Below are 57671 nucleotides of genomic sequence, written 5' to 3' on the forward strand. Positions count from 1 at the left end.
CCTGCAGGCGCCTTCACAAGATACCTGCGCATACTGTCAAAGAACTTGGGAGTCGGCCTCAGCGCCTTCCTCCGTGTGCCCCGACGTTTCCGTCGTTGCGAGCCGCCCATTATAGACCGGCTTATCTGCTTCGTCAACACCTTTTTTCAAGGCCGCTTCACCGTAGTGAACCGTTGTTGCCGATGCCGCTTCGTCGTTTGCCCCGAAAGGCTTTCGTCGTTGCGAGCCGCCTATTATGTCAGGCTTTTCGTTTCCGTCAACACCTTCTTTCGAAGTAGTTGAAGTCCTGTTCCTTCGCGGTTGCCGCCTTGCGGTGGCCCCTGCGTCGGGGGAGGGAAAGTATGTCCCTATCGGGGCCGTTTGTGAAGGGGGTACGTGACATTTTTTCACGTTGCCGCCCTCCCATTCATGCTGAAAGGGGTCCGGATCGCCCGAACCCCTTGTGCCACTTAGGCGGCGACCAGCAGCACGCGAGCAAAGGTGCGCTTGCCGACCTGCAGCAGGCCCTCGAAACCAGGCACGAACACCTGCTGGGCGTCGTCCACCACCTCGCCGTCCACCTTCACCGCACGCTCTTTGAGCTTGCGCGAGGCCTCGGAGTTGCTCGGGGTGAGGCCGGCAGCGGTCAGCAGTGCACCAATACGCAGGCCCTCGGCCGGAATGACCACTTCCTGCAGCGGCAGCAGGGTCACATCGCCCTGCCCGGTGACGGCGGCGTTCCAGCCGGCAATGGCCTGCTCGGCCGCAGCGGCGTCATGGAAGCGCGTGGTCAGCTCACGGGCCAGGCGCAGCTTCACCTCGCGCGGGTTCAAGCCGCCGGCCTCGACCTGCTCGCGCAGGGCCTTGGCTTCGGCCTGGCTGATATCAAAGGAGAGCAGCTCGATCCAGCGCCACATCAGGTCGTCGCCGATCTTCATGGTCTTGGTGACGATGTCGATGGCCGGTTCGCTGATACCAATATAGTTGTTGAGCGACTTGGACATCTTGGCCACGCCATCCAGGCCTTCCAGCAGCGGCATGGTCAGCACGATCTGCGGCTTCTGCCCGTAGTGCTCCTGCAGGCCACGGCCCATCAGCAGGTTGAACTTCTGGTCGGTGCCGCCGAGTTCGACGTCCGCTTCCAGCGCGACCGAGTCATAGCCCTGCACCAGCGGGTACAGGAACTCATGCAGCGCGATGGACTGCTGGGCGGCATAGCGCTTGGCGAAATCGTCGCGCTCGAGCATGCGCGCCACGGTGTGCTGGCCGGCGAGGCGGATCATGTCGGCCGCGGCCATCTTGCCGAACCACTCCGAGTTGAAGCGCACTTCGGTCTTCTCGCGATCCAGCACCTTGAAGACCTGGTCTTCATAGGTACGCGCGTTGGCCAGCACATCTTCCTTGGTGAGCGGCTTGCGGGTGACGTTCTTGCCCGAGGGGTCGCCGATCATCCCGGTGAAGTCGCCGATCAGGAAGATCACCTGGTGGCCGAGGTCCTGGAACTGGCGCAGCTTGTTCAGCAGCACGGTATGGCCCAGGTGCAGGTCCGGGGCGGTGGGGTCGAAGCCGGCCTTGACCCGCAGCGGGCGGCCGCTTTCCAGACGCTGGCGCAGCTCGTCGGATTTGAGGATTTCATCGGCGCCCCGCCCGATCAGGGCGATGGCTTCTTCAATCGAGGACACGTGACAACTCCCGGCAATGCCTTATTTATATGAATGACGTTAAGTACAAGTTAACCGCAGGTGCTTCACAAAAGCCAATAGGCACAAGGGTTTGACGCGGTATTTATACCTGTCTATGTTACCGACGTTTGGGCCCGCGCTCCCGGGCCAGCCAGGAACAGACCGACGATGCTCAATTCCGATCAAGGCCGCGCGCGCAAGCAGCGCTTCAAGGAACGTCTCCACGTCCTCCACGACACCGCCCTCCATCGGAAGCTCAAACAGCATCTTCCCGCGGCCTTCAACCAGCGCTGGACCCGCCGCCACTGGATGCACGCCAGCCTGTTCGCCACCATCGGCGCCCTGGTGGCCACGATCGTCCCCGGCTTCTCGCACACCATCGACTCGCCCTACTCGGTCAGCCATTCGACCCTGGCGCTGCCGTTGCCGCCGCTGTCGCTGGAACGCCAGCAGCAGACCCCGGGCGACAGCTGGCAGGTGCTGCGCGTGCAGCGCGGCCAGACCCTGAGCAATCTGTTCGACCAGGCCGGCATCCCGGCCACGGTGATGCACCAGGTGCTGGAGCACCCGGGCGTGCGCGAATCGCTGACCAAGCTGCGCCCCGGCGCGGAGATCGCCTTCGACCTGCCGCTGTCCGGTGAGTTGCGCACGATCCGCTTCGACCGCGATGCCGACAACCGCGTGGAGCTGTCCCTGGCCGGCGACAAGATCACCGAAACGGTGAGCAAGCGCGAGAGCTCGACCCGCCGCGTGGTCGCCAGTGGCGAGATCACCAGCTCGCTGTATGCCGCCGCGCGCAAGGCGGGCCTGTCGCCCTCGGCGATCGCGACGATGACCGACGAGATCTTCAAGTACGACATCGACTTCTCCAAGGACCTGCAGCCGGGCGACCGCTTCAGCGTGGTGATGGATGAAACCTGGCGCGAAGGCGAGAAGGTGGACACCAGCAAGATCCTCGCGGCGACCTTCAGCTCGGGCGGCAAGACCTACAGCGGCTTCCGCTTCGACCGCAACGGCAAGTCGGAGTATTTCGATGCCAGCGGCCGGCCGCTGAAGAAGAGCTTCATCCGCATGCCGATCCAGTTCGCGCGCCTGAGCTCGACCTTCGGCGCGCGCAAGCACCCGGTGCTGGGCAAGATGCGCATGCACAAGGGCGTGGACTACGCCGCGCGCACCGGCACCCCGATCATGGCCGCCGGCGATGCCCGCGTGCAGTTCGCCGGGACCCAGCGCGGCTACGGCAACGTGGTGATCCTGGACCACGGCCGCGGCCACACCACCCTGTACGGGCACATGTCGCGGTTCGGCAAGATCAAGACCGGCCAGCGCGTGGCGCAGGGCACGGTGATCGGCTACGTCGGCTCGACCGGCCTGGCCACCGGCCCACACCTGCACTACGAATTCCGCGTCAACGGCGTGCACCGCAACCCGCTGTCGGTGACGATGCCGCCGCCGGAGCCGCTGCAGGGCGCCGAGCTGGCCGCCTTCCGTGCGCAGACCGCCCCGGCGCTGGCGCGCATCCAGGGCATGGAGAAGCTGATCTACGCCGATGCCAGCCCGGCACCGGAGGCCAAGGCCGCCGATACCGCCACCGCGAAGGCCGGCAAGCCGGTCAAGTCCAATCGCGGCTGATCGCATTGATTGACGGCGGCAACGGGTTGCGCGGAAGCTGCACGCAACCCGTTGGACCGCCTGGCCATGACCTCTGCTGTTGATCCCACTACCCCGCTCTACCTGGGCCTGATGTCCGGCACCAGCGCCGACGGCATCGATGCCGCGCTGGTGCAGTTCCCCGCCGAGGGCGGCTGCCGCTTTGTCGAAGGCCTGACCCACGACTGGGATCCGGCGATCCGCGCCGAGCTGATCGCGCTAGGAGAGGGCGGCACCATCACCTCATTGGACGCGCTCGGCCGGCTCGATGCCCAGGTCGGGATCACCTTCGCCGCGGCCGCCAACCGCCTGCTGGACAGCGCGCGGGTCGACCGTACCCGGGTGCACGCGATCGGCTCGCATGGGCAGACCGTGCGCCACCGGCCGCTGGCCGATCCCGCCTTCACGATGCAGATCGGCGACGCCAACCGCATCGCCGAACTCACCGGCATCACCACCGTGGCCGATTTCCGCCGCCGCGATGTGGCCGCCGGCGGGCATGGCGCGCCGCTGATGCCGGCCTTCCACCTGGCGATGCTGGGCGACAGCGATGAAGACCGTGCCGTGCTCAACCTGGGCGGCATCGGCAATCTCACCCTGATCCCGCGCGACGGGACACCGCGCGGCTTCGATACCGGCCCGGCCAATGCGCTGATGGATGCCTGGTGCCAGCGCCATCGCGGCGCACCGTTCGATGCGGATGGCGCGTTCGCCGCCAGTGGCCAGGTCGATGCGGCGCTGCTGGCCCGCTGGCTGGCCGATCCCTGGTTCGCGCTGCCACCGCCGAAGAGCACCGGGCGCGAGCAGTTCCACCTGGACTGGGCGCAGGCGCAGCTGGGCGAGGGGCAGGTCTCCGGCGCGGACGTGCAGGCGACCCTGCTGGAGCTGACCGCCGCGACGGTGGCCGATGCACTGCTGGCGCATCTGCCGGGCGCGACGCGGGTACTGGTCTGCGGCGGTGGCGTGCGCAATCCGCAGCTGCTGCGGCGCCTGCGTGCGCGGCTGCCGGGCGTGGTGATCGAATCCAGCGCGGTGCACGGGCTGGATCCGGATTACCTGGAGGCGATGGGATTCGCGTGGCTCGCGCAGCGCACCCTGGCCGGATTGCCGGGCAACCTGCCGAGCGTGAGTGGCGCGCGGGGACCGCGCATTCTCGGGGCGATCCACCCGGCCTGAGGGGCCACGGCGGCGGGCGCTGCCCGGCGGCTGTGCTCGCCGATGCGCCGGTCGGTGCTTGCCGCCGTTACAGCCCCTGCGCGTCCGGCAACGCCTGCAGGGCCGCGATGGCAGCGGCCAGCGCGTCGACCTCGGGATCGTGGAAGCCGCTGCGGACCTCCAGTTCGCTGGCGAACAGGCCCTGTTCCAGCAGCGCCATGCAGGTGTCCTCGCGGGTCCAGCCGCGGGCGACCGCGATCCGGCGGATACGTTCCAGCAACAGCGGGTCCACATCCCGCAGCAGTAGATCAGCCATCGTTCTCCCCGTTGGCGTGATGCCGTCCCCACGGCACAACGAGATAGATCATGGCGCAGTGGGGGGCGGCCGGCAACGGAGCCTCAGATTGCCGGGGTGCGTCGGCGTTGCTGCCGAATCAACAACGCACACAGAATCACTACGGGGATGCCGATCAACGCGGTGCCGGTGAAGAACAGCGCATACCCCTCCAGGAGGGTGCGGCCCTGAGCCAGCGATTGCACCGCCCAGCCGGAGAGTCCCTTCAATGCCTTGCCCGGCATTGCGTAGAACGAACTCAACAAGGCGTACTGGGTGGCGGTGTAACCGATGCTGGTCAAGCTGGACATGTAGGCAATCAACGCCGTGCCGGCGAAGCCGCCGGAGATGTTGTCGATGGCCATGGCGATGGCGAAGCTGGTCGGGTCCGGGCCGACATAGGCCAGCCACGCGAAAGCGAGGTTGGAGGCCGGGCCTAGCACCGCGCCGACCAGCAAGGTGGCGAGTACGCCCCAGCGCACCGATACCAGGCCGGCAGCGGCAATGCCGATGAAGGTGGCCACAAGCCCGACCGAGCCGCGCACCGCGCCCACAGTCTCCTCGGCCAGCCCCAGGTCCACGTAGAACGGGTTGGCCATCGGGCCCATGATGAAGTCAGCCATGCGGTAGATGCTGATGGCCAGCAGGATCAGGATCGCGCCACTGCGGTGTTCGCGCAGGAAGGCCACGAACGGGCCAACCAGTGCGTCGAACAGGCCGCGCGGCGTCCACAACGCAGCCGCTTGGGTCTGCACCGCCAGCTGCGCGCGCACCGGCTCTCTTGCCATCACCACGGCTACGACACCCAATGCCATCAGCCCGGCCATGATTTCATAGGAAATCTGCCAGCCAACGCGGGCCGCGATCAGCAGGATCAGCGCATCGGTAACCAGCAACGCGGTGCGATAGCCCAGCGCTGCCGAGGAGGTCAGCAGCCCGAGCTGTTCGCTGTTCTCGGCAATCTCGATGCGCCAGGCATCGATGACGATGTCCTGCGTTGCGGACGCAAACGCCACCACGGTGGCCATGACCCCGAACACCACCAAGTGTTCCCAGGCGACGCCAAGGAAGATGAAGTGACCGCCCTTGGGCTGGACCAGCGCCATACCCACCAGCGCCACGGCCACCACCAGCTGGGACAGCAGCATCCAGCCACGGCGGCGGCCGAAACGCCCCAGCAGCGGGGCGTTGACCTTGTCCACCAGCGGCGCCCACAGGAACTTCATCGAGTAGGCCAGGCCAACCCACGACAGGAAACCGATGGTGGTGAGCTCGATGCCTTCCTTGCGCATCCAGAAGCCGAGCGTGTTGCCGACCAGGTAGATCGGCAGGCCGGAGCTGAAGCCCAGCAGCAGCATAGCCAGCACCTTGCGCTGGCGCAGGTTGGCCAGCACCCGTTGCCAGGGACGGCGCGGTTTGGCGACCGCCTCGGTCATGGGGCGTAGTCCACCGTGAACGGGGCATGGTCGGAGAAGCGCTCATCGCGGTAGACCGAGCAGCTGCGCAGGCGGTCGCGCAGGCCGGGGCTGACGAACTGGTAGTCGATGCGCCAGCCCACGTTGTTGGCGCGGGCCTGGCCGCGGTTGCTCCACCAGGTGTAGTCCTCGCCCTGCGGGTGCAGCAGGCGGTAGGCATCGGTCCAGCCCTGGCCGGCCGCGAGGTCCAGCGCCTGATCGGCGTCCACGCACTGGCCGTTGAGCCAGTCGCGCTCGGGCGGCAGGCAGCCGGAGTTCTTCTGGTTGGATTTCCAGTTCTTGATGTCCAGCGCGGAGCGCACGATGTTCCAGTCGCCGCACAGCACGTAGTCGCGGCCGCTGGCCAGCCAGCCGGCCAGGATCGGGCGCAGCCATTCCATCACTTCGTACTTGAAGCCCTGGCGCAGGTCGCCGGAACTGCCCGAGGGGATATAGAAGGAGACCACGCTGAGATTGCCGTAGCGGGCCTCGATGTAGCGGCCTTCATCGTCGAACGGGGCCCAGCCCAGCGAGGTGATCACCTGGTCCGGCTCGCGCTTGCTGTAGATCGCCACGCCGCTGTAGCCCTTCTTGGTGATGGCGTCGCGGTAGAAGCAGTGGTGGCCGTCCGGGCGGAACATCGGGTCGGTCAGCTGGTCTTCCTGGGCCTTGGTTTCCTGGATGCACAGGACGTCGGCGTCCTGGGCGCGGAACCACTCGAGGAAGCCCTTGGTGGCGGCGGAACGGATGCCATTGGCGTTGAAACTGATGATGCGCATGCTGACCCGGGTCTGGAACGATACCGGCAAGAGCATACCGTTTCGGCCCTTGCAGGGGCTGGCTGGAAACGGACGCGGGTGGCCTGCCCCGGCGCGCCCCGGGATCGTCTCGCCACCCAGTGCGACACCGGGCCGCAGGGGCCGGCGAGCCGAAAAATGCAGACATGCATTAGGATTTGCGCTCCAAATGAATTGAATTGAGTCTTGATGAGCGACCATCGCCACCGTTTCCTGCAACTGGCCCTGACCGCCGATGCCCTGCGTTTCGGCCAGTTCACCCTGAAGTCCGGCCGTCTGAGCCCCTATTTCTTCAATGCCGGCCGGTTCGATTCCGGCGCGCGCATGTCCCAGCTGGCGGCCTGCTACGCCGATGCCGTGGAAGCCACCGGGCTGAAGTTCGACGTCGTGTTCGGCCCGGCCTACAAGGGCATCCCGCTGGCCACCGCGACCGCCTGTGAATTCGCCCAGCGCGGCCGCGACCTGCCGCTGTCGTTCAACCGCAAGGAAGCCAAGGACCATGGCGAAGGCGGCAACCTGATCGGCGCCGACATGAACGGCAAGCGCGTGCTCATCGTCGACGACGTGATCACCGCCGGCACCGCGATCCGCGAAGCGCTGGCGATCATCAAGGGCGCTGGCGGCACCCCGGCCGGCATCGTGGTGGCGCTGGACCGCCAGGAGATCGCTTCGGAGACCGACCCCCGTTCCGCCGCGCAGGCCGTGGCCGAAGAAGCCGGGATTCCGGTGGTCGCGGTGGCCACGCTGGCCGACCTGCTTGATTTTGCCTCCGGAAATCCGGAACTTGTGGGCTACCGGCAGCCGCTGGAGGACTATCGTTCCCGCTACGGCAGCCGTCCTACGCGTTGAGAGCAGGGGGCTTTCATGTCCAGGTTTGCCACGTTCACCGTTGTCGGCCTGCTGCTGGCCGTGCCGCTGTTGCCTGCCCACGCGCAGAAGCGCACGGCTGACGCGACGCCGAAAAAGCTGTACTGCTGGAACAAGGGCAGCGAGCGGATCTGCAGTGATGCCCTGCCCCAGGAGGCGGTGAACAACGCACGCGAGGAGTTCAACCTGCGCAGCGGCATGCGCAGTGGCGAAGTGCAGCGCGCGTTGACCGACGAGGAACGCGCCGATGTCGCGGCGCAGGCTGCGCAGCAGCGCCTGGACCTGGCCGCCGAGCAGACCCGCCAGCGCACCGAGCAGGCGATGCTGGCGACGTACGAGAGCGAGGACGACCTGCGCCGGGTGTTCGCCGAGCGCAGCGGGATCCTGGACAACAACATCCACACCGCCAGTTACAACGTGGCCAGCGTGCGCGATGCGCTGGTCACGCTGCTGGCCGGCGCGGGCAACCGCGAACTGGATGGGCAGCCGGTGTCGGAGAAGCAGGCCGAGCGCATCCGCGCGCGGCACGCCGAGCTGGTGACGCAGCGGCGCATGCAGGCCTCGTTCGAGCAGCAGCGCCGCGCACTGGACGTGGAGATCGAGGGCACGCTGCAGCGTTATCGGTTGCTGAAGGGCGTGGGCACCGATCCGCGCGGGTAATGGCGGCTGTGCGATGGCGTTGAAGCGAAGGCGGCCTTTGGGCCGCCTTTTTTGTTGTTGTCCTCGCGGCAAGTGTGAAGCGCTCTGGACGTTCTCAAGTGCGGCGGTCGATGGGTCGGGCGCTGGGCCGCTATGCCCTTGTCGGCGAATGTCCCCCGGTGCCGGCCTGCGGCCGTCCCCTCCTCCTTGATTTCGCCCACAAGGGCATAGCACCCCGCGTATCCAGACCACTGGCGCCCCTGAAAACCCTGGGTTGCAGCACGCGCACCACACGCGAGCCCTGTAGCGGTGGGTAGGCTCCTGGGCAAAATCAAGGAGGAGGCCGTCGCCGCCAGGCGGCGGCCGGGGGACATTTGCCGAGGGGCCTGCCCACCGCTGCGGGGCCCTCACGCTCGCGACAAACCTGAGCGGAGACGCCACCGGATCCACCCTCCGGCGGAGTTCCCAGGCCAGACGTACACGGCCGTGCGCATCTGCATTGCCGTGGAATGAGGCGCTCCGATCCATGAGGCGAAGCACCTTTTTATGCACTTTTTACGCGGGGCGCCGGTTTGGGGCGTGGAGCGTTTATGCCGGGCAGGCAGACCATGAGCGCCTGACGTGGAGTGGTTCCACCTGGACGTCCCATGAGCCTGTATCTGCCTGTCTTCCCCGCCGGTGCCCCGAGCACCGCGCGCTCCCTTTCCCGCGTTTGAGGCCACGACCATGTCTGCCTGGCTTTCCCTGCTGTGCGGCGTGCTGGTGCTCGTTGCCGCCGCCTACCTGCTCTACGTCGTGCTTCGGCCCGAAACCTTCTGACCGGAGCCGACCATGACCGAGATCCTGTTGATCCTGCTGGCCAGCATCGTGCTGGCCTTTCCGCTTGGGCTGTATCTCGCCCGGGTGATGCGCGGTGGCCCGATGCGCGGCGACGCGCTGTTCGGGTGGATTGAAAAACCGCTGTACCGGCTGCTCGGGGTGAACCCGGCGCGCGGTATGTCCTGGCGTGGCTACGTGGGCGCCTTCCTGCTCAGCAACGTGGTGATCGCGGTGCTGGTGCAGGCGGTCTTCATGACCCAGGCCTGGCTGCCGTTCAATCCCGACCAGATTCCCAACATGCGCTGGGATACCGCGCTGCACACGATGGTGTCGTTCCTGACCAACACCAATCAGCAGCACTATTCGGGCCAGGCGCAGCTGTCCTACTTCTCGCAGATGACCGCGATCACCGGCCTGCAGGTGGTGACGCCGATGATGGGTCTGGCACTTGCGGTGGCGACTCTGCGTGCGCTGTTCGGCGCGCGTCCCGAGGACGTGTCGGCCGAAGAGGCCGCGCTGCTCAGCGCGGACCGTCGCGTCGATGTGGGCAACTACTACGCCGATGTGGTGCGCGCCAGCGTGCGCTTCATGCTGCCGCTGTGCCTGCTGTGGGCGGTCCTGCTGACCAGCCAGGGCGTGCCCTCGACGCTGGCGGCCGGTCCGCAGGCGACGCCGATCGATGCCGCGGCCGGCATGGAGACGCAGAAGCTGCCGCTCGGCCCCGTCGCGGCGATGGTCGCGGCCAAGCAACTGGGTGCCAACGGCGGTGGCTGGTATGGCCCCAACAGCGCCATGCCGCTGGAGAACCCGACCCCGCTGTCCAACGCGCTGGAACTGATCGGCATCCTGCTGATCCCGATCAGTGTGATCTTCATGCTCGGCGCGTTCACCGGGCGCAGGCGCCTGGCCGGGCTGGTGTTCGGCTGCATGCTGACGATGTCCAGTGTGTCGGTCGCGGCCACGATGTGGCTGGAAGGCCATTCGGCCACCGCGGCCAGCCCGCTGCTGATGGAAGGCAAGGAAGTGCGCTTCGGTGCCGATGGAACGGGCATGTGGGCGGCGATCACCACCCAGGTCTCGAACGGCTCGGTCAACGGCATGCACGATTCGCTCAGCCCGCTGGCCGGCGCCGTACCGATGGTCAACATGTTGATCAGTGCGATCTGGGGCGGCATCGGCTGCGGTCTGCAGCAGTTCTTCGTGTACCTGCTGCTGGGCGTGTTCCTGGCCGGGCTGATGACCGGCCGCACCCCGGAACTGTTCGGTCGCAAGCTGGAGACGCCGCAGGTGCGCCTGCTCGCGCTGCTGGTGCTGCTGCAGCCGATCACGATCCTGGGCTTCACCGCGCTGACCTTGGCGATCCCGTCGATCACCGGCACCTCCAACCCCGGCTTCCACGGCATCAGCCAGGTGTTCTACGAGTACACCTCGGCGTTCGCCAACAACGGCTCGGGCTTTGAAGGCCTCGGCGATGGCACGGTGTGGTGGAACCTGAGCTGCACCCTGGTGCTGCTGCTGGGCCGCTACCCGGTGCTGGTGATCCCGTTGATCGTGGCCGCGCAGCTGGCGGCCAAGCGGCGTGCACCGGAATCGGCCGGCACGCTGCAGATTGAAACCCCGACCTTCGCGCTGACCCTGATCGCGCTGATCGTGATCCTCACCGTATTGCAGTTCATGCCGGCGCTGGTGCTGGGCCCGGTCGCCGACCACCTGTCGCTGACGCAGCACTGAGACCTCCTTCCATGAGTACGTATCCGTTGAACGTTTCTTCCCACCGCCGCCAGCGCCTGCTCGATGGCGCCGGCTGGCGCCGCGCCCTGCGCGATGCGGTGATCAAGCTCTCGCCGCGCCATCTGCTGCACAGCCCGGTGATGGCCGTGGTGATGGTCGGCACCGTGGTCAGCGCGCTGGTCACGGTGACCGGCAATGCACCGCTGGGCTTCGGCCTGGCGGTCACCGCGATCCTGCTGCTGACCGTGCTGTTCGGCAACTTCGCCGAGGCCGTCGCCGAAGCGCGTGGCCGTGGCCAGGCGGCCTCGCTGCGGCGTGCCCGCCAGGACCTCAGCGCGCGTCGGCTGGCCGCCGCGCATGCCGGCGCCAGCGAAACCCAGGTGCCGGCCGCCGAGCTGCGCCCGGGCGACCATGTGATCGTCAGTGCCGGCGAGTTGATTCCGGCCGATGGCGAGATCGTGCAGGGCCTGGCCACCATCAACGAAGCTGCGGTCACCGGTGAATCGGCGCCCGTGCTGCGCGAGGCCGGCACCGACCGCAGCGGCGTGATCGGCGGCACCAAGGTGCTTTCCGACCAGATCATCGTGCGCATCACCGCCGAGCCGGGGCACAGCTTCCTGGACCGGATGATCGCGCTGGTGGAAGGCGCGAACCGCCAGAAGACCCCGAACGAGGTCGCCCTGACCCTGCTGCTGGCGGCGATGACGCTGACCTTCCTGGTGGTGGTGGCGACGCTGCCGGCAATCGGGGCGTTCGTTGGCGTGCAGGTCGATCCGCTGCTGCTGATCGCGCTGCTGGTGTGCCTGATCCCCACCACCATCGGTGGGCTGCTGCCGGCCATCGGCATTGCCGGCATGAACCGCGCACTGGCCGCCAACGTGCTGGCCAAATCCGGCAAGGCGGTGGAAGTGGCCGGCGACGTGGACGTGCTGCTGCTCGACAAGACCGGCACCATCACCTACGGCGACCGCCAGGCCACGCATTTCCATGCACTGGCCGGTATCGATGCCAGCCAGCTGCGCGAGGCGGCGCTGCTGTCCTCGCTGGCCGACCCGACCCCGGAAGGCAAGTCGGTGGTGCGGCTGGCGCGTGAGCAGGGCTGCACCACCGCCGAGCCGGACCGCGCGGAGTATCTGGCCTTCAGCGCGCAGACCCGCATGTCCGGCGTGGATCTGGACGGCGGCCGCCGCATCCGCAAGGGCGCCTCCGATGCGATCACCGCGTATGTGCGTGAACTGGGCGGTACGGTGCCGTCGGAGCTGGCGGGACGCGTGGAACAGGTGGCGCGCAACGGTGCGACGCCGCTGGTGGTGTGCGAGGGCCGCCACGTGCTGGGCGTGATCGAGCTGTCAGACGTGGTCAAGCACGGCATGCGCGAGAAGTTCGCGCAGCTGCGGGCAATGGGCATCCGCACGGTGATGATCACCGGCGACAACCCGCTGACCGCCGCCGCGATCGCGGCCGAGGCCGGTGTGGACGACTACATCGCCGAGGCCCGCCCGGAAGACAAACTCGCCCGCATCCGTGCCGAGCAGGCCGGCGGACGCCTGGTGGCGATGGTCGGCGACGGCACCAACGATGCCCCGGCGCTGGCCCAGGCCGACATCGGCCTGGCGATGAACTCCGGTACCCAGGCCGCCAAGGAAGCCGGCAACATGGTCGATCTGGATTCGGATCCGGCCAAGCTGCTGGCGGTCGTTGAAGTGGGCAAGCAGCAGCTGATCACGCGCGGTGCGCTGACCACCTTCTCGCTGGCCAACGACGTCTCCAAGTACTTCGCGATCCTGCCGGCGCTGTTCGCTTCGACCCTGCCGGCGATGGCGGCGCTGAACGTGATGCACCTGTCCAGCCCGCGCAATGCGGTGCTGGCGGCGCTGATCTTCAATGCCCTGGTGATTCCGGCGCTGATCCCGCTGGCGTTGCGCGGGGTGCGCTTCCGCCCGGCCACGGCGACCGCGCTGCTGCGCCGGAACATGCTCGTGTACGGGCTCGGCGGTGTGTTGCTGCCGTTCGCGGCCATCAAATTGATCGACCTCTTCCTTGTCTCGGTGTTCGGCGCATGAACCGCTCGCTTGCTACTTCTGTTCCCCGTCCGGCGCGCGGCCGCGCTGCCGCCTCCACCCACCTGCAGCAGAACAGCAGCTGGCGCCCGGCCCTCGTGCTCGGCGCGAGCAGCCTGCTGCTGCTCGGCCTGGCCTATGCCGTGGCCACCACCAGCGTGAGCCGGGTGCTGTTTCCGGCGCAGGCCGATGGCAGCCTGCTGCTCCGCGATGGGCAGGTGCGCGGCTCTAAGCTCATCGCGCAACCGTTCGTCGGTGATGGCTACTTCCAGGCGCGACCGTCGGCGGCCAACTACGACCCGATGGCGGCCGCCGGCAGCAACATGGCGCGCAGCAACCCGGCCCTGCAGGAACGCGTGCAGGCCAGCATCACCGCAGTGGCCGCACGCGAGGGCGTGCCAGCCGCGCAGGTGCCGGGCGATCTGGTCACCCAGTCCGGCGCGGGCATGGATCCGGAGCTGTCGCCGGCGGCGGCGCAGGTGCAGATCGCGCGTGTGGCGCGCAGCCGTGGGCTGCCGGTGGACCAGGTGGCCGCGCTGGTGAAGGCGCACACGCTGGGGCCGCAGTGGGGCGTGTTCGGGCAGCCACGGGTGAACGTGATGACGTTGAACCTGGCCTTGGATACGCAGGATGGGCAGCCGGGCAGCGCCCGGCTCTACGGAACGCGTTGATGCGCTGCGTACCGTCCCGGGCGCACAATCCCCGCCCATGAGCGATTCCCGTACCCGCCAGGCCGATGCCCTGGCCGACAGCCTGCAGCGCGAAGCCGGCGGCAAGCTCACCGTGTTCCTGGGTGCGGCACCGGGCGTGGGCAAGACCTTCAGCATGCTCACCCGCGCGCACGAACAACTGCGCCGCGGGGTGGACGTGGTGATCGGGCTGGTGGAAACCCACGGCCGCGCCGAGACCTCGGCGCTGCTGGCGGGATTGCCGCAGGTGCCGCTGCTGCAGCGCGAGTATCAACAGCACGCGCTGGACGAGATGGACCTGGATGCGGTGCTGGCGCGTCGCCCGGCGCTGGTGCTGGTCGACGAGCTGGCGCACCGCAACGTGCCGGGCAGTCGCCATGAGCGGCGCTGGCAGGACGTGATGGAGCTGCTCGATGCCGGCATCGATGTCTGGACCACGGTCAACATCCAGCATCTGGAGAGCCTCAATGACGTGGTCATGCGCATCACCGGGGTGCGGGTCAGCGAGACGGTGCCCGATGCGGTGCTCGACCGCCTGCATGACATCGTGCTGGTGGATCTCCCGCCGCGCGAGCTGATCGAGCGGCTGCAGCAGGGCAAGGTCTACGTGCCCGAACAGGCCGCGCAGGCGCTGCAGGCGTTCTTCTCGCCTGCCAACCTGACCGCGCTGCGCGAGCTGGCCATGCAGGAAGCGGCCGACCGCGTGGACAGCAGCCTGCGCGAGACCCGGGCCGCGCGCGGCGAAGGCAACCTGCCGCTGCGCCGCCGTGTGCTGGTGGCGATCGATGGGGGTGGCCAGAGCGAGTACCTGGTCCGGGTCGGTCGGCGCATCGCCGAGCGGCGCGATGCGCCGTGGACGGTGGTGACGGTGCAGGCGCGCGCGCACGACGAGCAGACCCGGCGCGAGATCGATGCCGCCTTCGCCCTCGCCCGGCGCCTCGGGGGCGAGGCCGAACTGCTGCATGGCTCCAGCATTGCCGATGCGCTGCTCGACCATGCCGCACACAATGGCGTGTCGACGCTGGTGCTGGGGCGCACGCGGGAGCGCCCGCTGGCGCGCATGCTCAACCGCACGCTGACCCAACAGCTGATCCGGCGCGGCGCGCATCTGGAGATCACCATCATCGGCACGCCGCAGGCGCGCGCGCGGGCACGCCGGTCCGGGCTGTCCCTTCCCAGCCGCAGTGCCGGCAAGGATGCGCTGCTGGCGCTGGGCGCCACCGCGGCCGCGTGCCTGGTGGCGCTGGTGGCCGAGCGCTGGATCGGACTGTACGACCTCTCGATGGTGTTCATCGTGGCGGTGGTGATGGTCGCCGCGCGCAGCCGCACCAGTGCGGCGGTGATCGCGGCCGCATTGTGCTTCCTGGCCTACAACTTCTTCTTCATCGCACCGCGCTTCACGTTCGCGATCAGCGCGCGCCAGGGCGTGATCACGGTCTTCCTGTTCCTGGTGGCTGCCTTGGTGGCAGGACGGCTGGCCTCGCGCCTGCGTATGCAGGTGGTGGCCCTGCGCGCCGCCAACCGGCACGCGCATGCGCGCCAGGCACTCGGCCGGCAGCTGGCCAGCGCGCCCAGCAACGAGCAGGTCGCGCAGGCCGGCCGCGAAGCGCTGGAACAGGCGATGGATGCGCCGGCGTGGCTGCGCATCGGGCAGTACACCAGCGCCAGTGGCAGCGCCGCACCGGGCGACACCGATCTGGCCGCCGCCGACTGGGCACACCGGCATGGCCAGCCCAGCGGGCGCTTCACCGATACGCTGGCCGGCGCCGGCTGGTGGTTCCTGCCGCTGCTGGACGGCGACGACCGCGCGATCGGCGTGGCCGGCATGCGCTTCCCGCGCGAGGCCCCACGGTTGACGCCCGAGCAGCGCCAGCTGGCCGAGGCGATGGTGGACGATATCGCGCAGGCTGCGCTGCGCACCCAGCTGGTGGCCGATCTGGAGAAAGCGCATGTGAGCAACGAGACCGAGCGGCTGCGTTCGGCGTTGCTGTCCTCGGTCTCGCATGACCTGCGCTCGCCCCTGGCGGCGATGATCGGCTCGGCCGACAGTCTCTCCAGCTATGCCGATGCGATGGATGCCAGCGACCGCCGCGCCCTGCTGGACACCATCCTGGTCGAAGGCGAGCGCCTGGACCGCTACATCCAGAACCTGCTGGACATGACCCGGCTCGGCCATGACGGCCTGCAGATCAACCGCGACTGGATCGGCGTGGATGAGCTGGTCGGCTCGGCCGCGCGCCGCCTGCAGCGTTATCAGCCCGATGTACTGCTCAAGCTGGATATTCCGGCTGCGCTGGCCCCGATCTGGGTGCATCCTGCGCTGGTCGAGCAGGCCGTGTTCAACGTGATGGAGAACGCGGCCAAATTCTCTCCCCCAGGCGCGGCAGTGGAAGTGCAGGCGCGGCTGGTCGAAGGCGAGCTGCGCATCGATGTGCTCGACGCCGGCCCCGGCATTCCCGACGAAGAGCGGGCGCGCATCTTCGACATGTTCTACAGCGTGGAGCGCGGCGACCGGGGCCGGCACGGCACCGGGCTGGGCCTGACCATCTGTCAGGGCATGATCGGCGCCCATGGCGGCAGCGTGCAGGCGCTGCCGGGGCGCGACGGACGCGGTACCCTGATCCGCATCACCCTGCCCCTGCTGCATCCCCACCCTGCCGATGACAACGACGATTCCTGAGGCTTCCCACGGCGTGCCCCCGGCGCGCGTGCTGGTGATCGATGATGAAGCGCAGATCCGGCGCTTCCTGGAGATCAGCCTGCGCGCGCAGGGCTACCGCGTGTCCCAGGCCGCGACCGGCCAGGCCGGGCTGGAAGCGCTGGTCGGCGAAGGGGCGGACCTGATCATTCTGGATATCGGCCTGCCCGACATGGAAGGCCATGAGGTGCTGGGTGAACTGCGCCAGTGGAGCCAGGTGCCGGTGATCATGCTGACCGTACGGGCCAGCGAGACCGAGAAGGTGCGTGCGCTGGATGCCGGCGCCAACGACTACGTGACCAAGCCGTTCGGCACGCAGGAGCTGATGGCGCGCGTGCGCGGGCTGCTGCGCTCGCGCACGGTGTCCAGCGAGGGCGTGCTGCCGCAGTTCGACGATGGGCACCTGCATATCGACCTGGTCCGGCGCGAGGTGATGCTGGACGGTGCGCCGGTGGCGCTGACGCGCAAGGAGTACGCGCTGTTGTCACTGCTGCTGCGCAATGCCGGGCGGGTGGTGACCCAGCCGCAGATCCTGCAGGACATCTGGGGGCCGACGCACCAGCACGATACGCATTACCTGCGCATCCTGGTCGGCAAGCTGCGCCACAAACTGGGCGATTCCGCGCTGGATTCGCGGTATCTGTTCACCGAGCCCGGCGTGGGTCTGCGGTTCAAGGGGTGATCAGAGGCATCCACGCATGGCGTGGATCTACACGTGCATGACGTGGATGTCCATGCGCGTGGCGTGGATGCAAGGTAGTACCGCTGATCGCCAGGGTAGGTACCGACCGTTGGTCGGTACCCACGCAAATCAGAAGCCCAGCGCCACACCCGGCAGCAACGGCTGCAGCTGCGCGCGGAACAGCGCCTTGATGCGCTCCAGCGCGGCCTCGTCATCGGCCTCGAAACGCAGCACCAGTACCGGGGTGGTGTTCGATGCACGCACCAGGCCCCAGCCATCGGGGAAGTCGGCACGCAGGCCGTCGATGGTGGACAGGCGCGCGCCAGCGAACGGCGAGTCCTCCACCTGCACCGACGACACGAACAGCGACACCAGGGCATGCGGCGTGCCCGCATCGACCGGCACCTTCAGCTCCGGGGTCGACACGCTGTCGGGCAGTTCATCGAGTACCTCCGACGGCGTCTCCTCGCGCTGGGCCAGGATCTCCAGCAGACGCGCGGCGGCGTACAGGCCGTCGTCGAAACCGAACCAGCGCTCCTTGAAAAAGAAGTGCCCGCTCATCTCGCCCGCCAGCTCGGCGTCGGTCTCGCGCATCTTCGCCTTCATCAGCGAATGGCCGGTCTTCCACATCAGCGGGCTGCCGCCGTTGCGCAGCACGTAGTCGGACAGCTTGCCACTGCACTTCACGTCGTAGATCACCAGCGCGCCCGGGTTGCGCATCAGCACGTCAGCGGCGAACAGCATCAACAGACGATCCGCGTAGATGATCTTCCCTTCGCCGGTGACCACGCCGAGGCGGTCGCCGTCGCCATCGAAAGCCAGGCCGAGGTCCGCATCAAAGCGCTTCACGGTCTGGATCAGGTCTTCCAGATTGTCCGGATCGCTCGGGTCCGGATGGTGGTTGGGGAAGGTGCCGTCCACATCGCAGTACAGCGGAATCACTTCGGCACCGATCGCCTCCAGCAGCGGCTGGGCGAGCTCGCCCGCCACCCCGTTGCCGGCATCGGCGACCACCTTGAGCGGGCGGTCCAGCTGCACGTCATCGGCAATGCGCTGGATGTAATCGGCGTTGACCTCGCGGGTCTGGAAGCTGCCCGGCTCGGACGCCACGTGCAGCTGGCCATCGCGGATGCGGTGGTACAGCTCGGTGATCGCATCGCCGGACAGCGTTTCGCCACCGACCACGATCTTGAAGCCGTTGTAATCGGGCGGATTGTGGCTGCCGGTCACCGCCACGCAACTGCCCGCGCGCAGGTGGTAACTGGCGAAGTACACCACCGGGGTCGGCGCCAGGCCGATGTCGGTGACGTTGCAGCCGGCGCGGCGCAGGCCTTCGATCAGCCCGGCGGTGAGCTCGGGGCCGGAGAGGCGGCCATCGCGGCCGACCACGATGTCGCGCAGGCCTTGGACCTGCAGTACCGAGCCGATCGCCTGGCCGATCAGGGCGGCGACCTTCGGGGTCAGCTCGCGGCCGACCACGCCGCGGATGTCGTAGGCGCGGAAGATCTCGGCCGCGACGGCCTCGCCCGGGACGGACGGCGGTGGCGGCGTCGCTTCGTCAATGCGCTCGACGGCGGCCGCCGCCAGCGTGGCCTGGGCGAGGCTTTCGCTCAGGGTCGGGCCGCTGTCGGTGGCGCTCTCGGCGGTACCGCGGCGGCGCGGCAACGGCACCTTGCCCTTGCCCAGCACCAGCAGCCCGGCGATCAACAGCAGCAACGCGGCGACGATCGCACTGGGGATCGCCCCCAGCCCCAACGGACCCGGTTCGATATCCGGCACGGCGGCGGACAGACGCAGCCCACTGCGCCCGATCGGGCGCGCCAGTGCTTCAGCGCCGCCGGACAGCCCGCGGCTGCCCTGTTCGACGACGTTGTGACTGCCCTGGCGCAGGGCGAGGTAACCGTCGCCCGGCACGGCGACCTTGTCGAACACACCGGTCAGGCGCAGCAGTGGCTGGCGGATATAGACGACGGCCGCGCCCTGCGGGCCGAGATCGACCGCCGCCGCCAGACCAAGACGTTGCCCGCCGGCATCACGCACCACGCGGGCGACCGGCGCGTTATCGGCGATGGCCGCTTCGAGCAGCGCCAGGCGCGAGTAACCGAAGGCCTTCGGATCGGCGTAGGCCACATCCAGATCGGCGGTGAGGATCTGGACGTCCTCCACGCCCGGCCAGCCTTCGCGAATGGCGACGGCGGCCGCCTGGGCGTTGCCGCTGGCCAGTGCAGTTGCAACGCGCTCGGTCTTGAGCAGCGTGGCCAGTTTGCCGAGCTGCCCGGTCAGGGCCGTCTGCAGGCCCTCGACCACACGGTCGCGCGACTGCTCAAGCTCCGCACCCACGGCGGCCTGGCGCCACTGGCGCACACCGCTCCACCCGAACCAGACCGCCAACAGCACCAGCAGCACGGCCAACAGCGGCACCGAGCGCCCTGTGGTCAACCGCGGCCGTCCTTCCGCCTTCGCCTTGCTCATGACGCTCCCCTGTCAGCGCACCCCGGTATGGCCGAATCCACCCGTTCCCCTGGCGCTGTCGCTGAAAGTATCCACTACCTGAAGGGCCACGCGTGCAATCGGCAGCACCACCAGCTGGGCGATGCGATCACCGGGCTGCAGGGTGAAGGGTTCGCGGCCCCGGTTCCAGGCGCTGATCAGCAGCGGGCCCTGGTAATCGGCGTCGATCAGGCCGGTGCCGTTGCCCAGCACGATGCCGTGGCGATGGCCCAGGCCGGAGCGCGGCAGCACCACGGCGGCCAGGTTCGGGTCGGCGATATGGATCGCGATGCCGCTGGGAATCAGCGCGGTGTCGCCGGGCTGCAGGGTGAGCTCGGTCTCCAGCGCGGCGCGCAGATCCAGCCCGGCGCTGTGCTCGGTGGCGTAGGCCGGCAGCGGCCATTCGTCGCCGAAACGCGGGTCCAGCAGCTTGACCTGCAGCGGCTGCAGGGAGGAATCGATGGTCATGCGTGCAACCTCTGGGCAATCAGGGACAACAGTTGTTCGGCCAGCACGGCCTTGGAGGTGCCGGGGAACACCTGTTCGCCGCCCTGCCAGTAGGCCGTGGCCGCGTTTTCATCGCTTTCGAAACCGCCGGTGCTGATCCCGACCTGGTTGGCGATCACCAGGTCCAGGCGCTTGTCCACCAGCTTGCCACGCGCGTATTTCTCCACGTCGTGGGTCTCGGCAGCGAAACCGACCACCAGCTTGAGCGCGTTGGTCTGCGCGGCGACTTCGGCCAGGATGTCCGGGGTACGCACCAGTTCCAGGGTCAGGCTCTGGGTACCGGCGGTCTTCTTGAGTTTCTGCGGGGCGATCTGGCGCGGGGTGTAATCGGACACTGCGGCCGCACCGATATAGATGTCGGCCGGCAACGCACCCAGCACCGCTTCGCGCATCTGCGCGGCCGAACGCACGTCGACGCGCTGCACGCCGGCGGGCGTGGCCAGCTGGACCGGGCCACTGACCAGCACCACCTGCGCGCCCAGGCGGGCGGCGGCGGCGGCCAGGGCGTAGCCCATCTTGCCGCTGCTGCGGTTGCCGACGTAGCGCACCGGATCGATGTCTTCATAGGTGGGGCCGGCGCTGATCAGCACGCGCAGGCCCTTCAGCTCGCTGCTCGCCGGCGGCTCGGCGGGGGCCGGCGCGTGCAGCCCGGCCAGCGCGGCCACGATCGCGTGCGGTTCGGTGAGCCGGCCCGGGCCGGACTCGCCTTCGGCCAGCGGACCGTCTTCCGGCCCGATCACCTGGGCACCGCGCTCGCGCAGCAGGCCGATGTTGGCCTGGGTGGCCGGGTGCAGCCACATGCGGTGGTTCATCGCCGGGCACACGGTCAGCGGCGCGGTGGTGGCCAGGCACAGGGTGGTGACGAGGTCATCGGCGTGGCCGTGGGCCAGGCGCGCGAGCAGATCGGCGGTCGCCGGTGCGACCACGATGCGGTCGGCCCAGCGGGCCAGCTCGATATGGCCCATCGCCTGCTCGGCCGCGCTGTCCCACAGCGTGGTGCGGGTCGGCTGGCCGGACAGCGCCTGGAAGCTCAGCGGGGTGACGAACTGCTGGGCCCCGGCGGTCATCGCGACCTGCACCTGGGCCCCGGCATCGCGCAGGCGGCGCACCAGTTCCAGCGACTTGTAGGCAGCGATCCCGCCACCAACGCACAACAACAGCTTCTGGCCTTCCAACGGGCGCGCGGCCGCCGGAGAAGCCTGGGGGGAGTCAGCCACCTTGGGTGTTCCTGTCGAACCGAGGCGATTAGCTTACCCGATGGTCCGTAAGCCGCCTGATGCGCCAGCGGCATAAGGAGGCAGGTTTTCGTCATAAGGAATCGCCCGACGTGGCACGTTGCCCTGCATTTACCGACACGATGGCGCCCGGTTCACCGATGGTGGATTCGCCGCCCCCTACAGACACTGGGGTCATGTCGATCCGAGACTGGCCCAGCGCCGAGCGTCCCCGCGAAAAACTGCTGGCCCAAGGTGCCGGCGCCCTGTCCGATGCCGAACTGCTCGCGATCTTCCTCGGCTCAGGCCTGCGCGGCCGGGATGCGGTCGAAACCGCCCGCGATCTGTTGCAGTCCCACGGCCCCCTGCGCAACCTGCTTGACCTGCCGGCCAGCGCGCTGGCGGCGCTGCCCGGCCTTGGGCCGGCCCGCAGCTGCAAGCTGGTGGCCGGGCTGGAGCTCGCGCATCGGCATCTGGCTGCCGAGCTGGCGCGGGGCGAAAGCCTGCGCGACCCCGCCGCCGCCGGCCGTTACTTCAAGCAGCGGCTGCGGGCGCGGCCCAACGAGGTGTTCGCCGCGCTGTTCCTGGACAACCAGCACCGCACGCTGGCCTGCGAGGAGCTGTTCAGCGGGACGGTGGATGCGGCGGCGGTCTACCCGCGTGAAGTGGTCCGCCGCGCCCTGCTGCACAACGCGGCGGCGGTGATCGTCAGCCATAACCATCCCTCGGGCAGCGCCGAGCCCTCGCTGGAGGACCGCCGGATCACCACGCTGCTGCAGCAGGCCTTGGCGCTGGTGGATATCCGGCTGCTCGACCATGTCGTGATCGGCGACGGGGCCCCGGTATCGATGGCCGCGCGCGGCTGGATGGGCACCGGAACGGCCTGATCCGGCGTGGGAAACGCCGCCGCTGGGGCCCGGTTCAATGGATCGGGCTGGCTTCTGGGCTAAAATTGCCGATTCCGCCGCTCCAGTCCCAAAGCAGGCCTTGTGAAAAATCTCCTCCGCGCCCTGATCAGCCAAGGCATCGAAGCCTTGCGCGCCAACGGCACTCTGCCGGCCGATACCCTGACCCCGGAATTCGTGGTCGAACGCCCGAAGACCCGTGAGCACGGCGATTTCGCCACCAACGCCGCGATGCTGCTGGCCAAGCCGGCGCGCAGCAACCCGCGCGCCCTGGCCCAGGCGCTGCTCGATGCGCTGCCCAAGAGCGATGACGTGGCCCGCGTCGAGATCGCCGGCCCGGGCTTCATCAATTTCCACCTCGCCCCCAGCGCCTACCAGCGCGAAGCGGCCGGCGTGCTCAAGGAAGGCGCCGATTACGGCCACAACCTGAGCGGCAACGGCCGCACCGTGGGCGTGGAATACGTGTCGGCCAACCCGACCGGTCCGCTGCATGTCGGCCACGGCCGCGCGGCGGCGATCGGTGACTGCCTGGCGCGCCTGCTGGAAGTGAACGGCTGGAACGCCAAGCGCGAGTTCTACTACAACGACGCCGGCGTGCAGATCGAAAACCTGGCGCTGTCCACCCAGGCGCGTGCGAAGGGCCTCAAGCCCGACGATGCCGGCTGGCCGGAAGCGGGCTACCGCGGCGATTACATCCAGGACGTGGCCAACGCCTACCTGGCCGGCGCCACCGTGGAGCTGGAAGGCCACTCGGTGGTCGGCGAGCGCGACCCGGACAACCTCGATGCGATCCGTCGCTTCGCGGTGGCCTACCTGCGCAACGAGCAGAACCAGGACCTGGCCGCGTTCGGCGTGGATTTCGACATCTACTTCCTGGAAAGCTCGCTGTACAAGGATGGCAAGGTCGAAGAGACCGTCGCCCAGCTCAACGCGGCCGGCCATACGTATGAGGAGGGCGGCGCGCTGTGGTTGCGCTCGACCGACTTCGGTGACGACAAGGACCGCGTGATGCGCAAGTCCGACGGCACCTACACCTACTTCCTGCCGGACGTGGCCTACCACCTCTCCAAGTGGCAGCGCGGCTACGAGCGCGCGATCACCGAGCTGGGCGCGGACCACCACGGTTCGCTGGCGCGCGTGCGTGCCGGCCTGCAGGCGCTGGACGTCGGCATCCCGAAGGGCTGGCCGGAGTACGTGCTGCACCAGATGGTGACGGTGATGCGCGGTGGCGAGGAAGTGAAGCTCTCCAAGCGTGCCGGCAGCTACCTGACCCTGCGCGACCTGATCGAAGAAGCCGGCCGTGATGCCACCCGCTGGTTCCTGATCGCGCGCAAGCCCGATTCGCAGCTGACCTTCGATATCGATCTGGCCCGCCAGCAGAGCAACGACAATCCGGTGTTCTACGTGCAGTACGCGCATGCCCGCGTCTGCAGCCTGCTGCGCCAGGCGCAGGAAAAGGGCCTGAGCTACACGCCGGCTGCGGGTCTGGCCGGTCTGTCCTCGCTGGGCGACGACGCCTCGCTGTGGCTGATGGTGGAAATGTCGCGCTTCCCGGAAGTCGTCGAAGCGGCCGGCCTCGCGCTGGAACCGCACCTGATCGCGCAGTATCTGCGTGAATTGGCGCACGCCTTCCACACGTGGTATCACGGCACGCAGGTACTGGTGGCCGACGAAAGCGAACGCAACGCCAAGCTGACGCTGGCCTGCGCCGCGCGCCAGGTCCTGGCCAATGGTCTGAACATCCTGGGCGTTTCCGCCCCGGAAAAAATGTAAGCAGTGGAGAAGCAGTAAATGGCAGCACGACGCGGCAAGAGCCAGGCACGGCGCAACAGCAACCAGGGCACCCCGGGATGGGTGTGGCTGGTCGCGGGTGTGGCGATTGCGGCCGTGGTGTTCCTGGCGGCACCGAACCTGTTCAAGAACGACGGCGATGGCTTCCTGCGGGTCGGCCCGCAGCCGGACCCGAACGCCCAGCCGGCCCCGGTGAGCGACGCCGAGACCGACGTCGGCACCGAGCTGCCCAAGCCGGGCACCGCCAAGCCTGCCGAAGCGGCCAAGCCGGCGGCGACGCAGTACGACTTCTACACCCTGCTGCCCGGCAAGGAAGTGGAAATGTCCGATGCCGAGCTGGCGGCCAGCGCACGCGCCGAAGATCAGCGCCGTGCCAAGGCGGAAGCGCAGCGCGCGCAGGCGGCGCTGGAAGGCCGCCCGTTGCCGCCCGCACCGGCGCCGAACAGTACCGCGGCGACCACGTCGGCGGCCCCGGTGAGCACCGCCCCGCTGCCCGCCCCGGTAGCGGAACGCCCGGCGGCGACCACGGCTGCGGCGGCAACGCCGGCGCAGACGGCTGCGGCTACTCCGGCGGCACCGAAGCCGGCGGCTACTGCGGCGACGACGCCTGCTGCTACAGCGGCTGAGCCTGCGGCCAGCAACGTGCGTTACATCCTGCAGGCAGGCGCCTTCGGTGCTTCCGGCGATGCCGAGGCGACCAAGGCCAAGCTGGCGATGATCGGCCTGCCCGCGCGCGTGGAATCGGCGCAGATCAACGGCAAGACGGTGTATCGCGTGCGCATGGGGCCGTATGGCAGCGCGGGCGAGCTGGCCGAAGCCAAGCAGAAGCTGGATGGGACGGGGCTGCAGGCGATGGCGATCAAGGCGCAGTAGCCGCGCGCCGCGCGACTACCCCAAGGTTGCGCTACGCGAAACCTTGGGCCCCTGCGGGTACCTCCACATCCCCGCGCCTGCCGGCGCGCCCCCTTGCACTCCAAGGGGGCTGTTGCTCCAGATGCAACCCGAACGCCGGCCCTTGGGTCGGCGTTCTTGTTTCAGACAGCACCCCTCGCTTGGCGGCAAGCGGATGATGCGCTCAGTCGCGCGCGACCTGGAAGCCGGCGAACGACTGGCTGACCGGCATTACTTCGAGGCGATTGATGTTCAGGTGTGCCGGCAGCGAGGCGACCCAGAAGATCTGCTCGGCGATGTCCTCGGCGGTCATCGGGTTGGCGCCGGTGTAGAGCTTGTCCGAGGCCGCCTGGTCGCCATGGGTGCGGACCACGGTGAACTCGGTTTCCGCCATGCCCGGCTCGATCGTGGTCACGCGCACGCCACTGCCGTGCAGGTCCGAGCGCAGGCCGAGCGAGAACTGGCTGACGAAGGCCTTGGTGCCGCCATAGGCGTTGCCGCCCGGATAGGGGTACACGCCGGCGACCGAGCTGATGTTGATGATCGCGCCCTTGCGCGCGACCAGCTGCGGCAACAGGCGATGGGTCAGCGTCACCAGGGCGGTGACGTTGGTGTCGATCATGGTGCGCCAGTCTTCCAGCGAGGCGCTCTGGGCCGGGGCGGTGCCCTGGGCCAGGCCGGCATTGTTGACCAGCAGGTCGATGTCGGCGAACCCGGCCGGCAGGGCGGCCAGGGCCGCTTCCATCGCCACGCTGTCGCGCACGTCGAACACCGCGGCATGCACGCGCTCGGGACCGTAGGCGTCGACCAGCGGCTGCAGGCGCTCGGCCCGGCGCCCGGTGGCGATCACGCGCCAGCCGGCCTGGGCGAAACGGTGGACAGCGGCGGCGCCAAAGCCGGAGGTGGCGCCGGTAATCAGAGCGGTACGGGTCATCGAGGTACTCCGTGAAGATCCCGACCATTTTCGCACCGATGCACGCACGGTGTAGAGCCGGGCGCTGCCCGGCTGCCCGGCTGCCCGGCTGCCCGGCTGCCCGGCGCTGCGGGTCGGCGGGTCAGCGGATGCGGAACACCCGTGCCTTGGGCAGGTCTTCATCCACCTGCAGGAACCAGCGGCCGGCGATGCCCGGCACCACGACGATCTCGGGGTTGCTGCGGGCGGTCTTGAGCGTCATCTCGCCCTTGAGCACCTGCCACTGCTGGCCGTTGTCGAGGGTGAACACGGTGCCGGGGGCCCAGCCGTCTACTTGGCCGCTGACCTTGGCGTGGATCGGGCCATCGTCTAGCCCGGGGAACATCGGGGCCGGCGTTGGTAGACCCGGGCCTGCGGCCGGCGCCGCCGCGACGGCGACCGGTGCCGGGGCGTCGGCCTCGGCCTGGCGCAGCAGGCGGTTCAGCGTCTGCAACTGGCCCGGGGTCAGCCCGACCTCGGCCAGCGCCTGCGGATCCAGCCGCTGTTCCAGCGCCACATAAGGGGCCTGCGCCCCTGCCTGGCCCGCCAGCAACATGCCCACACACCCGAGTACCTGCCACCTGCGCATTGCCTGCTCCACTGCCTGTCGATGCCTGATCGCGGCACTGTGCTTCACTTTCATGGCAGCCAGATGACAGCGACCACCGGTCGCAGCCGGCCGCGCGCCCGGCACGGGGTAAAATGGCCGCCAGCCGCGCAGCCGCGCCGGCGGTATTGGACGTCCCATGATCAACAACGATGTACTGCGCAGCATCCGCTACATGCTCGACCTCAGCGACGGCATGATCGCCGACACCTGTGCCCTGGCCGATCCGGCCTTCGTGGTCGACAAGGCCGATGTGGCCGGCTGGCTGCGCAAGGAAGACGAAGAAGGTTTCGTGCCCTGCGACGACCGCACCCTGGCGCATTTCCTGGATGGCCTGATCGTGCATTTCCGCGGCCGCGACGAGAGCCAGCCGGTCCGCCCGGTGGAAAAGCGCATCACCAACAACCTGGTGCTGAAGAAGCTGCGCGTCGCCTTCCAGCTGAAGGACGTGGACATGCACGAAGTGTTCGACGCTGCCGGTTTCTCGGTCTCCAAGCCGGAACTGTCCGCGCTGTTCCGCCAGCCGGACCACAAGAACTACCGCGCCTGCGGTGACCAGATGCTGCGCAATTTCCTCAAGGGCCTTACCCTGCGCGTGCGCGCCGCCTGAGAGCGGTGTTGGTGCGTGGCGCCGGTGTCGGGGCCACGTGCTGCAGCAGTTCCTCCATGAAGGCCCGCGCCGCCGGCGTGGGCAGGTTCGACCAGACCGCATGCACGCGCCGGGTCGGTGCACCCTGGATTGCCACACAGGCAACGCCGCTGAAACCGGCGGCGATCGCCTGCGGCACGATGCCAACCGCCAGGCCCTGCTGCACGAAGCGCTCGACCAGCGCCATGTGATTGATCTCGAACGGCACCCGATGGGGCAGTCCGGCGGCGGCGAAGGCCTCGTCGGTCTGCCGGCGGGCCCCACTCCCCTGCGGGAAATCCACCAGCGGAAGCTCGGCCAGCGTCGCCAGCGAGAGCCGTCTGCGCGTCGCCAGCGGATGGGCGGGCGGCAGCACGGCGACCATCGATTCCTCGGCCAGCAATCGGTGCTGGGCGCCCTCGATCGGCGTGCCCGGCGACAAGCCCACCAGCGCCACGTCCAGCCGCCGCTCGCGCACATCGGCCATCAGCACTTCGCTCTTGTCCATGCGCAGGCGGAACGCGACCTGCGGATAGCGCCGATGGAACGTCGCCAGGCAGGCGACCAGATCCACGGCGGTCAACGAAGTGATCTGGCCGATGTGCAGGATGCCGCGCACCTGGCCACCGACGGCGGCAACGTCATCGCGCAGATGCCGCAGCGAGGCGAGCACCTGGCGTGCGTGCGTCAAGAGTGCTTCACCGGCGGGCGTTACCCTGACCTGGCGCGGCAGCCGCTCGAACAGCGTGGCCTGCAGTTCGTCCTCGAGATGGGCGATCTGGTGGCTCAGCGCTGACTGCACGACGTGGCAGCGCTGCGCGGCACGGGTGAAGTTGCCCTCCTCGGCCAGCGCGACCGCGAACTCGAGCTGCTTGAGGTTCATCGCGCCATCTCATTTCCAGATGCATCGGATGATAACTATTCATTTCCCTCATTTGTGGATCAGGCAGACACTGGCGCCCCTTCTTATCCGGAGCCCGTCATGACCCACGACGCGCCCTCCCCGCTCAGCCGCTGGCAGGTCCTGCTGATGGCCTTCGCCACCGGTGTGGCCGTGGCCAGCAACTATTACGCGCAGCCGCTGCTGCACACCATCGCCGGGCAGTTCGGGGTGTCGTTCGCACGTGCCGGCACGGTGGTGACCGTGGCCCAGCTGAGCTATGCCGCCGGCCTCATCCTGCTGGTGCCGCTGGGCGATCTGTTCGAGCGCCGCCGGCTGATCGTGGTGATGTCACTGCTGTCGGCCTCCGGCCTGGTGCTGAGCGCGCTCAGCCATCAGTTCGTGTGGCTGCTGGTGGGCACCGCGCTGACCGGTCTGTTCTCGGTGGTGGCGCAGGTGCTGGTGCCGTTCGCGGCCACGCTGGCGCGGCCGGAGGAGCGCGGCCAGGTGGTCGGCACGGTGATGAGCGGCCTGTTGCTCGGCATTCTGCTGGCACGCACCGTGGCCGGGGCGCTGTCCTCGCTGGGCGATTGGCGCACGGTGTACTGGATCGCCGCGGGCGCGCTGGTGCTGACCACGGGCATGCTCTATCGGCATCTGCCGCGCTTCCACCAGACCGCCGGGCTGGGCTATCTGCAGCTGCTGCGCTCGATCGGCACCCTGTTCGCGCAGGAGCCGGTGTTCCGCCTGCGTACCGTACTGGGCGCGCTGAGCTTTGCGATGTTCGCGATCTTCTGGACGCCGCTGGCGTTCCTGCTGGCGGCCGAACCCTATGGCTACAGCGATGCGACGATCGGCCTGTTCGGGCTGGTCGGTGCGGCCGGCACGCTGGCCGCCGGCGTGGCCGGGCGCATGGCCGACCATGGCAAGGCCGCCCTGGCCACCACCGTGGCGCTGGTGCTGCTGGCCGCATCGTGGCTGCCGCTGGGCTTTTCCACGCACTCGTTGATCGCGCTGGTGCTGGGCGTGATCGTGCTCGACCTGGCCGCACAGCTGCTGCACGTGAGCAACCAGAACGTGGTGTATGCGCTGCGCCCGGAAGCCCGCAACCGGCTCAATGCCGGCTACATGACCGGCTACTTCATCGGTGGCTCGCTGGGTTCCTTGGTCTCGGCGCAGGTCTTTGATCGCTTCGGCTGGACCGGTGTGTGTGTCACCGGTGCCTGCGTTGCGGTGGTGGCGATGAGCGTCTGGGCGATGTCGCAGGTAAAGCGGCGGGCGTAGCGCCCGCGCACTTCAGAAACTCGTCTGCACCGCGACCTCGACGCGCGATCCCGCGTTGCCCGGGAACAGTCGCTTGGCGGCACCGTCGGTGTCATGCCCGGTCACCCGCAGCTCCCACGGCCCGTGCACACGCCAAACCACGCTCAGCTGTCCGTGCAGGTAGTCATCGGCCTGCGCGCTGTCCAGCCAGTAGCGGCCGACCGCGCCCTCGATACGCCATTGTTCGTCCAGCGGCAAACGCGCGCCGAGCTGGGCGTAGGTGCCGCCGTGGCCACCGGCCAGCGCGTTGTCGGAGACGCCGACCTGCAGCCAGGCGCGCTGCCGCCAGGTGACGGTGCCGTTGAGCTCGGTCCAGTCCAGATCGACCGTGGCGGACGGATAGACGTAGCGGGTCAGGTTGACGTCCACGCTCCAGTCCGGCGTCACCGCCCCGCTCCAGCCCGCGACAAGATCAAACTCGCTGCGCGCGCCGTTGTCCGGCCGGAACGAGACACCCGAGCCCCACGCCGAGGCATACCAACCGGTGCCCGCGCTCAGCTTCACGCCCGCCTGCACGGCCGGATCGCCGTCGCTCTGCGAGCTGCCGCGCCATACGTAGTCCGAGGTCAGCGTCGCATTGCCTTCCACCGCGGCCGCGGCCGCACCGCTCATGACCAGCCCCACCAGCACCGCGCCGCAGCGCAGGCGCTGTTTCGAATAGTTACCCACCACGTGTCCCGCTCCAGATGACGGCCGCGCCGTCGAGAGCGACAGTGTCCTCAGGACCGGCGTAAAGCCGCCATGGCGTGGGCACCCGATCGGCGCAACGTTTCTGTAAATCCTGCGTCAGGGTGGTGCCCGGGGGTGCGCGGTATCATGGCCGCTCTGACCTGTTGCGAGTAATGGCGTGGACGCGATCCTGACCCCGGTATCGATTGGCGAGCTGATCGACAAGATCACCATCCTGGAAATCAAGGCCGAACGCATTGCCGATGCCGGCAAGAACGCCAACGTCCGCAAGGAACTCGACGGTCTGTGGCCGCTGTGGCAGCAGCAGGTGGGCGCTCAGCCCGGGCTGGAGGCGCTGAAGACGCAGCTCAAGGCGATCAACGAGCGCATGTGGGAGATCCAGGACCAGCTGCGCGACAAGGAAGCAGCGCAGGTCTTCGACGATGCCTTCATCCAGCTGGCCCGCGGCGTCTATGGCACCAATGGCGAGCGGGTCAAAGTGAAGAACGAGATCAACCGCATCGCCGGCTCGCAGTTGGTCGAAGAGAAGCAGTACCAGGGCGAATAAGGCCGCCGGTACGCACCGGGCTCAGTGCCCGGTCGCGGCCCTGAAGCGTTCGCGGTCCTGCTGGGTCCGCCGGCGGATTTCGGCCAGCGCTTCATTCTCGGTGGCTTCCAGCATCGATTCGAACAGCCGCTGGAAGTGGTTGCGCATGGCCAGCCGCGCCGCCGCCGGGTCGCGCTGGCGCAGCGCATCGAGAATCCGGGTGTGTTCTTCGTCGCGGGTGTCATCGTCGTTGTGGCAGACGTTGGCGTAGACCTGCTTGACCCGCGGCAGCTCGTTGCGCATCCGCCAGATCAGCTGCACGCAGTGCTCCACCACCGGGTTGCCGGCGATGCGTGCAATCGAGAGGTGGAACTGGCGGTCGGCCTCGCTGGCCGCCGCTTCGCCGGAGTTGGGATCGACCATGGCCGCGATCAGGCCGGCCAGGTCCTCCAGTTCGGCATCGGTGATGCGGCTGGCGGCCATCGCCGCGGCCTCGGCCTCGATCACCGCGCGTGCGGCGGTCAGGTCGAACGCCGAGACGTCGGGCAGTGCGCCCGGCGCCTGCGACGGCTTGGCCTTCACGTAAACGCCCGAGCCGGTCTTGATGGTGATCAGGCCCTGCGCTTCCAGCGCGATTTCCGCCTCCCGCACCGTCACCCGGCTCACGCCCAGGCGTTCGGCCAGGTCGCGTTCGCCCGGCAGGCGCGAGCCCGGCGGGAATTCGCCCTTCTCGATCAGCGCGACGATTTCGGCGGCAATGGACTGGTACAGACGGGGTTCGGACATCATCAAAGGCCTGCTGACAGGTGGCTGGGGACCGACACGCGACCGCGCCTTCAGAGAGCGGCGCGGTCGGAAAAACCGCGCCACTGACCTCAGAAGCGGTAGCGCACCCCCAGATAATACCGCCGCCCGTACGTGGTGTACTCGCGGAAGCTGCCGAGGATGGGCATATCCGACACCCGCGGCTCATCGGTGAGGTTGCTGGCCGACAGCGACAGCGACAGGTGCTTGTTCACCTTGTAGGTGGCGCGGAAGTCCAGCGAGCCATTGTCCCGCACATAACGGTTCTGCGACGGGTCGCCGACAAACTGCTGGTAATAGTCGGAGCGGTACTTGTAGATCGCCTGCAGGTCGAGCTTGCCCAGGCCCCAGTACACCTGTGCCGAGGCCACATGCTTGGAGAGGCCGAAGATGTTGGCCGGCTCGACGATGCCCGGGGTCACCACGCCGGTGGTCGGGTCGGTGGACTCGCCCAGGCGCAGGTCTTCGGTCTTGAAGTTGGAATCGGCGTAGTTGTAGCTGGCCTTCACGCCCAGCCCGGAGAAGATGCCCGGCAGGTAGGAGAAGCTGTGCGAGGCGGTGAACTCGACGCCGAACAGATCGCTCTTCTGGTCGCTGGTGGCCAGCTGCTCCACCGGCACGGTCACGCTCTGGCCGTCGATATCGAAGGATTCGTTGACGATCACCGGCATCGAGCCGCCGTTGAACTGCTTGTAGTAGAGCGCACCGGACAGCATGGTGTCTTCGTTGGCATACCACTCCAGCGAGAGGTCGCCGTTCCACGACATCAACGGCTTGGCGCGCGGGTTGCCGGTGGCGGTGATGCTGCGCAGTGCATCGCCGACGCTGTTGAACTCGGTATCCACCTCACCCAGGTTGAAGGTGCGGCCGAAGCCTTCGGCGGCCAGGTCCGGACGCGACATCGCCCGATAGGCACCGACGCGCAGCAGCAGGTCCGGGCGCAGCTCGAAAGCGGCATTGAAGCTGGGCAGCCATTCGGTGTTGCTGGACTTGAGCACCTGCGAGGTGAAATCGCCGGTGGGTTCCAGGGTCACGGTGCCGTCGGGATTGTTGATCACATCCAGGCCGCTGCGCAGGCCGACCGAACGCACCTCGGTGCGCACACCACGCACGCCGATGTTGCCGGTCACCGGCAGGCCGAACCATTCGGCGCTGTAGTCGCCCATCAGGTAGAGCGCGCTGGTCTTCTCGGTGACATCGTTGTTGGCCGGGTTGCGCAGGTCCGCGCTGAGGCCGGTGTCGTCCACGCCGGTGAAGGCCTTGAACAAACAGCGGCTGTCGAAGCTGGCCCACTGGTCGATGGTGTTGCCGCTGGCGTTGTCCAGGAAATCGTCCTGCGGGAAGGCCTGGCGGCAGGCCAGGTTGGCAGCGCGGATCGCGGCGACATTGGTGGTGGTGACATCCACGGTGTCGGTGTAATCGGTGTAGGTGGCTTCGGACCGGCGCAGGCCGCCCTTGATCGCGGTGAAGAAGCCGCTTTCCGGGGTGAACGTGGCATCGAAGCGGCCCGCGCGGATGGTGTGCTCGCGGTTCTGCTGGCGACGACGCACCAGCGCCGAATCGGTGAAGTTGTCCGGGTTGTTCACATCGAACGCCGGATCCAGAGAGATGCTCGGCACATCGCCGCTGTAGTCGTAGGTGTAATCGACGTAGCGCGTGTTCTTGATGCCGCCGACCGGCTGGCCGTTGACGTCGGTGCGACCGGCGCGCAGGCGGGTGCTGCGTTCGATCTGGTCACGCAGGGTGTTGGAGTAGGACAGATCGGTGGACAGCGTCCACGCCGGACTCGGCCGGAAGATCACGTTGAGCCCGCCACCGGTGTATTCCTCCTGGCGCTCCAGGAAGTTGCCGGTCGAATCTACCGTGGTGCTGCCGGTGTGGTGCAGCAGCGCGCCATCGTCGGTGACCACGCGGTTGTTGAGGTTGCGCATCATCGAGGACAGCGACAGATCCGAGCGGTCCTCGGTGTAGTCGCGCTTGGAGTGCTGGTAATCCAGGTTCACTTCCACCGTATCGCTGGGCCGCCACTGGAGCGCGGCGAACTGCGAATCGCGCTTGTCGTGCTCGATGAACTGGCGGTAGATGCGGCTGCTGGGCACCAGGTAGTACGGCACGCCGTTGGCCACGTCCTTGCCGTTGACCTGGGTGCAGTTGCGCGTCGCGCCGACCACTTCACGGCCATCGCAGGCGACCCAGGTGGAGCTGCTGGAGAACATTTCTTCCGGGTTGCTGCCTTCCAGCGCCTGCACGCCGATGGAGACACCGAGCTTGCCGGCGTTGCCCATGTCGAACTGGTCGATGTAGCTGGCCGTACCGCGCCAGCCCACGCCGTCCTTGTCCTTGAGCCGATCGTCGTACTCCTGCCAGGTGCCGCGGCCGTCGAGCTGGAACGTGCGTTTGCCATATTCCAGCGGCTTGACCGTCTCCATGTTGATCGTGCCGGCCACGCCGCCTTCAACGAAGTCGGCGCGCTGGGTCTTGTAGATCGCCACGGTGTTGATCAGCTCGGACGGGAACTGGTTGAAGTTCACCGAGCGGTCGCCGCTGCCATTGGTGGCCTCGCGACCGTTGAAGGTGGACGAGCCGAGGAACGGCCCAAGGCCACGGATCGAGATTTCCGAGGCACCGCCCTTCTCGCGATGGGTGGACGCCCCGGTGATGGTTTCGATCGCTTCACCGATCGACAGGGCCGGCAGATCGCCGATGTCGTCGGCCGCCAGCACGTCGGAGACCACAGTCTCCTCGCGCTTCTTGTCGATCGAGGTCTGGATGGTGCCGCGGATGCCGGTCACCTGGACCTGGTCCAGCGTGGTGGCTTCAGCCGGCGGCGTGGCCGGGGCATCGGCGTCCTGTGCGTGGGCCAGCGGCAGGGCCGCGGTGGCACACAGGGCATAGAACAGCGCGCTGTGCAGCGCGGTGTGGCGGAGGCCTCGTGGCGAGGCCGTACGGCGGTCATGCAACATCGTGATCTCCCTCCCAGGATGGATCGTCCGATTACACGGATTCGATCCGGAAGATTCACGACTGATGGACCAATGTCAATGAATTGGTACTAAAGTCTACCCCGCACCACCGCCCAGACCACTTTGCACGGATTTAATGTGCGGACGCAGCAGAAAAATGCGCAAATCGCATACCACATGCACCTAAAGTGGTATGCGATTGTGGTTGACGTGCACGTCCGGCAACCTGTTAGGATCGTGGCTCGCGTTGGTCGCTACGGTTCATCTGGGAGGGTAACCCGTGACTTTGCAACACCCGCACGCGCCGTTGGCGCTGCGCCCCATGGCCAAGGCCCTGCTGGTGAGCCTTTCGCTGGCGACGTTCCCTGCCGTGGCGGCCGATTACTTGGTGCGCGATGCTGCTGCATACGCCACCGCGGTACGCGCCCTCGCCCCCGGCGATACGGTGGTCCTGGCGGATGGCGTCTGGCGCGACGTCGACCTGCTTTTCCGGGGTACCGGCAAAATTGGTCAACCAATTAAGTTGACGGCGCAGACCCCCGGCAAGGTGATTCTCAGCGGCCAGTCCCAGCTGCGGTTGGCCGGCGCGCATCTGGAGGTCTCCAACCTTGTGTTCCGCGATGGCTGGGCACCCGGCGGTGAAGTGATCTCGTTCCGGCGGTCGACCAGCGAGTGGGCCGACCACAGCCGGGTCACCGGGATCGTGATCGACCGCTACAACAAGCCGGACCGCCAGCAGTCCGATCACTGGGTGGCGCTCTACGGCCAGCACAACCGCTTCGACCACAACCAGCTGGTGGGCAAGACCAATGCAGGCACCACCCTGGTGGTGGTGCGCAACGCCACCAGCGGCCTGGACAACCAGCACCGCATCGACCACAACTGGTTCGGCCCGCGCCCCAACCTGGGCTCCAACGGCGGCGAGACGATGCGCATCGGCACCAGCCACGATTCGCAGTCCGATTCGCGCACCGTGGTGGAGAACAACTGGTTCGAGCAGTGCGATGGCGAGGTCGAGATCGTCTCCAACAAGTCCGGTGGGAACACGTACCGCGGCAACGTCTTCCAGGACTCTCGCGGCTCACTGGTGCTGCGCCACGGCCATGGCAATCTGGTCGAGCGCAATGTGTTCCTCGGCCATGGCAAGGCGCATACCGGCGGGGTGCGCGTGATCAACCGCAACCAGACCGTGCGCGACAACTACTTCGAAGGCATCGCCGGCGACAACTTCGCCGCCGCCTTGAGCGTGATGGCCGGTACGCACAACGCGCCATTGAACCGCTACGAGCAGATCGACCATGCGGTGATCGAACGTAACAGCTTCATCCAGGTCGGCACCCTGCTGCTGGGCGCGGGGCTGGATGAGGAGCGCAATGCGATGCCGGTGAACAGCCGCATCGCCGGCAACCTGTTCATCGGCGATGGGAAACGCGATCTGCTGCGCACGCAGGGTGACCTCTCCGGCATCACCTTCGCCGGCAACGTGCAGAGCCCTGCCGTGTCACCCGGCTTCCCCGGCGGTGTCCGCGCTCAGTCCCTGACCCTGCAGCGCGCGGCCAACGGCCTTCTTTACCCCACCACCGCGGTCGATGCCGGTGCTCCGCGCGACCTGGCCCCGATTGCGCGCGACCAGGTCGGCGTGGACTGGTACCCCAAGGCCCTGCCGGCCACCGCACTGGATAGTGGCGCCGTGCGCCAGGTCGCACCGGGCGAGGACACGTTGACCGCCGCCGTGGCCGCCAGCGCTCCCGGCGACCGCCTGCAGCTGCAGCGCGGCCGCTATACGGTGAGCCAGGTGCTGGCGGTGAATCATCCGCTCAGCGTGCTCGGCCCCGCGCGCGGCCAGGCCAGCGTGCAGTTCTCGCGGCCGAGCCTGTTCGAGATCGGCGCGGGCGGTTCGCTGCGCCTGGCGCGGCTGGACATCGACGGCGCGCTCGCACCGGACGCCGCCGGCAACGCAGTGATCCGCGTGCCGCCCGGCAGCCAGGCCTTCAACTACACGTTGCTTGTCGAAGACAGCCGCGTGCACGGGCTGACCGCCAACAAGGCCTTCGACGTGATCGCCACCGGCAAGGGCAGCCTGGCCGCGCGGATCGCGCTCGTGAACGTCACGGTGGAGGACATCAGCGGCAGCGTGATCGCCGCGGCCGCCGAGACCGATGACCTCGGCACCTACAACGCCGAGCAGGTCGATCTGCTGGACTCCCGCTTCCGCCGCATCGGCGGACCGGTGTTGAACCTGTATCGCGGCGGCACCGACGAAAGCACCTTTGGCCCGGCGCTGCAGGTGCGCGGCAACCAGTTCGAGCAGGTGGGCGTGGCAGATGACACCAGCCTGCGCCTGCATGGCGTGCAGTTCGCCAGCATCCGCGACAACCGCTTCGACCGCAGCGGCCGCATCCGTTTCAGCCATCGCGTCGGGGAACCCACCCTGCGCATGGGCGACAACCCGCTGACGGCCACCGCGCCGTTGCTGTCCGATACCCCTGTTGAGGCCCTGCCATGAATCACGCCCCGCCCCTGATGCTGCTGCTCGCCGCCACGCTTGGCGGGGCCGCATTGCCCGCTGCGCAGGCCGCCCCCGCCGCCCGGCAGGCGCCCGCCGACGCTGCCACCGCGCCGGTGCTGGTCACCGCCGCGCAGTGGACGCAGATGCGGGCCGAGGGCGCGCGCTCGCCGCTGTTCGCCAGGGAACAGCAGCGGGCCGAGCAGCGCGTGCGCGCGATGATGACGGCCGGTATCGACGTTCCGGTGCCCAAGGACAAGGGCGGTGGCTACACCCACGAACAGCACAAGCGCAATTACCAGGCCATCCAGGCGGCCGGCGCGCTGTACCGCCTGACCGGCGACAAGGCGTATGCCACCTTCGCCCGCGACCTGCTGCTGGGCTACGCCAAGCTCTACCCGGGCCTGGGCGCGCATCCGCAGGGCCGCGGCCAGATCCCCGGCCGGCTGTTCTGGCAGACCCTCAACGATTCGGTCTGGCTGGTCAGCGCCGCGCAGGGTTACGACGCGATCCGCGACACGCTCAGTGCCGCCGACCGCGACACCATCGATACGCATGTGTTCCGCGCGATGGCCGATTTCCTGTCCGGCACGCCGGAGAACTTCGACAAGATCCACAACCACGCCACCTGGGCTGTCGCTGCCGTGGGCATGACCGGCTACGTCCTGCGCGATACCGGCTACGTCGACAAAGCCCTGCAGGGCAGCAGACGCGATGGCAGCGCCGGCTTCCTGAAACAGGTCGATCAGCTGTTCTCGCCGGACGGATATTACGAAGAAGGCCCGTACTACCAGCGGTATGCGCTGGCCCCGTTCATCCTGTTCGCCAACGCCATCGAGCGCAACGAACCGCAGCGCGGCATCTTCAAGCGCCGCGACGGCGTGCTGCTCAAGGCCGTGGATGCGCTGGTGCAGAGCAGCTACGGCGGCTACTTCTTCCCGATCAACGACGCCATCCTCGACAAGGGCCTGGACACCGAGGAACTGGTGGCCGGCATCGATATCGCGTACGCGCAGACCGGCGATGCCCGCCTGCTTTCAGTGGCCCAGACGCAGAAGCGCGTGCTGCTCTCGCCGGAGGGCCTGCAGGTGGCCCAGGCGCTGGCCGGGAACAAGGCCAAGCCATTCGCCTTCGTCCCGGCCCTGCTGCGTGACGGCCCGGACGGCACCGAAGGCGCGCTGGCGATCCTGCGCATGGGCGGCGAGGACGGCCAGGCGCTGGTGATGAAGAACACCAAGCAGGGCATGGGCCACGGCCACTTCGACAAGCTCAACTGGCTGTTCTACGACAACGGCCAGCGCGTGGTCACCGACTACGGCGCCGCGCGCTTCCTCAACATCGAGGCGAAGGCCGGCGGCATCTACCTGCCGGAGAACGCCAGCTGGGCACGGCAGACCATCGCGCACAACACGCTGGTGGTGAACGAGCAGAGCCACTTCGGTGGCGACTGGAAGAAGGGCCAGCCACTGGCACCGACCCCGCTGCTGTTCGCGGTCAGCGACGACACCCAGATCGCTTCGGCGCGGATGGAGGGGGCCTATGACGGCGTCAGCTTCACCCGCACCCAGGCGCTGCTCTCGCATCCTGCGCTGGGCGAGCCGGTGGTGCTGGATCTGCTGCGCGTCACCGGCACCAAGGCCGCGCGCTATGACCTGCCGCTGCACTTCAATGGGCACATCATGGACGTGGGCTTCAAGAGCCAGTCCGCGGTCGCCGCGCGTCCGGTGCTGGGCAAGGCCAACGGCTACCAGCATGTCTGGATCGATGCGGCCAGCGAGCCGACCAGCGAGGCGCGCAGCCTGACCTGGCTGCTCGATGGCCGTTTCTATACGTACCGCTTCGCCAGCACTGCACCCTCGCGCGCGTTGATCGGCGAGAGCGGTGCGAACGATCCGTCATTCAACCTGCGCCGCGAGCCGATGCTGCTGCAACGCGTGGATGGCCAGGCGGCCACCACGTTCTACGGCGTGCTCGAACCGCACGGCCAATACGACGGCACCGCCGAAACCGTACGTGGCGCCAACAGCCGCATCGACCGTCTCACCCACTACCGCGGCAAGGATGCGGACGTGCTGGTGCTCGACCTGGCCGGTGGCAAGCGTCTGGCGCTGGGCATCGCCGATGACCCGGCCAAGGGTGGCGCACATGAAGTCAGCGGCGGCGGACACAGCTGGCGCTGGGACGGCGGCTGGAAGCGCTTCGATACCAGCACAGGCAAGGACGGCAAATGAAAGTCACCACGCAGGCCCGCACCTATGTCCGTTGGCTGATCGTGGCGCTGATCGCCGTGGCCACGGTGATCAACTACATCGACCGCAACGCCCTGGCGGTGATGTGGCCGCAGATTTCGCAGGATGTCGGCGCGACCAAGGAGGACTACGCGCTGCTGGTCACGGTGTTCATGCTGTTCTACGCCGCCGGCCAGTTCGTGTTCGGGCGCCTGTTCGACATCATCGGCACGCGGCTGGGCTTCGCGCTGTCGATCGCGGTGTGGTCGGTCTCGATCGCGCTGCACTCGGTCACCCACTCCATCCTGTCTTTCAGCATCGTGCGCGCCATGCTCGGGATCAGCGAGGCCGGCGCATGGCCGGGCGCGGTCAAGGCCAATGCCGAGTGGTTCCCGGCGCGTGAACGTGCGCTGGCGCAGGGCGTGTTCAACGCCGGCGCCTCGATCGGCGCCATCATCTCCGCGCCGCTGATCGCCGTGCTGTTCCTGTGGCTGGGCTGGCGCGGCACGTTCATCCTGATCGGTGCGATCGGCTTCATCTGGCTGCTGCCGTGGCTGATCATCTACCGCGCCGGACCGGACAAGCACCCGTGGGTGAGCGCGGCCGAGCGTGCGCTGATCCTGGATGCGCCGGCCGAGCAGCCTGCGGTGCCGGTTGCCGAGTACGTACCGAACGTGCGCCAGCTGCTGGGCCACCGCCAGACCTGGGGCATCCTGATCTCGCGGTTCTTCCTGGACCCGATCTGGTGGCTGTTCGTGTCCTGGCTGCCGATCTACCTGGCCGACACCTTTGGTTTCGACATCAAGCAGATCGGCATCTTCGCCTGGGTGCCCTACGTCGGCGCGATGATCGGCAGCCTCGGTGGCGGCTGGTTGTCCGGCCGCCTGATCGGCGCCGGCTGGAGCGTGGACAAGGCGCGCAAGGTGGTGATCACCCTGGGCGGCGCGATCATGGCGCCGGCGCTGATCGGCGCGGTGCTGGCCACCGATCCGGTCTGGGCGGTCGTCACCATCGCCTTCGTGCTGCTCGGCTTCCAGATCGCCATCGGCAACATCCAGACCCTGCCCGGCGACATCTTCAGTGGCAAGTCGGTCGGCTCGGTCGCCGGCCTGGGCGGCATGGCCGCGGTGGCCGGCACGCTGATCACCACCTGGCTGGTGCCGGCGATGACCCACGAATCCTACGCACCGATTTTCATCCTGGTGGCGGCCCTGGTGCCGGCCTCCCTGCTGGCGCTGTGGCTGGTCACCGGTCGCGTGGAAAAAATCCACGGCCCGGTCGAGCGCCGCTGAGTCCCCTTCTTCCCTTTCCCCCAACGCATCACAGGAGTGTTTCATGACCCAATTCAAGGACAAGGTGGCGATCGTCACCGGTGGCGGCCGTGACATCGGCCGCGAGATCTCGCTCAAGCTGGCCGCGGCCGGTGCCAAGGTCTGCATCAACTACGCCAACGACGAAGCCAGCGCGCAGGAGACCCTCAAGCAGGTCGAAGCCGCCGGCGGCACCGCGATCGTGCATCGCGCCGACGTCACCGATGCCAAGGCGGTGGCGGCGATGGTCGCCGCGACCCAGGCCGCGTTCGGCCCGCAGATCGACGTACTGGTGAACGTGGCCGGTGGCATGGTCCAGCGCCGTCCGCTGGCCGAGATCGACGAGGCGTTCTTCCACAAGGTGATGGACCTCAACATGAGCTCGGTCTACCTGACCACGCATGCGGTGGTACCGCACATGCCCGAAGGCGGCGCGATCGTGAACTTCGCTTCGCAGGCCGGCCGCGATGGCGGTGGCCCGGGCGCGGCGATCTACGCCACCGCCAAGGCCGCGGTGATGACCTTCACCCGTGCCATGGCGAAGGAGCTGGGCCCGCGCGGCATCCGCGTCAACGCGCTGTGCTGCGGCATGATCGCTACCCGCTTCCATGACGAGTTCACCAAGCCGGAAGTGCGCACCGCGGTGGCCGGCAACACGCCGCTGCGCCGCCAGGGCCGCCCGCAGGAAGCCGCCGATACCGCCGTGTACCTCGCGTCGGATGCGGCCGGTTTCATCACCGGTGCCAACGTCGACGTCAACGGCGGCACCTATTTCTCCTGATTGACCCGCTGACCGCCTGGGAGGGCCGCCATGCTGCGCTGGATCACTGCATTCTCTCTTGCACTTGCCACCAGCGCCGCGGCGCTGCCCGCCCAGGCCCAGGTCTGGGTGCCGGCCTGGACCGCTTCGCCGGCCCCGGACCGTCTCGATGGCACCCCCGAGGCCCCGGTGCAGTTCGCGAACCAGACCGTGCGCCAGGACATGCGCCTGGCCAGTTCGGCCCGCGCCCTGCGCTTCCGCATCAGCAATGAACTCGGCCAGGCACCGCTGCATATCGGCAGTGCCTCGGCCCATCTCACCGGCACCGCCACCGCGGCCAAGCCGGTCACTTTCAATGGGCGTGGCGATGTCGTGGTGCCGGTCGGCGCCGCCCTGCTCAGCGACCCGGTCGCGATCACCGCACCGGCGCTGGCCGACGTCTCGCTCACCGTGTACTTCCCGGATGCCACCCGCCCTGCCGTGCGCCGCACCGCGCTGCGCATCGCCGACGGCCGCGCTGCCACCGTGGGCGATGCAGTCAAACTCGCCTACCGGCAGAACGTGGTCTCCGCCGTGCTGGCCGAACGTACCCGCAAGCCTGTCGTGGTGGTCGCCCTCGGCGACTCGATCACCGAAGGCGCCACGGCCACCCGCGGCAGCAACGGCGACTGGCCCGCACTGCTGTCCGCCCGCCTGCAGCAGGCCTGTCCGGACCAGGTGGTGGTGGTCAACGCCGGCATCAGCGGCAACAAGGTGATGGACCATGGCCGCAGCCATAGCGCGCTGGCGCGGCTGGACCGCGATGTGATCGCGCTGCCGAACGTGGACCGCGTGATCCTGTTCGAAGGCATCAACGACATCCGCCACGACGGTGGAACCCCGCCCGTGGCCGGCCGCAACGCCGAGGACATGGTGCTGGGCTACCGGCAGATCGCGGAGCGCCTGCACAGTAACGGCATCCGCCCGATCGCTGCCACGATCACCCCCTTCGGGGGTTCGGACCGCTACGAGCCGATCGCCGCCGCCACCCGCACCACGCTCAACACCTGGATGCGCGGCGGCCGCAGCGGTTTCGATGGACTGATCGACTTCGACCGGATCCTGCGTGATCCGGCCAACCCGGAGAACCTGCCCGAGGACATCACCCGCGACCACCTGCATCCCAACGATGAAGGCTACCGGCGGATGGCCGACGGCATCGATCTGGCCCTGCTCGGGTGCCCGGCGCGATGAGTGCCCAGACCTTCCGGGTTGCGCCTGACAGCGGGCAGCGCTGGGACGCACTGGCGCTGGGCGAGGTGATGCTGCGCTTCGATCCCGGCGAAGGCCGGATCCGCAGCACGCGCCAGTTCACCGTGTGGGAAGGCGGCGGCGAATACAACGTCGCGCGCGGCCTGTGCAGCACCTTCGAGCATCGCACCGGCGTGCTTACCGCCCTGCCGCGCAATGAGCTCGGCCTGCTCGCCCGGCAGTTGATCCAGGCCGGTGGCGTGGATACCGGCCAGATCGCCTGGCGTGACTACGACGGCATCGGCCGCAACACGCGCATGGGGCTGAACTTCACCGAGCGCGGCTTCGGCGCACGTGCGCCGCTGGGCATCTCCGATCGCGCGTACTCGGCGGCCTCGCAGCTGCAGCCGGAGGCATTCGACTGGGATGCGCTGTTCGGCCAGCACGGCGTGCGTTGGCTGCACACCGGTGGGATCTTCGCCGCCCTGTCCGAGCACAGCGCGGCGACGGCGATCACGGCGGTGCGTGCCGCGCGGCGGCACGGCGTGGCGGTCTCCTACGACCTCAACTACCGTGCCAGCCTCTGGAACAGCCATCCCGATCCGGACGCCGCGCGCCACGCCAACTGCGCGATCGCTGCCGAGTGCGACCTGCTGATCGGCGATGAGTATTCGTTCGCCGCGTGCCTGGGCATGGACCTGAGCGATCTCGGGCGTCGCCACACGCCGATGGATGTCGGCCCGGCCGAGGCCGCCGCGGTGCGTGCACTGGACCGGTTTCCCACGCTGCAGGCCGTGGCCTTTACCCTGCGCGACGCCGCCACGGCGGCCCGGCATGGGTGGGCGGGTGCGCTGCGCACGCGGGCGCAGCTGTATGTCTCCGACGCGCGCGAAGTGGACCTGCTCGACCGCGTCGGCGGTGGCGATGCCTTCGTGGCTGGCGTGGTGCATGCCCTGCTCAGCGGCAAGGGCGAGCAGGCGGCGGTGGACCTGGGCGCCGCGCATGGCGCGTTGGCGATGTCCACGCCGGGCGACTACGCCATCACCAGCCTGGCGGAAGTGGAGGCCGTGGCGCGGGGCGACGGGGCCGCAGCGCGCCGCTGAGGGATGCGTATCAGCGCAGCGTTGAAAGCTGCGCCAGGCCCTGGGTGGCAGAGACGGTCAGCAGCGCGGGCAGTGCGTCCGGCTGGAACCAGTCCAGCGCGAGGATTGCTTCGGGTTCGCGCAGCGTGGCCTGCACCGTTGCCGGTACGCGTGCCAGATACACCGGCGCCACCCAGTGCTGCCCCAGCGCCGGTTCGAAGTGATCCACGACGCACAGCAGCCGTTCGACGGTCACCTCGAGTCCGGATTCTTCCAGGACTTCGCGCACCACGGCATCTTCGACCTTCTCCATCCAATCGACCTTGCCGCCGGGCAGGCCCCAGTGGCCCTGTTCGGGCTGACGCCCGCGCTGGACCAGCAGGATCGCGCCATCGGCGCGCTGGATGACGGCACCGCAACCGAGGCGGGGTTGCTGCAGCGCAGGGGACTCGGACATCAGGCATCTCCATGACAGTGCCTCATTATCCCTCTCCCCGCGGAAACCGCGCCCACGAAAAAGGCCCGGCAATGCCGGGCCTTTCCTGCCACGCCGATCAGGCGCGTGGCGATGCGGTCACGCTGGGATTACCAGCTGAAGCGCGGGCCGACCGACCATTCCTTGTCACCGTGGCGATCCATCTTGATGTCGCCGTTGATGCCCCAGTTCTGGTTCAACTTCACCTGGCCACCCAGGCGGCCGTAGAACTGGCCATCCGGATTGACGCCGTGCTTCTTGCTGTAATCCTCGTAGCCGGCCATCGCATAGACTTCGGCGTGCTGGCCGAACGCGGTACGGATACCGGCTTCAGCGCTGTAGCCGTTGAAGTCCAGGCCTTCCTTCGGGTCGAACTTGTTGTAGGCAACGCGACCCACGAAGTCGGTGCTGTTGCCGATTTCCTGGTTGTAGCCCACGCCGACGCGCCACTGGTCGATCTTGAAGTCACCGATGTCGGTCTTCTGCTGGTTGTACTCACCGAAGGCGTGGAAGTTCGGGTGGAAGGCGTAGGAACCCTTCACGCCCCAACCATCGGCCTTGCCGCCATCTGCGTCGGTCTTGACGTAGTCGGCTTCAGCGTAGTTGTAGGACAGGCCTTCAGCCGCCGAAGCGGTGAACGGGAGGGCGGCAGCCAGGGCCAGAGCAATCAACGAAGTCTTCATGGGGGTACACCTTTATGTCTTGGACTACTTGCACCCGGCATGGAGGCCGGACTGCATCGGGAATGTAAATTCTCCGTTATTCGACACAACCCGCCCTGAAGTTGACCACCTGCACAAAAGTGAATTTTGGGGCGGCGTTCAGACGCGCTCTGGCATACGCGCGTGGCTTCTTCCAGGCGATGAAGGCGTGAATGCCCGTAGCGCGCGATCATCACACGGGCAACGGAAGCGGGGAAAAGGCCACGCACGGGAGCCGTACGGGAAAGGACTCTGGTCACGACGGTGCCCTTGCGGGGCGTCACGCGCTGGGGAAGCCGCTCTTGGGGAGTAATCGGCTAACGCGTCCATCCTCCTGAATGCACCGAGGTCCGTGCCGTGGGGCGTCGGACCGCAGGGCGCCGTGGGGCGTCCTGCCCGGCACCGCCATCATGGGCTGGATGCGTCAGCTGAACCATCAGGAAGTTCCTCACTCTGATTCGGATTTTTCTGACCCCCCGAACCCTCGGCCGGATGGGCGGGTCGGCCCCGCTGAATGGGATCACCCGGGTTCACCCAGGGTGTTCACCCGCCGCAAAGGGCCTCGCGCGCAGTGTCGATACTCCGCCCCCTGGTTCGTCGTATGCCTTGAAGGCGCCCATCCTGGCGCGCCATCTGGAGCGTTGTCATGGCGTATATCGATGGTTTCGTACTGGCCGTCCCGACCGCGAACAAAGACAAATTCCTCGAGCACGCCCGCATGGGCGATGCGATCTGCATCAAACACGGTGCGCTGCGCGTGGTGGAGTGTTGGGGCGATGATGTTCCGCACGGAAAGCAGACCGACTTCCATCGCGCGGTCGAAGCGAAGGAGGATGAGGCGGTACTGTTTTCCTGGATCGAATGGCCGGACAAGGCCACGCGCGATGCCGGCATGCAGAAGATGATGGAAGACCCGCAGATGAACCCGGAGAACAATCCGATGCCGTTCGACGGCAAGCGGATGATCTACGGCGGCTTCGTGCCGGTGGTGGAATTGAAGCAGTGATCCGGGCGCCGGTTTCGGCCCGGGCCAGGCGGATCGGTTGGCGCAACGCCGCTTGAGTCGGCGCTGGAGCACCGGCATGCTCGGTGCTCCAGGCTGGCAGGAAGCGCGCGCCATGATGACGATGCCGCCCGCGGGGCCGCCGTCATCAAGGAGCGATCGGCATGGCAGCAGTGCGTCCGGGGATGTTGGGTTGTCTGCTCGCGGTCGCGCTCGGGCTTGGCGTGATCGCCAGCCGGCCGGCCCGGGCTGAAGGGCCGGGGCTGGCGCAGTACCAGCGCGCCGAACGCGTGCTGGACCAGCAGTTGCGCGGCAAGGTCCGCAATGCCACGGTGGTACCGCGCTGGCTCGACGATGGCCGCTTCTGGTATCCGCGCCAGGATGAGCACGGCCGCACGAGCTACCTGCTGGTCGACCCTGCCGCGTCCACGCGCACCGCACTGTTCGACAGCGACACGATGCGCAGCACGCTGGCCGCCGCCGGCATCGTCGATCCGGACACGGTGATGCAGCAGGTGGAGGCGGTCGCCCGCAGCGGCGATGACGTGCGGATCACCCTGCGCGTGGATCCACAGCGGCGGGTCGCGTGCGTGCTGCCTGCGGGCTGCGAACTGCAGTCGGCAGCGGTCGCCGATCCCCGTGATCTGCCGGCACCGGATGGTCGGCACAGCGTGCGCGTCGAGCAGGACAACCTGTGGCTGCGCAGCGTTTCCGACGGCAGCCGACGGGCACTGACCGTGGAAGGTGAAGCGTCCCACGGCTACGGGGTGCTGCCCGATTTCGCCCTGCGCGGCATTCCGCGACGTGAAGGACGGCTGCAGATGCCGCCCTTCGCGGTCACGTGGTCGCCGGACAGCCAGCGCCTGTTCGGCGTGCGCTATGACGAGCGCCAGGTGCTGCCCTATCCCTATCTGGCGACGGCCCCGACCGATGGCTTCCGCCCGGTCGTGCACGAAGTGCGCCTGGGCCTGCTCGGCGACGCCGAGCAGGTGCGCGACACCTGGTTCGTCACCGAGGTGGACGGTAGCGGCACGCGCCACATCGCCGTTCCCGAGGGCTGGCACACGCTGACCGAGGCAGGGGTGCTGGGCTGGTCGGCCGATGCCGGCAAGGTCTACACGGCGATCATGCGTCATGACGCGCCGGCACGCCTGCGCCTGGTCGAGGTGGACGTGCGCACCGGCCGCGTGCGCACCGTGCATGAGGAGACCAGCGATACCCGCGTGCAGCTCAACACCTATCCCTACAACCGGCCAGCCGTGCACGTTATGCAGCGCGGCGACGGCATCGTCTGGTTCTCGCAGCGCGATGGCTGGGGCCATCTGTACCTGATCGACCGCCGCGATGGCCGCGTGGTCCGCCAGCTGACCCGCGGCAAATGGCTGGTCCGTGATGTGGTCGGCGTCGATGAGGCGCGTCGCCAGGTGCTGTTCACCGCCGGCGGGCGCGAGCCCGGCGATCCCTATCAGCGCCGCCTGTACCGCGTGTCGCTGGACGACGGCGCCCCGGTCCTGCTCACACCGGAAGCAGCCGACCATGCGGTCGATGGCGGCGCCGGCGTGCTGATGGGGGGCCGTGCGTCCACGCTGCTGTCACCCTCGGCGGCCTACGTGGTCGACAGCTACTCGCGGGTGGACCAGGCACCGATCAGCGTGCTGCGCTCGACCACCGATGGGCGCGTGGTGCTGGAACTGGAACACGCCGATGACCGCAGCGTACGTGCGGCCGGCTGGGTGCCGCCGCAGCGGGTGAGCGTGCTGGCCGCCGACGGCCGTACCGAACTGCAGGCGACGGTGTACCTGCCGCCCGGCTACAGCGGGACCGGACACCATCCAGTGATCGATGCCATGTACGGTGGACCGCATATCACCAACGCCCCGGTCGGTTTCGTCGATGCCACCGCCACGATGAATCCGGTCGCGCGTTCCAGCCTGGCCCAGCTCGGCTTCGTGGTGGTGAGCATCGATGCGCGCGGCACGCCCGGGCGTTCCAAGGCGTTCCACGATGCCAGCTTCCTGACCGCGGCCGATCTGCAGCTGGACGATCATGTCGCGGCCATCCGCCAGCTGGCCACCCGTTATCCGGGGATGGACCTGAGCCGCGTCGGCATCTATGGGCACTCCTTCGGCGGCTACAGCGCGGCGCGTGCCCTGCTGCGCCACCCGGCGTTCTACAAGGTCGGCGTGGCGTCGGCCGGCAGCCACAGCTTCCAGGGCATGTACGGCGGCGCGATCCATGGGATGGACCGGCTGGTCGGCGGCCAACCGATCTATGCCGACGGTAGTGCGGTGCGCCCGCAGCCCGATGCGGTGCCCGCACTGTTCCAGCCGCTGGCCAACGATGCGCTGGCCGACCGCCTGCAGGGCCGGCTGATGCTGGTCTACGGCGATCTGGACGAAAACGCCATGCCGGCGCTGACCCTGCAACTGGCGCGGGCGCTGACGCTCGCCAACAAGGATTACGACCTGCTGTACCTGCCCAACCAGGACCACGAGCTGTTCCGCAACGACGACTACTACATGCGCCGGATGTGGGATTACTTCGTCACGCACCTGATGGGCACGACGCCACCGCCGTACCGGATCGGCGTGGCCGCCTCGCCGTGAGCCGATCGGCGATCAGCGATGCGCGTCCGAAGTGTCGTCTGCGCCACCGCCCATGCCACCGCCGCCCATTCCTCCCATGCCGCTACCGCCCCCACCGCCTTTACCGCCGCCCTTGTCACCCGCATCGCCCTTGCCCTTCGCACCGGCCGAGGGCCGTGCCGGGCCTTGGCGCGGGATGACGACGGCGGCAGGGATGGGATCGAGATCCAGCGCTTGGCGGATGAAGTCACGCAGCGACACCACCAGTTCGGCGGTGGGAACGAGGCGGCCCTGGGCCATCTCGTTGGCGGCGTGCGCGGCCAGGCGCACCTGCTCATCGGTGCCCAGCAGGATGATGTCCGACAGGGCTGCTTCCACCGCATCACGGATGCGACGCGCACGCTCGCCGCCGATCTCCGCGTCCGCCGGCAGGTGCAATGCATCGCCGTCTTCGCCTGCGTCGGGCAGCGCGCGGAAGTCCCGGCGATGGCGTGGATCGACATCAAGCGTGCCGGTGAATGAACCCCCGAGCACTTTGTAAGCCGCGATCAGCGTGCGCAGCCGCTCGTTGATCTGCCGGTTCTCGCGCTCGCGGCGCTGCTGCATGGTCTGCATGACCAGCAGCCGGATGCCGACGCCGATCAGGGTGATGACCGCCAGGCCGACCAGGGTCGAGAGCATGGCCTGCCAGGAACTGAAGTCGAGACCGCGCATTGCATCTTCCCGTGGACGTCCGCGGAGCAGGTTAGCAAGAGATGCAGGGAGGAACCGTCAAGCACCTGGCCGCAGGGGCAGGATCTGACGAAGGGGCGGGACAGTCAGGACAGGAACCGGGAGTCTGATCGCAGCGTGGCGCGATGCACTCGACCGGGATGCCAAGAGGCAGTGGGCGGGCACAGGCCGACCCCGCCATGCCACTCCCGCCCTCAGGCGGGAGCAGCACGTTGCAACTTGCTTACTTGCGCGCGCGCTTGGCCGGCGCCTTGCGGGCAACCGGCTTGGCGGCAGCACGCTTGGCCGGGGCGGCCTTGCGGGCCGGAGCCTTCTTCGCCGGAGCCTTCTTCGCCGGAGCCTTCTTGGCCACAGCCTTCTTGGCGGTCGCGACCTTCTTGCCGACGGTCTTCTTGGCCGCGGTGGTCTTCTTGGTCACGGCCTTCTTGGCCGTGGCGACCTTCTTGCCGACCGACTTGCGGGCGACGGCGGTCTTCTTGCCGGCCACCTTCTTGGCGGTCGCGGTCTTCCGGGTCACGGCCTTCTTGGCGGTCGCCGACTTCCTGGCAACGGCCTTCTTGGCGGTGGCGACCTTCTTGCCGACGGTCTTCTTGGCGACGGCGGTCTTCTTGCCGACTACCTTCTTGGCCGCTGCGGTCTTCTTGGTCACGGCCTTCTTGGCGGTCGCCGACTTCTTGGCAACGGCGGTCCGGGCAGCGGCGACCTTCTTGCCGACGGTCTTCTTGGCGGCGGTGGTCTTCTTGGTCACGGCCTTCTTGGCGGTCGCGGTCTTCTTGGCGACGGCCTTCTTGGCGGTGGCGACCTTCTTGGTCACGGTCTTCTTGGCGGCGGCAGCCTTCTTGGTCACGGCCTTCTTGGCGGTCGTGGCCTTCTTGCCGGCAGCCTTGGTGGTCTTGGTCACGGCCTTTTCAGCGGCGGCCTTCTTCTTGGCGACCTGCTTCTTGATCGCGGTGACTTCGGCCTTGGCGTTCTTCTTGGCCGTTTCCAGCTTCTGCTTGGCGGTGGCCAGGGTCTTGCCGACCGACTTGGCCGCCTTGTCAGCCTTCTTGGCGACGGTCTTCTCGACCTTGGTCACGGCCTTCTTGACCTTGGCGACCTGGGTGGTGGCGGCCTTGCGAGCGCGCTTGGCGGTCTTCTTCACCGAAGCGACGGCATCTTCCGCAACGTGTGCGATGGTCTCGCCGACGTTGGTGGCGGTTTCTTTTGCATCTTCGACGGTCTGCGAGAGAACCGTGGTCACACCATTACCGTTGCTCATTGAGTGCCTCCTAAGGGGCCTGGTTAGTCAAATCGCTGGCGATGCTATACCGGCGCGGTCCATCGTGGAACGGTCTTGATGCGATGCACGTGCCAAGCCGACAGTAGCACCCCCATCGGCGGCAGCAAGCAACGCACCAGGCGCTTGCATGAAACCCCTTGAAAACAGCATCGCCGTTCCAGTGCGTGGTGCACGGCGTGTGTCTGGATGCGCATCTCCGCCGCATCCGATGATTCGACAATTGGTCGTCGCACCTGATCCATTCCCTGCCTCCACACCCGGCATTTGCGCTGGTTTCGATCACGCTGGTACGCGTTGCCGACGCACGACGAGGGTGCGATCGGGCGTCACCGGATGCATCGCGGCAGCCACTTCCGGTCCTCCCTGTCGGCTGCCTCGGCACCCCGACCATCGGCCTGCCGATGTCGTCGGGAACGCCGCGGCCGCGGCGGGTTTCATGCCGGGTTTAGCCGGTTGCGGACACACTCATTCAGGTTGAATTACCGTATACCTGTTTTCCCTGCCCCCGCCCCCTCCGACACGGAACCGCCGGACATGCGACCGCTCCCGACCCTGCTTACGCTCGCCCTCGCCGCTGCCTTCGGCGGATTCACCGCCACGGCCATCAACGCGCACCTGGACAACCGTGCCGAAGCGGCACCGGCCGCGTACACGATCCCGACCACGGCCGCGCTGCCCGCGGCGGTCGCCGGACAGGCGGTACCGTCACTGGCACCGATGCTGGAGCGGGTGATGCCGGCGGTGGTGAGCGTCAACACCAAGCAGGTGGTGCGCGTGCGCAACCCCTACTTCAACGACCCGTTCTTCCGCCGCCTGTTCCCGGAAGTGCCGCAGGAGCGCATCAACGAATCGCTGGGCTCGGGCGTGATCATCGATGCCGCCGAGGGCCTGGTGCTGACCAACCACCACGTCATCGACAATGCCGACGACGTGCAGGTGACGCTGGCCGATGGACGGACGGTCAAGGCTGAATTCATCGGCTCCGATGCCGATACCGACGTTGCCCTGATCCGTATTCCGACCGGCAACCTGACCGAGATCAAGCTCGGTAACAGCGCGCAGCTGCGCGTGGGCGACTTCGTGGTGGCGATCGGCAACCCGTTCGGTTTCAGCCAGACGGTCACCTCCGGCATCGTCTCGGCGGTGGGCCGCAGCGGCATCCGCGGGCTGGGCTACCAGAACTTCATCCAGACCGATGCCTCGATCAACCCGGGTAATTCCGGCGGCGCACTGGTCAACCTGCAGGGCCAGCTGGTCGGCATCAATACCGCCAGTTTCAATCCGCAGGGCAGCATGGCCGGCAACATCGGCCTGGGCCTGGCGATCCCCTCCAACCTGGCGCGCGACGTGGTCGATCAGCTGGTCAAGCACGGCGTGGTGGTGCGCGGCACGCTCGGCATCGAGACGCAGAACCTGACCCAGCAGATCGCACAGGGCCTGGGCCTGACCGAGACGCGGGGCGCACTGGTCACCCGCGTGCTGGCCGGTTCCAGTGCCGCCGCTGCCGGGCTGAAGCCGGGCGATGTGGTGGTGTCGGCGAACGGACAGCGCGTGGACAGCGCGCAGGCGCTGCACAACGTGGAAGGCCTGCAGCCGGTGGGCAGCACGCTGACCCTGGATGTGCGCCGCGAAGGCAAGCCGCTGCAGATCAAGGCCACGCTCAAGGAGCAGGCACGCGCGGTCAGTGGCGAGTCGCTCGATCCGCGACTGGGCGGCGCCACCTTCGTCGATCTGCCCGAGTCGCTGCGCCAGGCCGGTGTCAGCGGCGTACTTGTCAGCGAGGTCAAACGCGGCAGCCGCGCGGCCAACTCCGGGCTGCAGCAGGGCGATGTGATCACCGCGGCAACGGCAGGTGAGTTTGCCGATCTCGCCAGCTGGCGGGCCAACTTCCAGCAGCGTCCGGCCCAGCTGGTGCTGCGCATCATCCGGGGCAACGGTGGTGGCCAGCTGGTGATGCGCTGAACGCAGCGGCTGCCGTAACGTCGCTTACACCCGGCCGGTGCTATTACCTTGTGTTCGTTGCCGTCGGATCGTCCGCGGTCACCTTCCCCATCGCATAGCAGGAGATACACGATGAGCCCCACCAATACCGAGAACCTGAAGGAACACCTGGGCGAAGCCGGCTCGCACCTGAAGTCGGCCGCCACCGCCGCCGGCGGTGCGATCAAGGGCGCCACCGGTGCTGCCGGTGACGAGCTGCGCATCGGCAAGGCCAACGTCAAGGCCGAACTGTCCGATACCGCGCTGTCCGGCCTGGCGGCTGCCGAGTTCGGTGGCGCCGCTGCCAAGGAACAGGTCGATGCACTGATGGACAAGGGCAAGGACCTGGTCGACAGCGCTGCCGAACTGATCCGTGAGCGTCCGCTGGCATCCTTCGGCGTGGCCTTCGCGGCCGGCTGGATCATCGCCAAGCTGGCCCGCAGCGGCGGCGACAAGTAAGCAGCGGCGTGAGCGATCAAGCCCAGTCGAACGCTGCCGGTGGCGCGGATATCCCGCCACCGGACAGCGGTGAAAAAGCACCGCGCCTGGACGAGAGCATCCGTCAGGTCGGTGAGGCCGGCCGTGAGACCGTCGATTCGGCCAAACACACCCTGCGCTCCCTGCGACGGTTGGCTTCTGTCGACTTCGCACTGGCGCGCAGCGCGTTTGGCCGGGCACTGGCCTGGGCGGGCGTGGCGATCGTATTCGGTGCGTCGGCCTGGCTGTTGCTGGCCGGTACGCTGATCGCCCTGATGCAGCGTTGGGGCCTGTCCTGGTTCCATTCGCTGTTGATCACCTCGATCGTCAGCCTGCTGGTGACCGGCTACGCGATGTGGCGGGTGTCGTTCTTCTTCCGCCATACCGGCATGCATGCCACCCGCCGCCAGCTGTCGCGGCTGGGGCTGTATGACGAGCCCAGCGATGAAGATCCCGATGCCGACGTCGATACCACGGGGGTGAAGCGATGAACTTCGAAGCCTTGCGGCAGCGCGTCCAGCGCGCCGAGCTGGTGGTGGCGGTGCGGGTGGAGAAAACCCGCAGCAACTGGTCCACCCTCAGCACCGTCTGGCGTACCGGATGGACACCGCTGCGCATCATCACCGTGGGTCTGGCCGGCGGTTTCCTGGCCGGCAAGCTGGAGCCCACCGGCCTGGGCGCGAAGGTGCAGGGCGCGCGGTGGCTGCAGATGATCGGCTCGGTCTCCAATCTGGTGGCCAGTACCCAGGCCGCGTTCGCCTCGATGCAGGCCAGCGAAGCGGCCGATACCGCCGAGCAGGCGGCCGACAAGGTGGATGAGGCAACCGATGAGGCACCACGCCAGGCGGCTCCGACGCCTGCTGCCCCGGCAACGCCGCGGCTCAGCCCGGAACGCCGCGCGGATCCGGCCTCGCCGCATCAGCCGCAACCGGCCGAGGCCGCCACGGACCTGTCCGAACGCTGATCGCACCGCGCTCGGCCGCAACATCCGAAGGCCCTGCGGCACCCGCCGCGGGGCCTTTCTTCGTCTGCACGCACCCCACACGCCATGCCCACCCGGCTTGCCCAATAATGGCGCTCCTTTCCAGTGTGCGATCCGAATGAGCGTCCCGGTTCCCCCTTCTGCCGAAGCCGTCGTCGCACCGCCCGCGCCGCGCCCGCGCGCCCCGATGTCGCTGGTGATCCTGGCCACCCTGGCCGTCGCCTTCACCCTGTGGGCGGCACAGGACGTGGTGCTGCCGATCCTGCTGGCCATGTTCTTCGCGCTGGTCGGCAACCCGATCCTGCGGATGCTGCAGAGGATCTGGATTCCCCGGTTCCTCGGCGCGGTGCTGGTGCTCGGCGTCGGCCTGAGTGGTGCTGCCGCGCTCGGCGTGCAGCTGGTCGGCCCGGCGATGGAGTGGGCCCAGGAAGCGCCGCAGCAGCTGCGCAAGGTCGCCCGCCAGGTGCAGAACCTGACCAAGCCGGTGCAGCAGGCCAACCAGGCCGCCGAGAACTTCGCGCGTGTCGCCGGTGGCGAAGGCAGCCGCCGCGTGCAGATCGTGCGCACCCAGCTGGATGATCCCTACAAGGTGCTGACCCGCGCGCCCCGCCTGGCCGCCTCGGTGCTGGCGGTGGTGCTGTTGACCCTGTTCTTCATGATCTACGGGCAGAACCTGCAGAAGCATGCGATCGCGCTGTTCCCCAGCCGCCAGCAGCAACGCTTCACCACGGACATCCTGCGCTCGATCGAGCGCGAGGTTTCCCGGTACGTGCTGACCATCACCGTGATCAACACGCTGGTCGGCCTGGTGTTCTCCGGGATTCTGCTGCTGCTCGGCATTTCGCTGCAGGAGGCGCTGCTATGGGGCACCGTGGCGGCCCTGCTGAACTTCGCGCCCTACGTCGGTCCGCTGATCGGCGTGGCGCTGATGCTGCTGATGGGTTTCGTGGAGTTCAGCGATCCCTTCAAGGCATTGCTGCCCGCGGCCTGCTACCTCGCGCTGCACACCATCGAAGGCCAGGTGGTGACCCCGATCGTACTGGGCCGGCAGATGGCGATCTCGCCGCTGATCCTGATCCTGGCCCTGATGGTGTTTGGCTGGCTGTGGGGCATGGTCGGCCTGCTGCTGGCGGTGCCGCTGCTGGTCTGCATCAAGCTGGTGCTGGCGCGGCTGGATGGCACCCAGGGCTGGGCCAAGCTGCTGGAATAAGCAGTCAAGGCCAAGGATACGGCTGGCCGCGCGATCCCCGGTGCTGCCAGAATACCGGCACCTTTTCGGATGGATCCCGGCCCTGATGTCTTCCCTCGCTACCCGTTGCCTGGCCCTCGCCGGCCTTGTCACCCTCGCTGCCCCGACCTTGGCCGCACCCCCGCCCAGCGCCGAGGTGGCCAGCCGCCAGCTGGTCGAGGCGGTCACCTGCAAGCGTCACCTGACGCCTGCGCAGTTCGCCGCGCTGGCGAAGGTGCTCAAGCCGACCGAGCTGCAGGCGTACGGCGAGCTGTCCGATGGCGAGTATGCGCTGACCACACCGCTGCTCGTGCTGGGCCAGCCGGTGAACCGCCTGCACCTGTACGACGGTGCCAACGGCGAGGACAGCATCGACAGCTATACCGCCTACTTCAGCACAGCCGGTATCGAACAGATCGCAGCGCTGGCGAAGATTCCGCGCAACGAAGCCGGCGACTACACCTTGGAAGTAGGCCGCCACGACCTGAGCGTGCGGCAGGACGAGGGCCAAGCCTCCATCGCCTGCTCCTACGACCTGCGCTGAAGCACCTCACCTCGGCCCTGCGCGCGCCATGAAAGCCCGCGCGCGCAGGCGTAGAATGGCGGGGTGAATTTCCCCGTCCAAGCCATCACCCTCGACCTCGACGACACCTTGTGGCCGTTCGCCCCCATCGGCGCCCGCATCGACCAGGTGTTGTACGAGTGGATGCTCCAGCACAGCCCCGCGACCGCCGCGATGTACCCGGTGGCCGCGATGCGCGAACTGCGCGAGCGCTCCTTCCATGACAACCCGCACCTGCACTACGACCTGAGCGCGCTGCGCCGGTTGACGCTGAGCGAGGCGCTGGAGAAAAGCGGCGCCGATCCGGCCCTGCTGGAACCGGCCTACGAGGCGTTCTACGCCGCGCGCAACCAGGTCGAGTTCTATCCGGATGCGATGGACGCGCTGGCCCGGATCGCCGCACGCGTGCCGGTCGCCGCGCTCAGCAACGGCAATGCCGACCTGCAGCGGATCGGCGTGTCCCACCACTTCACCTTCCAGCTCGGCTCGCGCGAGCACGGCGCGGCCAAGCCTGCAGCGAGCATCTTCCACGCGGCCTGCGAGCGCCTTGCGGTGGCCCCGGCCCACGTGCTGCACGTCGGCGACCACGCCGAGATGGACGTGGTCGGTGCGATGCAGGCCGGCCTGCGCGGCTGCTGGATCAACCGCGAAGAACACCCCTGGACCCATCCTTCACTGCAGCCCGATCTGCAGTTCGACACCCTGACCGGGCTGGCCGACTGGCTGGATGCCAACGCATCCGTCCAGCACGCGTAAGCCGCCGCCCAAGGAGCACTCGAGTCCCATGTCCCAGATCAACGGTTTCACGTCCGATACCTCGCATGCGCTGCCGCTGCATGTGATGACCCGCGAGCAGTACGCCGGTTGGCGTGCGCAGCAGTCCGACGCACTCGGCGCGTGGCTGGACGCGCAGCGCTTCAACGGCAGCGGTGGCAGCGTGGTGCTGCTGCCGGGCGAGCACGGCCTGGCCGGCGCGATCGTCGGTGTCGGCGACCCGGGCGATGTCTACAGCTACGCGCATGCGCCGTTCGCGCTGCCGGAAGGCACTGTGTGGACACTGGCGGATGCACTGCCACCGGAGATCGAGACCCTGCTGCAGATCGGCTGGGGCCTGGGCAGCTACCGCTTCGCGCGCTACCGGAAGCCCAACCGCGCGCCGGCCCAGCTGGCCGCCACCCCTTCGGCCGAAGTGCGCGACGTGGTCGCGGCCAGCCTGCGCGTGCGCGACTGGGTCAACACCCCGACCGAGGACATGGGTCCGCAGCAGCTCGAAGATGCCGCGCGTGAACTGGCCACGGCCCACGGCGCGCAGATCGAGGTGATCACCGGCGATGCGCTGCTGGAGCAGAACTTCCCGTCCATCCATGCCGTGGGCCGCGCCTCGCATCGCGCGCCGCGGCTGATCGTGCTGCGCTGGGGCAACGCGGGCCAGCCGCACGTGGCGCTGGTCGGCAAGGGCGTGTGCTTCGACACCGGCGGGCTGGACATCAAGCCGGGCGATGGCATGCGCAACATGAAGAAGGACATGGGCGGTGCGGCGCACGCGCTGGGCCTGGCCGGGCTGATCATGGCCCAGCAGCTGCCGGTGCAGCTGACCCTGCTGATCCCGGCGGTGGAAAACGCGATCGGTCCGGATGCGTTCCGTCCGGGCGAAGTGATCGCCACCCGCAAGGGCCTGAGCATCGAGATCGACAACACCGACGCCGAAGGCCGGGTGATCCTCGCCGATGCGCTGACCTATGCCAGCGAGCAGCAGCCGGAGATCGTGCTCGATTTCGCCACCCTGACCGGCGCGGCCCGCATCGCGCTCGGCCCGGACCTGCCGGCGCTGTTCAGCAACGACGACACCCTGGCCCAGCAGTGGCTGCAGGCCGGTGAATCGGTGCGCGATCCGGTCTGGCGCATGCCGCTGTGGCGTCCGTACCTGCGCTACCTGCACAGCAACATCGCCGATCTGGCCAACGCCGGGTCGCGCATGGCCGGCTCGGTCACCGCCGCGCTGTACCTGGAGCGTTTCATCGCCGAAGGCCAGGCCTGGGCGCATCTGGATGTGTACGCCTGGAACGACGGCGAACGCCCGGGCCGTCCGGCCGGTGGCGAAGCGCTGGCGCTGCGTTCGGCGTGGGCGATGCTGAAGACGCGCT

Annotated in this window: 49 protein-coding genes (1 of these 49 running past the window's edge); 32 read left to right on the forward strand and 17 right to left on the reverse strand. The window is 68.0% G+C overall.

Going from position 1 to position 57671, the window contains the following annotated elements:
* Positions 1-449 precede the first annotated feature (449 nt).
* A complete protein-coding gene (gene tyrS / locus ABE473_RS01820; protein WP_346488292.1) occupies positions 450-1661 on the reverse strand; it encodes a tyrosine--tRNA ligase in 1212 nt (403 codons plus the stop codon).
* Between the two features lie 168 nt (positions 1662-1829).
* Here tyrS and ABE473_RS01825 point away from each other — a divergent pair, with 168 nt between their 5' ends.
* Positions 1830-3293, forward strand: a complete 1464-nt coding sequence (locus ABE473_RS01825; RefSeq protein ID WP_176987766.1) for a peptidoglycan DD-metalloendopeptidase family protein — start codon at positions 1830-1832, stop codon at positions 3291-3293.
* 66 nt (positions 3294-3359) lie between these two features.
* Positions 3360-4487: an anhydro-N-acetylmuramic acid kinase gene (locus ABE473_RS01830; RefSeq protein ID WP_346478387.1), complete on the forward strand. Its 1128-nt coding sequence runs from the start codon at positions 3360-3362 to the stop codon at positions 4485-4487.
* Positions 4488-4554: 67 nt separating this feature from the next.
* Here ABE473_RS01830 and ABE473_RS01835 read toward each other — a convergent pair whose 3' ends face one another.
* The 3 genes from ABE473_RS01835 to ABE473_RS01845 form a co-directional block, all read right to left on the reverse strand.
* On the reverse strand, positions 4555-4782 hold the full coding sequence (locus ABE473_RS01835; protein WP_179460420.1) for a hypothetical protein: 228 nt from the start codon (positions 4780-4782) through the stop codon (positions 4555-4557).
* An 83-nt stretch (positions 4783-4865) separates the two neighbouring features.
* On the reverse strand, positions 4866-6236 hold the full coding sequence (locus ABE473_RS01840; protein WP_346488293.1) for an MFS transporter: 1371 nt from the start codon (positions 6234-6236) through the stop codon (positions 4866-4868).
* Positions 6233-7033, reverse strand: a complete 801-nt coding sequence (locus tag ABE473_RS01845; protein WP_176987762.1) for an exodeoxyribonuclease III — start codon at positions 7031-7033, stop codon at positions 6233-6235. Before ABE473_RS01845 ends, ABE473_RS01840 begins: the two co-directional genes overlap by 4 nt.
* Before the next feature lie 207 nt (positions 7034-7240).
* Between ABE473_RS01845 and pyrE the strand changes: the two genes are divergently transcribed.
* The 8 genes from pyrE (at position 7241) to ABE473_RS01885 (ending at position 17236) form a co-directional block, all read left to right on the forward strand.
* Positions 7241-7900 (forward strand): orotate phosphoribosyltransferase, encoded by a 660-nt coding sequence (pyrE, locus tag ABE473_RS01850; RefSeq protein ID WP_176987761.1) that lies wholly within the window; start codon positions 7241-7243, stop codon positions 7898-7900.
* Between the two features lie 15 nt (positions 7901-7915).
* Entirely contained in the window at positions 7916-8578 is a 663-nt protein-coding gene (locus tag ABE473_RS01855; protein ID WP_346488294.1) for a hypothetical protein, read from the forward strand.
* Between the two features lie 705 nt (positions 8579-9283).
* Entirely contained in the window at positions 9284-9376 is a 93-nt protein-coding gene (locus ABE473_RS01860) for a potassium-transporting ATPase subunit F (RefSeq protein WP_019183961.1), read from the forward strand.
* Positions 9377-9388: 12 nt separating this feature from the next.
* The gene (kdpA, locus tag ABE473_RS01865; protein WP_346488295.1) at positions 9389-11107 is read left to right on the forward strand and encodes a potassium-transporting ATPase subunit KdpA; all 1719 of its coding nucleotides are present in this window, start codon (positions 9389-9391) and stop codon (positions 11105-11107) included.
* Positions 11108-11118: 11 nt separating this feature from the next.
* Positions 11119-13170, forward strand: a complete 2052-nt coding sequence (gene kdpB / locus ABE473_RS01870) for a potassium-transporting ATPase subunit KdpB (protein WP_346488296.1) — start codon at positions 11119-11121, stop codon at positions 13168-13170.
* Positions 13167-13838 carry a potassium-transporting ATPase subunit KdpC gene (gene kdpC, locus ABE473_RS01875; RefSeq protein ID WP_346488297.1) on the forward strand — a complete coding sequence of 224 codons (672 nt, stop codon included), beginning with the start codon at positions 13167-13169 and terminating at the stop codon, positions 13836-13838. Before kdpB ends, kdpC begins: the two co-directional genes overlap by 4 nt.
* Before the next feature lie 37 nt (positions 13839-13875).
* Entirely contained in the window at positions 13876-16536 is a 2661-nt protein-coding gene (locus tag ABE473_RS01880) for a sensor histidine kinase KdpD (RefSeq protein ID WP_346488298.1), read from the forward strand.
* Positions 16517-17236 carry a response regulator transcription factor gene (locus ABE473_RS01885; protein ID WP_346488299.1) on the forward strand — a complete coding sequence of 240 codons (720 nt, stop codon included), beginning with the start codon at positions 16517-16519 and terminating at the stop codon, positions 17234-17236. The genes ABE473_RS01880 and ABE473_RS01885 overlap by 20 nt, the downstream gene beginning before the upstream one ends.
* Positions 17237-17365: 129 nt before the next feature.
* Here ABE473_RS01885 and ABE473_RS01890 read toward each other — a convergent pair whose 3' ends face one another.
* From ABE473_RS01890 to coaBC, 3 genes are read right to left on the reverse strand one after another with little or no spacing between them, the layout of a single operon-like run.
* The gene (locus tag ABE473_RS01890) at positions 17366-19708 is read right to left on the reverse strand and encodes a phosphomannomutase/phosphoglucomutase (protein ID WP_346488300.1); all 2343 of its coding nucleotides are present in this window, start codon (positions 19706-19708) and stop codon (positions 17366-17368) included.
* A 12-nt stretch (positions 19709-19720) separates the two neighbouring features.
* Positions 19721-20194, reverse strand: coding sequence for a dUTP diphosphatase (gene dut, locus ABE473_RS01895; protein ID WP_176990955.1), 474 nt, complete (start codon positions 20192-20194; stop codon positions 19721-19723).
* Entirely contained in the window at positions 20191-21450 is a 1260-nt protein-coding gene (coaBC, locus tag ABE473_RS01900) for a bifunctional phosphopantothenoylcysteine decarboxylase/phosphopantothenate--cysteine ligase CoaBC (protein ID WP_346478395.1), read from the reverse strand. The genes dut and coaBC overlap by 4 nt, the downstream gene beginning before the upstream one ends.
* Positions 21451-21644: 194 nt before the next feature.
* Between coaBC and radC the strand changes: the two genes are divergently transcribed.
* The 3 genes from radC (at position 21645) to ABE473_RS01915 (ending at position 25016) form a co-directional block, all read left to right on the forward strand.
* Positions 21645-22334 carry a DNA repair protein RadC gene (gene radC / locus ABE473_RS01905; protein WP_346478396.1) on the forward strand — a complete coding sequence of 230 codons (690 nt, stop codon included), beginning with the start codon at positions 21645-21647 and terminating at the stop codon, positions 22332-22334.
* 102 nt (positions 22335-22436) lie between these two features.
* Positions 22437-24125, forward strand: coding sequence for an arginine--tRNA ligase (gene argS / locus ABE473_RS01910; protein WP_176990952.1), 1689 nt, complete (start codon positions 22437-22439; stop codon positions 24123-24125).
* Between the two features lie 18 nt (positions 24126-24143).
* Positions 24144-25016 carry an SPOR domain-containing protein gene (locus ABE473_RS01915; RefSeq protein ID WP_346488301.1) on the forward strand — a complete coding sequence of 291 codons (873 nt, stop codon included), beginning with the start codon at positions 24144-24146 and terminating at the stop codon, positions 25014-25016.
* A 202-nt stretch (positions 25017-25218) separates the two neighbouring features.
* Here ABE473_RS01915 and ABE473_RS01920 read toward each other — a convergent pair whose 3' ends face one another.
* Positions 25219-25968, reverse strand: a complete 750-nt coding sequence (locus ABE473_RS01920) for an SDR family NAD(P)-dependent oxidoreductase (protein WP_176990950.1) — start codon at positions 25966-25968, stop codon at positions 25219-25221.
* A gap of 121 nt (positions 25969-26089) precedes the next feature.
* Positions 26090-26542, reverse strand: a complete 453-nt coding sequence (locus ABE473_RS01925) for a hypothetical protein (protein WP_346488302.1) — start codon at positions 26540-26542, stop codon at positions 26090-26092.
* A 190-nt stretch (positions 26543-26732) separates the two neighbouring features.
* Here ABE473_RS01925 and ABE473_RS01930 point away from each other — a divergent pair, with 190 nt between their 5' ends.
* The gene (locus tag ABE473_RS01930; RefSeq protein ID WP_176990948.1) at positions 26733-27203 is read left to right on the forward strand and encodes a DUF1456 family protein; all 471 of its coding nucleotides are present in this window, start codon (positions 26733-26735) and stop codon (positions 27201-27203) included.
* Here the strand turns inward: ABE473_RS01930 and ABE473_RS01935 are convergent.
* Positions 27178-28104 carry a LysR family transcriptional regulator gene (locus ABE473_RS01935; RefSeq protein WP_346488303.1) on the reverse strand — a complete coding sequence of 309 codons (927 nt, stop codon included), beginning with the start codon at positions 28102-28104 and terminating at the stop codon, positions 27178-27180. The two genes, ABE473_RS01930 and ABE473_RS01935, sit on opposite strands and share 26 nt — an antisense overlap.
* A 99-nt stretch (positions 28105-28203) precedes the next feature.
* Between ABE473_RS01935 and ABE473_RS01940 the strand changes: the two genes are divergently transcribed.
* Positions 28204-29385: an MFS transporter gene (locus ABE473_RS01940; RefSeq protein ID WP_346488304.1), complete on the forward strand. Its 1182-nt coding sequence runs from the start codon at positions 28204-28206 to the stop codon at positions 29383-29385.
* 12 nt (positions 29386-29397) lie between these two features.
* On the opposite strand, the gene ABE473_RS01945 is transcribed toward ABE473_RS01940, so the two are convergent.
* Positions 29398-30036 carry a TorF family putative porin gene (locus ABE473_RS01945; RefSeq protein ID WP_346488513.1) on the reverse strand — a complete coding sequence of 213 codons (639 nt, stop codon included), beginning with the start codon at positions 30034-30036 and terminating at the stop codon, positions 29398-29400.
* Positions 30037-30271: 235 nt separating this feature from the next.
* Between ABE473_RS01945 and ABE473_RS01950 the strand changes: the two genes are divergently transcribed.
* Positions 30272-30661 (forward strand): DUF6165 family protein, encoded by a 390-nt coding sequence (locus ABE473_RS01950; RefSeq protein ID WP_176990945.1) that lies wholly within the window; start codon positions 30272-30274, stop codon positions 30659-30661.
* 21 nt (positions 30662-30682) lie between these two features.
* Here ABE473_RS01950 and ABE473_RS01955 read toward each other — a convergent pair whose 3' ends face one another.
* Complete coding sequence (locus tag ABE473_RS01955) at positions 30683-31426, reverse strand: FadR/GntR family transcriptional regulator (protein WP_179460437.1); 744 nt, start codon at positions 31424-31426, stop codon at positions 30683-30685.
* A gap of 89 nt (positions 31427-31515) precedes the next feature.
* On the reverse strand, positions 31516-34407 hold the full coding sequence (locus ABE473_RS01960; protein WP_346478403.1) for a TonB-dependent receptor: 2892 nt from the start codon (positions 34405-34407) through the stop codon (positions 31516-31518).
* Between the two features lie 280 nt (positions 34408-34687).
* Here ABE473_RS01960 and ABE473_RS01965 point away from each other — a divergent pair, with 280 nt between their 5' ends.
* The 6 genes from ABE473_RS01965 to ABE473_RS01990 are packed head-to-tail and all read left to right on the forward strand — an operon-like array spanning position 34688 to position 43544.
* A complete protein-coding gene (locus tag ABE473_RS01965; protein WP_346488305.1) occupies positions 34688-36913 on the forward strand; it encodes a polysaccharide lyase 6 family protein in 2226 nt (741 codons plus the stop codon).
* Between the two features lie 17 nt (positions 36914-36930).
* Entirely contained in the window at positions 36931-39144 is a 2214-nt protein-coding gene (locus ABE473_RS01970; protein ID WP_346488514.1) for an oligoalginate lyase, read from the forward strand.
* Positions 39141-40433 (forward strand): MFS transporter, encoded by a 1293-nt coding sequence (locus tag ABE473_RS01975; protein WP_346488306.1) that lies wholly within the window; start codon positions 39141-39143, stop codon positions 40431-40433. The genes ABE473_RS01970 and ABE473_RS01975 overlap by 4 nt, the downstream gene beginning before the upstream one ends.
* Before the next feature lie 43 nt (positions 40434-40476).
* Positions 40477-41232: a glucose 1-dehydrogenase gene (locus ABE473_RS01980; protein ID WP_019185567.1), complete on the forward strand. Its 756-nt coding sequence runs from the start codon at positions 40477-40479 to the stop codon at positions 41230-41232.
* Between the two features lie 30 nt (positions 41233-41262).
* Positions 41263-42444: a GDSL-type esterase/lipase family protein gene (locus tag ABE473_RS01985; RefSeq protein ID WP_346488307.1), complete on the forward strand. Its 1182-nt coding sequence runs from the start codon at positions 41263-41265 to the stop codon at positions 42442-42444.
* Complete coding sequence (locus ABE473_RS01990) at positions 42441-43544, forward strand: sugar kinase (RefSeq protein ID WP_346488308.1); 1104 nt, start codon at positions 42441-42443, stop codon at positions 43542-43544. Before ABE473_RS01985 ends, ABE473_RS01990 begins: the two co-directional genes overlap by 4 nt.
* A 10-nt stretch (positions 43545-43554) precedes the next feature.
* Here the strand turns inward: ABE473_RS01990 and ABE473_RS01995 are convergent, their stop codons facing one another.
* Together ABE473_RS01995 and ABE473_RS02000 are read right to left on the reverse strand one after the other, a co-directional pair.
* The gene (locus ABE473_RS01995) at positions 43555-43980 is read right to left on the reverse strand and encodes an NUDIX domain-containing protein (RefSeq protein ID WP_346488309.1); all 426 of its coding nucleotides are present in this window, start codon (positions 43978-43980) and stop codon (positions 43555-43557) included.
* 128 nt (positions 43981-44108) lie between these two features.
* Entirely contained in the window at positions 44109-44681 is a 573-nt protein-coding gene (locus ABE473_RS02000) for an Ax21 family protein (RefSeq protein WP_176990938.1), read from the reverse strand.
* Positions 44682-45345: 664 nt separating this feature from the next.
* Here ABE473_RS02000 and ABE473_RS02005 point away from each other — a divergent pair.
* A complete protein-coding gene (locus ABE473_RS02005) occupies positions 45346-45705 on the forward strand; it encodes a DUF1428 domain-containing protein (RefSeq protein WP_176990937.1) in 360 nt (119 codons plus the stop codon).
* A gap of 161 nt (positions 45706-45866) precedes the next feature.
* Complete coding sequence (locus ABE473_RS02010; protein ID WP_346488310.1) at positions 45867-48308, forward strand: DPP IV N-terminal domain-containing protein; 2442 nt, start codon at positions 45867-45869, stop codon at positions 48306-48308.
* A 12-nt stretch (positions 48309-48320) separates the two neighbouring features.
* On the opposite strand, the gene ABE473_RS02015 is transcribed toward ABE473_RS02010, so the two are convergent.
* Entirely contained in the window at positions 48321-49001 is a 681-nt protein-coding gene (locus tag ABE473_RS02015) for a hypothetical protein (RefSeq protein WP_346488311.1), read from the reverse strand.
* Positions 49002-49242: 241 nt separating this feature from the next.
* Positions 49243-50277 (reverse strand): histone, encoded by a 1035-nt coding sequence (locus ABE473_RS02020; protein ID WP_346488312.1) that lies wholly within the window; start codon positions 50275-50277, stop codon positions 49243-49245.
* Positions 50278-50832: 555 nt separating this feature from the next.
* Between ABE473_RS02020 and ABE473_RS02025 the strand changes: the two genes are divergently transcribed.
* From ABE473_RS02025 to ABE473_RS02060, 8 genes are all read left to right on the forward strand, one after another.
* Entirely contained in the window at positions 50833-52260 is a 1428-nt protein-coding gene (locus ABE473_RS02025; RefSeq protein ID WP_346488313.1) for a Do family serine endopeptidase, read from the forward strand.
* A 111-nt stretch (positions 52261-52371) separates the two neighbouring features.
* Positions 52372-52737: a hypothetical protein gene (locus ABE473_RS02030; RefSeq protein WP_019185548.1), complete on the forward strand. Its 366-nt coding sequence runs from the start codon at positions 52372-52374 to the stop codon at positions 52735-52737.
* An 8-nt stretch (positions 52738-52745) separates the two neighbouring features.
* Positions 52746-53246, forward strand: a complete 501-nt coding sequence (locus ABE473_RS02035; protein ID WP_346488314.1) for a phage holin family protein — start codon at positions 52746-52748, stop codon at positions 53244-53246.
* Complete coding sequence (locus tag ABE473_RS02040; RefSeq protein WP_346488315.1) at positions 53243-53719, forward strand: protein sip-5; 477 nt, start codon at positions 53243-53245, stop codon at positions 53717-53719. The genes ABE473_RS02035 and ABE473_RS02040 overlap by 4 nt, the downstream gene beginning before the upstream one ends.
* A 136-nt stretch (positions 53720-53855) precedes the next feature.
* Positions 53856-54947: an AI-2E family transporter gene (locus ABE473_RS02045; RefSeq protein WP_346488316.1), complete on the forward strand. Its 1092-nt coding sequence runs from the start codon at positions 53856-53858 to the stop codon at positions 54945-54947.
* Positions 54948-55032: 85 nt separating this feature from the next.
* The gene (locus tag ABE473_RS02050) at positions 55033-55509 is read left to right on the forward strand and encodes a hypothetical protein (protein WP_313208837.1); all 477 of its coding nucleotides are present in this window, start codon (positions 55033-55035) and stop codon (positions 55507-55509) included.
* Between the two features lie 63 nt (positions 55510-55572).
* Positions 55573-56283 carry an HAD family hydrolase gene (locus ABE473_RS02055; RefSeq protein ID WP_346488317.1) on the forward strand — a complete coding sequence of 237 codons (711 nt, stop codon included), beginning with the start codon at positions 55573-55575 and terminating at the stop codon, positions 56281-56283.
* Positions 56284-56311: 28 nt separating this feature from the next.
* Positions 56312-57671, forward strand: the 5' portion of a protein-coding gene (locus ABE473_RS02060) for a leucyl aminopeptidase family protein (RefSeq protein ID WP_346488318.1). Its footprint extends 8 nt past the window's final position; only the first 1360 of its 1368 coding nucleotides appear in the window; it begins with the start codon at positions 56312-56314; its stop codon lies off the right edge, out of view.

The sequence above is a fragment of the Stenotrophomonas sp. TWI700 genome (assembly GCF_039673645.1).
Lineage (GTDB): Bacteria > Pseudomonadota > Gammaproteobacteria > Xanthomonadales > Xanthomonadaceae > Stenotrophomonas > Stenotrophomonas maltophilia_AA.

Excerpts from the sequence above, each read along its gene's own strand:
- ABE473_RS01825 (WP_176987766.1), top strand. The coding sequence starts at position 1,830 with ATGCTCAATTCCGATCAAGGCCGCGCGCGCAAGCAGCGCTTCAAGGAA.
- ABE473_RS01830 (WP_346478387.1), top strand. The coding sequence starts at position 3,360 with ATGACCTCTGCTGTTGATCCCACTACCCCGCTCTACCTGGGCCTGATG.
- ABE473_RS01835 (WP_179460420.1), bottom strand. The coding sequence starts at position 4,782 with ATGGCTGATCTACTGCTGCGGGATGTGGACCCGCTGTTGCTGGAACGT.
- ABE473_RS01840 (WP_346488293.1), bottom strand. The coding sequence starts at position 6,236 with ATGACCGAGGCGGTCGCCAAACCGCGCCGTCCCTGGCAACGGGTGCTG.
- ABE473_RS01845 (WP_176987762.1), bottom strand. The coding sequence starts at position 7,033 with ATGCGCATCATCAGTTTCAACGCCAATGGCATCCGTTCCGCCGCCACC.
- pyrE (WP_176987761.1), top strand. The coding sequence starts at position 7,241 with ATGAGCGACCATCGCCACCGTTTCCTGCAACTGGCCCTGACCGCCGAT.
- ABE473_RS01855 (WP_346488294.1), top strand. The coding sequence starts at position 7,916 with ATGTCCAGGTTTGCCACGTTCACCGTTGTCGGCCTGCTGCTGGCCGTG.
- ABE473_RS01860 (WP_019183961.1), top strand. The coding sequence starts at position 9,284 with ATGTCTGCCTGGCTTTCCCTGCTGTGCGGCGTGCTGGTGCTCGTTGCC.
- kdpA (WP_346488295.1), top strand. The coding sequence starts at position 9,389 with ATGACCGAGATCCTGTTGATCCTGCTGGCCAGCATCGTGCTGGCCTTT.
- kdpB (WP_346488296.1), top strand. The coding sequence starts at position 11,119 with ATGAGTACGTATCCGTTGAACGTTTCTTCCCACCGCCGCCAGCGCCTG.
- kdpC (WP_346488297.1), top strand. The coding sequence starts at position 13,167 with ATGAACCGCTCGCTTGCTACTTCTGTTCCCCGTCCGGCGCGCGGCCGC.
- ABE473_RS01880 (WP_346488298.1), top strand. The coding sequence starts at position 13,876 with ATGAGCGATTCCCGTACCCGCCAGGCCGATGCCCTGGCCGACAGCCTG.
- ABE473_RS01885 (WP_346488299.1), top strand. The coding sequence starts at position 16,517 with ATGACAACGACGATTCCTGAGGCTTCCCACGGCGTGCCCCCGGCGCGC.
- ABE473_RS01890 (WP_346488300.1), bottom strand. The coding sequence starts at position 19,708 with ATGAGCAAGGCGAAGGCGGAAGGACGGCCGCGGTTGACCACAGGGCGC.
- dut (WP_176990955.1), bottom strand. The coding sequence starts at position 20,194 with ATGACCATCGATTCCTCCCTGCAGCCGCTGCAGGTCAAGCTGCTGGAC.
- radC (WP_346478396.1), top strand. The coding sequence starts at position 21,645 with ATGTCGATCCGAGACTGGCCCAGCGCCGAGCGTCCCCGCGAAAAACTG.
- ABE473_RS01915 (WP_346488301.1), top strand. The coding sequence starts at position 24,144 with ATGGCAGCACGACGCGGCAAGAGCCAGGCACGGCGCAACAGCAACCAG.
- ABE473_RS01920 (WP_176990950.1), bottom strand. The coding sequence starts at position 25,968 with ATGACCCGTACCGCTCTGATTACCGGCGCCACCTCCGGCTTTGGCGCC.
- ABE473_RS01925 (WP_346488302.1), bottom strand. The coding sequence starts at position 26,542 with ATGTTGCTGGCGGGCCAGGCAGGGGCGCAGGCCCCTTATGTGGCGCTG.
- ABE473_RS01930 (WP_176990948.1), top strand. The coding sequence starts at position 26,733 with ATGATCAACAACGATGTACTGCGCAGCATCCGCTACATGCTCGACCTC.
- ABE473_RS01935 (WP_346488303.1), bottom strand. The coding sequence starts at position 28,104 with ATGAACCTCAAGCAGCTCGAGTTCGCGGTCGCGCTGGCCGAGGAGGGC.
- ABE473_RS01940 (WP_346488304.1), top strand. The coding sequence starts at position 28,204 with ATGACCCACGACGCGCCCTCCCCGCTCAGCCGCTGGCAGGTCCTGCTG.
- ABE473_RS01945 (WP_346488513.1), bottom strand. The coding sequence starts at position 30,036 with ATGAGCGGTGCGGCCGCGGCCGCGGTGGAAGGCAATGCGACGCTGACC.
- ABE473_RS01955 (WP_179460437.1), bottom strand. The coding sequence starts at position 31,426 with ATGTCCGAACCCCGTCTGTACCAGTCCATTGCCGCCGAAATCGTCGCG.
- ABE473_RS01960 (WP_346478403.1), bottom strand. The coding sequence starts at position 34,407 with ATGTTGCATGACCGCCGTACGGCCTCGCCACGAGGCCTCCGCCACACC.
- ABE473_RS01970 (WP_346488514.1), top strand. The coding sequence starts at position 36,931 with ATGCTGCTGCTCGCCGCCACGCTTGGCGGGGCCGCATTGCCCGCTGCG.
- ABE473_RS01975 (WP_346488306.1), top strand. The coding sequence starts at position 39,141 with ATGAAAGTCACCACGCAGGCCCGCACCTATGTCCGTTGGCTGATCGTG.
- ABE473_RS01980 (WP_019185567.1), top strand. The coding sequence starts at position 40,477 with ATGACCCAATTCAAGGACAAGGTGGCGATCGTCACCGGTGGCGGCCGT.
- ABE473_RS01985 (WP_346488307.1), top strand. The coding sequence starts at position 41,263 with ATGCTGCGCTGGATCACTGCATTCTCTCTTGCACTTGCCACCAGCGCC.
- ABE473_RS01990 (WP_346488308.1), top strand. The coding sequence starts at position 42,441 with ATGAGTGCCCAGACCTTCCGGGTTGCGCCTGACAGCGGGCAGCGCTGG.
- ABE473_RS01995 (WP_346488309.1), bottom strand. The coding sequence starts at position 43,980 with ATGTCCGAGTCCCCTGCGCTGCAGCAACCCCGCCTCGGTTGCGGTGCC.
- ABE473_RS02000 (WP_176990938.1), bottom strand. The coding sequence starts at position 44,681 with ATGAAGACTTCGTTGATTGCTCTGGCCCTGGCTGCCGCCCTCCCGTTC.
- ABE473_RS02005 (WP_176990937.1), top strand. The coding sequence starts at position 45,346 with ATGGCGTATATCGATGGTTTCGTACTGGCCGTCCCGACCGCGAACAAA.
- ABE473_RS02010 (WP_346488310.1), top strand. The coding sequence starts at position 45,867 with ATGGCAGCAGTGCGTCCGGGGATGTTGGGTTGTCTGCTCGCGGTCGCG.
- ABE473_RS02015 (WP_346488311.1), bottom strand. The coding sequence starts at position 49,001 with ATGCGCGGTCTCGACTTCAGTTCCTGGCAGGCCATGCTCTCGACCCTG.
- ABE473_RS02020 (WP_346488312.1), bottom strand. The coding sequence starts at position 50,277 with ATGAGCAACGGTAATGGTGTGACCACGGTTCTCTCGCAGACCGTCGAA.
- ABE473_RS02025 (WP_346488313.1), top strand. The coding sequence starts at position 50,833 with ATGCGACCGCTCCCGACCCTGCTTACGCTCGCCCTCGCCGCTGCCTTC.
- ABE473_RS02030 (WP_019185548.1), top strand. The coding sequence starts at position 52,372 with ATGAGCCCCACCAATACCGAGAACCTGAAGGAACACCTGGGCGAAGCC.
- ABE473_RS02040 (WP_346488315.1), top strand. The coding sequence starts at position 53,243 with ATGAACTTCGAAGCCTTGCGGCAGCGCGTCCAGCGCGCCGAGCTGGTG.
- ABE473_RS02045 (WP_346488316.1), top strand. The coding sequence starts at position 53,856 with ATGAGCGTCCCGGTTCCCCCTTCTGCCGAAGCCGTCGTCGCACCGCCC.
- ABE473_RS02050 (WP_313208837.1), top strand. The coding sequence starts at position 55,033 with ATGTCTTCCCTCGCTACCCGTTGCCTGGCCCTCGCCGGCCTTGTCACC.